Source organism: Faecalicatena orotica (genome assembly GCF_905197545.1).
In the GTDB taxonomy this organism is placed as follows: Bacteria; Bacillota; Clostridia; order Lachnospirales; family Lachnospiraceae; genus Faecalicatena_A; species Faecalicatena_A orotica.
In genome coordinates this window covers 57,672-115,342 of sequence record NZ_CAJJZH010000002.1, presented here as the reverse complement: position 1 = coordinate 115,342, position 57,671 = coordinate 57,672, and the positions used below count along the sequence as shown (strand labels likewise).

The 57,671-nt window shown below is 45.0% G+C and carries 50 protein-coding genes (1 of these 50 only partly in view); 25 read left to right on the top strand and 25 right to left on the bottom strand.

Annotation, left to right across the window (positions count from 1 at the left end; translation table 11 throughout):
• The first annotated feature begins 2 nt into the window (after positions 1 to 2).
• The gene (locus ABIN22_RS04065; RefSeq protein WP_002584332.1) at positions 3 to 494 is read left to right on the top strand and encodes a nucleotidyltransferase domain-containing protein; all 492 of its coding nucleotides are present in this window, start codon (positions 3 to 5) and stop codon (positions 492 to 494) included.
• A gap of 118 nt (positions 495 to 612) precedes the next feature.
• Here ABIN22_RS04065 and ABIN22_RS04060 read toward each other — a convergent pair whose 3' ends face one another.
• On the bottom strand, positions 613 to 1,419 hold the full coding sequence (locus ABIN22_RS04060) for a helix-turn-helix domain-containing protein (RefSeq protein ID WP_002584331.1): 807 nt from the start codon (positions 1,417 to 1,419) through the stop codon (positions 613 to 615).
• A 483-nt stretch (positions 1,420 to 1,902) separates the two neighbouring features.
• On the opposite strand from ABIN22_RS04060, the gene ABIN22_RS04055 reads away from it, so the two are divergent.
• The 8 genes from ABIN22_RS04055 to ABIN22_RS04020 all read left to right on the top strand — a co-directional run bounded on the left by ABIN22_RS04055 (position 1,903) and on the right by ABIN22_RS04020 (position 9,478).
• Complete coding sequence (locus ABIN22_RS04055) at positions 1,903 to 2,091, top strand: hypothetical protein (RefSeq protein WP_002304353.1); 189 nt, start codon at positions 1,903 to 1,905, stop codon at positions 2,089 to 2,091.
• Positions 2,088 to 2,429, top strand: coding sequence for a replication initiator protein A (locus ABIN22_RS04050; protein WP_003020305.1), 342 nt, complete (start codon positions 2,088 to 2,090; stop codon positions 2,427 to 2,429). Before ABIN22_RS04055 ends, ABIN22_RS04050 begins: the two co-directional genes overlap by 4 nt.
• Positions 2,422 to 2,718, top strand: coding sequence for a DUF3847 domain-containing protein (locus ABIN22_RS04045; RefSeq protein ID WP_097786106.1), 297 nt, complete (start codon positions 2,422 to 2,424; stop codon positions 2,716 to 2,718). The genes ABIN22_RS04050 and ABIN22_RS04045 overlap by 8 nt, the downstream gene beginning before the upstream one ends.
• Before the next feature lie 746 nt (positions 2,719 to 3,464).
• Positions 3,465 to 4,925, top strand: coding sequence for an Lsa family ABC-F type ribosomal protection protein (locus ABIN22_RS04040; RefSeq protein ID WP_002584327.1), 1,461 nt, complete (start codon positions 3,465 to 3,467; stop codon positions 4,923 to 4,925).
• 214 nt (positions 4,926 to 5,139) lie between these two features.
• Positions 5,140 to 5,685, top strand: a complete 546-nt coding sequence (locus ABIN22_RS04035; protein WP_002584326.1) for a P-loop nucleotide/nucleoside kinase family protein — start codon at positions 5,140 to 5,142, stop codon at positions 5,683 to 5,685.
• A gap of 196 nt (positions 5,686 to 5,881) precedes the next feature.
• Complete coding sequence (mobQ, locus tag ABIN22_RS04030; RefSeq protein ID WP_346906768.1) at positions 5,882 to 7,462, top strand: MobQ family relaxase; 1,581 nt, start codon at positions 5,882 to 5,884, stop codon at positions 7,460 to 7,462.
• Between the two features lie 65 nt (positions 7,463 to 7,527).
• Positions 7,528 to 8,172 (top strand): CHC2 zinc finger domain-containing protein, encoded by a 645-nt coding sequence (locus ABIN22_RS04025; protein ID WP_346906766.1) that lies wholly within the window; start codon positions 7,528 to 7,530, stop codon positions 8,170 to 8,172.
• Complete coding sequence (locus tag ABIN22_RS04020) at positions 8,141 to 9,478, top strand: virulence-associated E family protein (RefSeq protein WP_117452251.1); 1,338 nt, start codon at positions 8,141 to 8,143, stop codon at positions 9,476 to 9,478. Before ABIN22_RS04025 ends, ABIN22_RS04020 begins: the two co-directional genes overlap by 32 nt.
• Before the next feature lie 28 nt (positions 9,479 to 9,506).
• On the opposite strand, the gene ABIN22_RS04015 is transcribed toward ABIN22_RS04020, so the two are convergent.
• On the bottom strand, positions 9,507 to 9,746 hold the full coding sequence (locus ABIN22_RS04015) for a hypothetical protein (RefSeq protein ID WP_021682886.1): 240 nt from the start codon (positions 9,744 to 9,746) through the stop codon (positions 9,507 to 9,509).
• On the opposite strand from ABIN22_RS04015, the gene ABIN22_RS04010 reads away from it, so the two are divergent.
• Both ABIN22_RS04010 and ABIN22_RS04005 read left to right on the top strand, forming a co-directional pair.
• Positions 9,720 to 9,917: a hypothetical protein gene (locus ABIN22_RS04010; protein WP_055270759.1), complete on the top strand. Its 198-nt coding sequence runs from the start codon at positions 9,720 to 9,722 to the stop codon at positions 9,915 to 9,917. The two genes, ABIN22_RS04015 and ABIN22_RS04010, sit on opposite strands and share 27 nt — an antisense overlap.
• Positions 9,918 to 11,588: a recombinase family protein gene (locus ABIN22_RS04005; RefSeq protein ID WP_112121894.1), complete on the top strand. Its 1,671-nt coding sequence runs from the start codon at positions 9,918 to 9,920 to the stop codon at positions 11,586 to 11,588.
• On the opposite strand, the gene ABIN22_RS04000 is transcribed toward ABIN22_RS04005, so the two are convergent.
• From ABIN22_RS04000 to ABIN22_RS03990, 3 genes are all read right to left on the bottom strand, one after another.
• Positions 11,578 to 12,429 carry a DUF3810 domain-containing protein gene (locus ABIN22_RS04000; protein WP_346906761.1) on the bottom strand — a complete coding sequence of 284 codons (852 nt, stop codon included), beginning with the start codon at positions 12,427 to 12,429 and terminating at the stop codon, positions 11,578 to 11,580. The two genes, ABIN22_RS04005 and ABIN22_RS04000, sit on opposite strands and share 11 nt — an antisense overlap.
• A gap of 163 nt (positions 12,430 to 12,592) precedes the next feature.
• Entirely contained in the window at positions 12,593 to 14,359 is a 1,767-nt protein-coding gene (locus ABIN22_RS03995; protein WP_346906759.1) for a glycoside hydrolase family 3 protein, read from the bottom strand.
• 63 nt (positions 14,360 to 14,422) lie between these two features.
• Entirely contained in the window at positions 14,423 to 15,259 is an 837-nt protein-coding gene (locus ABIN22_RS03990) for an HAD family hydrolase (RefSeq protein ID WP_346906757.1), read from the bottom strand.
• A 243-nt stretch (positions 15,260 to 15,502) separates the two neighbouring features.
• Here ABIN22_RS03990 and ABIN22_RS03985 point away from each other — a divergent pair, with 243 nt between their 5' ends.
• Complete coding sequence (locus ABIN22_RS03985) at positions 15,503 to 16,735, top strand: helix-turn-helix domain-containing protein (RefSeq protein WP_346906755.1); 1,233 nt, start codon at positions 15,503 to 15,505, stop codon at positions 16,733 to 16,735.
• Positions 16,736 to 17,284: 549 nt separating this feature from the next.
• Here ABIN22_RS03985 and ABIN22_RS03980 read toward each other — a convergent pair.
• The 7 genes from ABIN22_RS03980 to ABIN22_RS03950 all read right to left on the bottom strand — a co-directional run bounded on the left by ABIN22_RS03980 (position 17,285) and on the right by ABIN22_RS03950 (position 26,598).
• Positions 17,285 to 18,328 carry a ribonucleotide-diphosphate reductase subunit beta gene (locus ABIN22_RS03980; RefSeq protein WP_346906753.1) on the bottom strand — a complete coding sequence of 348 codons (1,044 nt, stop codon included), beginning with the start codon at positions 18,326 to 18,328 and terminating at the stop codon, positions 17,285 to 17,287.
• 25 nt (positions 18,329 to 18,353) lie between these two features.
• A complete protein-coding gene (locus tag ABIN22_RS03975) occupies positions 18,354 to 20,888 on the bottom strand; it encodes a ribonucleoside-diphosphate reductase subunit alpha (protein WP_346906751.1) in 2,535 nt (844 codons plus the stop codon).
• A gap of 162 nt (positions 20,889 to 21,050) precedes the next feature.
• Positions 21,051 to 22,031 (bottom strand): glycoside hydrolase family 43 protein, encoded by a 981-nt coding sequence (locus ABIN22_RS03970; protein WP_346906749.1) that lies wholly within the window; start codon positions 22,029 to 22,031, stop codon positions 21,051 to 21,053.
• The gene (arfA, locus tag ABIN22_RS03965; protein WP_346906747.1) at positions 22,024 to 23,541 is read right to left on the bottom strand and encodes an arabinosylfuranosidase ArfA; all 1,518 of its coding nucleotides are present in this window, start codon (positions 23,539 to 23,541) and stop codon (positions 22,024 to 22,026) included. Before arfA ends, ABIN22_RS03970 begins: the two co-directional genes overlap by 8 nt.
• Before the next feature lie 10 nt (positions 23,542 to 23,551).
• Entirely contained in the window at positions 23,552 to 24,379 is an 828-nt protein-coding gene (locus tag ABIN22_RS03960; RefSeq protein ID WP_109730633.1) for a carbohydrate ABC transporter permease, read from the bottom strand.
• Complete coding sequence (locus tag ABIN22_RS03955) at positions 24,376 to 25,269, bottom strand: carbohydrate ABC transporter permease (RefSeq protein WP_346906744.1); 894 nt, start codon at positions 25,267 to 25,269, stop codon at positions 24,376 to 24,378. The genes ABIN22_RS03960 and ABIN22_RS03955 overlap by 4 nt, the downstream gene beginning before the upstream one ends.
• A gap of 60 nt (positions 25,270 to 25,329) precedes the next feature.
• A complete protein-coding gene (locus ABIN22_RS03950; RefSeq protein ID WP_109730635.1) occupies positions 25,330 to 26,598 on the bottom strand; it encodes an ABC transporter substrate-binding protein in 1,269 nt (422 codons plus the stop codon).
• 219 nt (positions 26,599 to 26,817) lie between these two features.
• On the opposite strand from ABIN22_RS03950, the gene ABIN22_RS03945 reads away from it, so the two are divergent.
• A complete protein-coding gene (locus tag ABIN22_RS03945) occupies positions 26,818 to 27,516 on the top strand; it encodes a response regulator transcription factor (RefSeq protein ID WP_109730636.1) in 699 nt (232 codons plus the stop codon).
• Between the two features lie 10 nt (positions 27,517 to 27,526).
• Positions 27,527 to 28,735: a sensor histidine kinase gene (locus ABIN22_RS03940; RefSeq protein ID WP_346906742.1), complete on the top strand. Its 1,209-nt coding sequence runs from the start codon at positions 27,527 to 27,529 to the stop codon at positions 28,733 to 28,735.
• A 43-nt stretch (positions 28,736 to 28,778) separates the two neighbouring features.
• Here the strand turns inward: ABIN22_RS03940 and ABIN22_RS03935 are convergent, their stop codons facing one another.
• Positions 28,779 to 29,381 carry an ECF transporter S component gene (locus ABIN22_RS03935; protein ID WP_109730638.1) on the bottom strand — a complete coding sequence of 201 codons (603 nt, stop codon included), beginning with the start codon at positions 29,379 to 29,381 and terminating at the stop codon, positions 28,779 to 28,781.
• Positions 29,382 to 29,622: 241 nt separating this feature from the next.
• On the opposite strand from ABIN22_RS03935, the gene ABIN22_RS03930 reads away from it, so the two are divergent.
• Positions 29,623 to 30,330 (top strand): LytR/AlgR family response regulator transcription factor, encoded by a 708-nt coding sequence (locus ABIN22_RS03930; RefSeq protein WP_118619871.1) that lies wholly within the window; start codon positions 29,623 to 29,625, stop codon positions 30,328 to 30,330.
• Positions 30,327 to 31,652, top strand: a complete 1,326-nt coding sequence (locus ABIN22_RS03925) for an ATP-binding protein (protein WP_346906739.1) — start codon at positions 30,327 to 30,329, stop codon at positions 31,650 to 31,652. Before ABIN22_RS03930 ends, ABIN22_RS03925 begins: the two co-directional genes overlap by 4 nt.
• Before the next feature lie 11 nt (positions 31,653 to 31,663).
• On the opposite strand, the gene ABIN22_RS03920 is transcribed toward ABIN22_RS03925, so the two are convergent.
• Both ABIN22_RS03920 and ABIN22_RS03915 read right to left on the bottom strand, forming a co-directional pair.
• The gene (locus ABIN22_RS03920; protein WP_346906737.1) at positions 31,664 to 31,804 is read right to left on the bottom strand and encodes a hypothetical protein; all 141 of its coding nucleotides are present in this window, start codon (positions 31,802 to 31,804) and stop codon (positions 31,664 to 31,666) included.
• Positions 31,797 to 33,185, bottom strand: a complete 1,389-nt coding sequence (locus ABIN22_RS03915; RefSeq protein ID WP_346906735.1) for an AAA family ATPase — start codon at positions 33,183 to 33,185, stop codon at positions 31,797 to 31,799. The genes ABIN22_RS03920 and ABIN22_RS03915 overlap by 8 nt, the downstream gene beginning before the upstream one ends.
• Positions 33,186 to 33,511: 326 nt before the next feature.
• Here ABIN22_RS03915 and ABIN22_RS03910 point away from each other — a divergent pair, with 326 nt between their 5' ends.
• The 5 genes from ABIN22_RS03910 to ABIN22_RS03890 all read left to right on the top strand — a co-directional run bounded on the left by ABIN22_RS03910 (position 33,512) and on the right by ABIN22_RS03890 (position 39,531).
• Positions 33,512 to 35,935: a glycoside hydrolase family 3 C-terminal domain-containing protein gene (locus ABIN22_RS03910; RefSeq protein ID WP_346906733.1), complete on the top strand. Its 2,424-nt coding sequence runs from the start codon at positions 33,512 to 33,514 to the stop codon at positions 35,933 to 35,935.
• Between the two features lie 22 nt (positions 35,936 to 35,957).
• Positions 35,958 to 36,557, top strand: coding sequence for a hypothetical protein (locus tag ABIN22_RS03905; RefSeq protein ID WP_109730642.1), 600 nt, complete (start codon positions 35,958 to 35,960; stop codon positions 36,555 to 36,557).
• Between the two features lie 177 nt (positions 36,558 to 36,734).
• The gene (locus tag ABIN22_RS03900; RefSeq protein WP_346906731.1) at positions 36,735 to 37,274 is read left to right on the top strand and encodes a sigma-70 family RNA polymerase sigma factor; all 540 of its coding nucleotides are present in this window, start codon (positions 36,735 to 36,737) and stop codon (positions 37,272 to 37,274) included.
• Positions 37,267 to 38,010, top strand: a complete 744-nt coding sequence (locus tag ABIN22_RS03895) for a DUF4179 domain-containing protein (RefSeq protein ID WP_346906729.1) — start codon at positions 37,267 to 37,269, stop codon at positions 38,008 to 38,010. The genes ABIN22_RS03900 and ABIN22_RS03895 overlap by 8 nt, the downstream gene beginning before the upstream one ends.
• Before the next feature lie 33 nt (positions 38,011 to 38,043).
• A complete protein-coding gene (locus ABIN22_RS03890; RefSeq protein WP_346906727.1) occupies positions 38,044 to 39,531 on the top strand; it encodes a L,D-transpeptidase family protein in 1,488 nt (495 codons plus the stop codon).
• A gap of 73 nt (positions 39,532 to 39,604) precedes the next feature.
• On the opposite strand, the gene ABIN22_RS03885 is transcribed toward ABIN22_RS03890, so the two are convergent.
• On the bottom strand, positions 39,605 to 42,589 hold the full coding sequence (locus ABIN22_RS03885; RefSeq protein ID WP_346906725.1) for a glycoside hydrolase family 3 C-terminal domain-containing protein: 2,985 nt from the start codon (positions 42,587 to 42,589) through the stop codon (positions 39,605 to 39,607).
• A gap of 227 nt (positions 42,590 to 42,816) precedes the next feature.
• On the opposite strand from ABIN22_RS03885, the gene ABIN22_RS03880 reads away from it, so the two are divergent.
• The 4 genes from ABIN22_RS03880 (at position 42,817) to ABIN22_RS03865 (ending at position 47,250) form a co-directional block, all read left to right on the top strand.
• Complete coding sequence (locus ABIN22_RS03880; protein WP_346906723.1) at positions 42,817 to 43,545, top strand: LytR/AlgR family response regulator transcription factor; 729 nt, start codon at positions 42,817 to 42,819, stop codon at positions 43,543 to 43,545.
• Positions 43,546 to 44,829: a sensor histidine kinase gene (locus ABIN22_RS03875; protein ID WP_118619859.1), complete on the top strand. Its 1,284-nt coding sequence runs from the start codon at positions 43,546 to 43,548 to the stop codon at positions 44,827 to 44,829.
• A gap of 403 nt (positions 44,830 to 45,232) precedes the next feature.
• Entirely contained in the window at positions 45,233 to 46,093 is an 861-nt protein-coding gene (locus ABIN22_RS03870) for an Rpn family recombination-promoting nuclease/putative transposase (protein ID WP_346906720.1), read from the top strand.
• A 308-nt stretch (positions 46,094 to 46,401) separates the two neighbouring features.
• Positions 46,402 to 47,250, top strand: a complete 849-nt coding sequence (locus ABIN22_RS03865; RefSeq protein ID WP_346906718.1) for an Rpn family recombination-promoting nuclease/putative transposase — start codon at positions 46,402 to 46,404, stop codon at positions 47,248 to 47,250.
• Positions 47,251 to 47,378: 128 nt separating this feature from the next.
• On the opposite strand, the gene ABIN22_RS03860 is transcribed toward ABIN22_RS03865, so the two are convergent.
• The 9 genes from ABIN22_RS03860 to ABIN22_RS03820 all read right to left on the bottom strand — a co-directional run.
• Complete coding sequence (locus tag ABIN22_RS03860) at positions 47,379 to 48,980, bottom strand: alpha-L-rhamnosidase-related protein (RefSeq protein WP_346906716.1); 1,602 nt, start codon at positions 48,978 to 48,980, stop codon at positions 47,379 to 47,381.
• A gap of 3 nt (positions 48,981 to 48,983) precedes the next feature.
• On the bottom strand, positions 48,984 to 50,399 hold the full coding sequence (locus ABIN22_RS03855) for a glycoside hydrolase family 1 protein (RefSeq protein WP_118619851.1): 1,416 nt from the start codon (positions 50,397 to 50,399) through the stop codon (positions 48,984 to 48,986).
• Positions 50,400 to 50,421: 22 nt separating this feature from the next.
• Positions 50,422 to 51,345 (bottom strand): ROK family protein, encoded by a 924-nt coding sequence (locus tag ABIN22_RS03850; RefSeq protein ID WP_118619849.1) that lies wholly within the window; start codon positions 51,343 to 51,345, stop codon positions 50,422 to 50,424.
• Between the two features lie 17 nt (positions 51,346 to 51,362).
• Positions 51,363 to 52,310, bottom strand: coding sequence for a nucleoside hydrolase (locus ABIN22_RS03845; protein WP_346906713.1), 948 nt, complete (start codon positions 52,308 to 52,310; stop codon positions 51,363 to 51,365).
• 1 nt (position 52,311) lies between these two features.
• Positions 52,312 to 53,742: an MFS transporter gene (locus tag ABIN22_RS03840; RefSeq protein WP_118619845.1), complete on the bottom strand. Its 1,431-nt coding sequence runs from the start codon at positions 53,740 to 53,742 to the stop codon at positions 52,312 to 52,314.
• A 13-nt stretch (positions 53,743 to 53,755) separates the two neighbouring features.
• Positions 53,756 to 54,364 carry a hypothetical protein gene (locus tag ABIN22_RS03835; protein WP_346906711.1) on the bottom strand — a complete coding sequence of 203 codons (609 nt, stop codon included), beginning with the start codon at positions 54,362 to 54,364 and terminating at the stop codon, positions 53,756 to 53,758.
• A gap of 47 nt (positions 54,365 to 54,411) precedes the next feature.
• Complete coding sequence (locus ABIN22_RS03830; RefSeq protein WP_346906709.1) at positions 54,412 to 55,941, bottom strand: alpha-N-arabinofuranosidase; 1,530 nt, start codon at positions 55,939 to 55,941, stop codon at positions 54,412 to 54,414.
• A 95-nt stretch (positions 55,942 to 56,036) separates the two neighbouring features.
• The gene (locus tag ABIN22_RS03825) at positions 56,037 to 57,254 is read right to left on the bottom strand and encodes a helix-turn-helix domain-containing protein (RefSeq protein WP_109730656.1); all 1,218 of its coding nucleotides are present in this window, start codon (positions 57,252 to 57,254) and stop codon (positions 56,037 to 56,039) included.
• A gap of 161 nt (positions 57,255 to 57,415) precedes the next feature.
• On the bottom strand, positions 57,416 to 57,671 hold the 3' portion of the coding sequence (locus ABIN22_RS03820; protein ID WP_346906707.1) for an NlpC/P60 family protein. 1,862 nt of this gene lie beyond the right edge of the window; 256 of the gene's 2,118 nt are visible here — the last part of the coding sequence; the start codon falls outside the window, past its right edge; its stop codon occupies positions 57,416 to 57,418.

The window sequence follows — 57,671 nt, the reverse complement described above, 5'->3', positions numbered from 1 at the left end:
GTATGGGTAGAAAAGAAATAACAACAAAAGAAGATTTAATGAAAGTAATAGAATTATTCGAAAATACTGGAATTACATACTGGTTGGATGGCGGATGGGGTGTAGATATTTTAGCTGGTAAACAAACAAGAATTCATAGAGATATAGATATAAATTTTGATGCTCAACATACGGAAAAATTGTTAAATGTGCTTTTGAATCTGGGCTATAAAATTGATACAGACTGGAAACCGGTTAGAATAGAGTTATATAGTGATGAACTTGGTTACTTAGACATTCACCCGTTCGTTTTAAGTGAGGACGGAACTTCAAAACAAGCTGATTTAGAGGGTGGCTGGTATGAGTTTGAAAAAGATTACTTTGGTAGTGCTTTTTTTGAAGGAAAAACAATTCCTTGTATATCCTTAAAAGGCCAAAGAGTTTTCCATTCAGGTTATGAATTAAGAGATAAAGATAAGCATGATATTTCAATTCTTGAAAGTTTATCAAAATAACATTGCTGTAATTTCTAAGATAAATTCCACTTTATCGCTTTGAAATTTTAACTGAATAAGTATAGCACCAACCGCTGCTACATGGAAGCAAACACAACCATGCAACAGCGGTTTTTCTTTACCGTTTTTTCCTTTGACTGATAGGAGTTCCTGTTTTCTTTGATTTTTGTAGAATCCGAATGAGCCAGCGAAATTCTTCGTCTGACAGATTTTTATAGTTGATGCCGAGCTGCTTGCAGTAAAGGACAACCAGCTTTTCATCCCGACTGCCCTTGAAATTTTCAACCGCTTCCAAATTTTCTTTCAATTCATCGGCAACGGTGGTCTGGGGCGCACTCTCGCTGTCCTTTTTGTGGGCTTCCCGAATATCCCGGATAATGAGATTGAGGTCATCAAGAACCATGTGGCTGAAATATTCATCATCGCTGATATGGGCGGCTTGCAGCACTTTCAAATGCGGGTCGTCTTCGCCGGGGCGATACCGTTCAATGATTTCATGCCGGACAGTATCGACAAGGGCGTTGAGGTTTTGAATCTGCATGGTGGCAATCCCATCTACATAAATCTCAATGTCCGCAAGAAACTTGATAAAGTCCTTATGAGTGGCAAGCTCACAGAGCAGACGGTTGTTAATCCGACCGCCTTTCAGAAGTGCCACCATCTCATCATTCAAATGCAGCTCTGTTAGTGGCGTGTTGATCTGCTCCCGGTTCTCTGTCCGGCACAGCAGATAATCAACGGAAACCCCATAGAAGTCTGCCAGCGTGATAAGGTTGCCATGATTGATTTCCTTATAATCCTCTTTTTCATAACTGCCAAGAGCTGATTTGGAAATGCCCGTCAGCTCTGATAATTCTTCCAGATTTAAGCCTTTGTCCTTGCGGAGTTCCCAAAGGCGTTCCTGTATGCTTGTCGCTCCTTTCATGGGCGCACGCTCCTTTCCGGCGGTTTCATTACTGCCGCTTAACTGGATTATATCATACTTTCCGCAATCGTGGAAATTTCTGATTTTTACCCCTAATTCCTACTTTGTGGACATACGGCACAGGGCACAAAAATGTTCTATGATACAGGTAGTTCATCGATGGATTATTCCAATCGAATGACCAGCCTGTGTGGGATATGCTTCCCCGGCGATGTAGCGCCATGACTTTTGGCAGGGATATGGAGGAACCCTGACCAAAACGAGCGTACCAAAGGGAGCGATACGCCGCTGTGAGATTCAGGGGAGGAACGACACCGGGGAGAACTGGCGAACTGACACCGAAATGATACCGAAACACGACAATCTGATAGGGGGACAGTCTACCCTATCGCTGATACTTCGGGAGATTTTAAGCGGCTCTATGGCTGTAATTTTGCCGAAAATCGCCCCGAAACCATACACGAAAACGGGAGGAAGCGCAATATGCCGAGAATGAGCAAAAAGAGGAAGCATGAGCTTTCTTTTTACCTCAATGACCGGGGGCGTGTCACTTACAACGAATTATGCCGGAAATGCCAGCATGGGTGCAAGCAGAGCTTCCGGGCGGTTGTGATTGACTGCCCCCGTTATTTATCCAAACGAGCAAAGAAAAAGGAGGAACACACCGAATGAATTTTGAATTTATGACGATAGACACACCATTGCCGCCCTGTATGCCCTTTCCCAGAGCGTTGACAGGATTTCCAGTCAGCAGCACCGCAAAGGTCATGTACTGCCGGATGTTGGACGCTATGCTATCCAAAGGGCAGGAGGACGAGAACGGAATCCTGTTTGTCTGCTTCCCTGTCACAGCCATTGCCGCAGTCCTGTCCCGCAGCCCCATGACGGTCAAGCGTTCTCTGAATGAACTGGAAACCGCCGGACTGATCATGCGGGTGCGTCAGGGCGTTGGAGAACCAAACAGGATTTATGTGCTGATACCGGGAAAGGAGGACGCTGCCCTTGCCTGATACCTCAAAGCTGGAAAAGCTCAACCGGGAGCTGGAAAAAAGCGAAAAGAAACTGCGGAAAGCCATCAATGATGAAAAGGCATTGCAGCACCAGTTAAAGCAGCTTACCCGAAAGGAACGGACGCACCGGCTCTGTACCCGTGGCGGTATGCTGGAAAGTTTTCTGCAAGAGCCGGAACGCCTGACAGATGATGATGTCATGCTGTTGTTGAAACTCATTTTTCACAGACAGGACACGCAGGAACTATTGAAAAAACTGCTGGAACGGAAGAAGCCGGAAACCCCTTAGTTTACTAAGGGCGCAATTATACACCACCCAGAGGTTGGTGCATTGCGTTCTCCGAAGGCTCCTCGCCGGAGGGCTGTGATTTTCCGCAGTCATGGTCTGCTCCAAATCATACAGGGGACGCTACGCTTCCCCTGCGCTGGCTGCCGCCAGCTACCCTTTTGTGGACTTGCCATCTGGGGACACCTTGCGTTGCAAGCTGTTCCCAGCCGACAAGTTTCATAAAATATGCTATCTTTTCGATAGGCAATAAAGTATAATAAAGTCAGCAATAAATCGGAATTTTACGGTCAGTAAGGAATGCGTAAAGTTATATGATTGTATTATAAGCGATTTGTTAAATTTTTATAACCACTTGTATTTGCCTGCGATTTATGGTATAATATTTTGAAATTTAGAAAGAGGTGGGAAGATGATTAACTTTTCTTGCAAATAAAATCAAAATATGCGGTAGTGCTATACTTTGGCATTATTGTGTCTATTGCAAGAAAGTTATATGTCTATCTTACTCAATATAGTGCTGTTGCCACTTTTGCTTAGTGGTGTTATTTTATGCTATGACGAGCTGCAAGGATAAACTTTCTTGTGGCTCTTATTTTGTTTTGGAGGTGCTTTATGAATAGTGCAGAACAGATAGTTACACATGATTCACTCCGTATAGTGTCGGTTCCTTTTGGTGAAATCTATACGTAGTAAACATTCACCGAACCGACTTTGTATCGTATGACATGCAAAGGAGGATAATATTTATGTCAATGATTAAAATTGAAAACCTTACGTTTTCATATCCGACAAGTTATGATAATGTTTTTGAAAATGTCAGTTTCCAGGTTGATACCGATTGGAAGCTTGGTTTTGTGGGCAGAAACGGACGAGGTAAAACAACCTTTCTGAATCTTCTGCTTGGGAAATATGAGTATAGTGGAAAAATCCTATCATCCGTACAGTTTGATTATTTTCCTTATCCCGTTTCAGATAAGAATCGTATTACAGAGGATATATTGCAGGAGATTTGCCCACTTGCGGAAGAATGGGAACTTATGCGAGAACTTTCTTATCTTGATGTTGATGTCGATGTGCTTTGGCGACCTTTTGAAACACTTTCCAACGGAGAGCAGACAAAGGTTTTGATTGCCGCTCTTTTTCTTAATGAAGGGCATTTCCTACTGATTGATGAACCTACCAACCATTTGGATGCCAAAGCGAGAAAAAGTGTGGCGGCATATCTGAAAAAGAAAAAGGGATTCATCTTAGTTTCTCACGATCGTCGCTTTCTTGACGATTGTGTTGACTATATTCTATCGATTAACCGAGCGAATATCGAAGTGCAAAGAGGAAACTTTTCATCATGGATGTCAAATTTTGAGCGACAGCAAGAATTTGAACTGGCTCAGAACGAACGTTTGCAAAAGGACATCAGACGATTACAGCAGTCGGCAAAACGCGCTGCAGTATGGTCTGAACGTGTAGAAGCTTCCAAAATTGGGGCAGCAGATAAAGGTTATGTCGGTCATAAAGCCGCCAAAATGATGAAGCGTTCAAAATCTATAGAAGCGAGACAACAACAGACAATCGAACAAAAATCAGCATTGCTGAAAAATATGGAAACCGCAGAAGCCCTCAAGATACAACCGCTTAATTACCATACAGATTTGCTTGCATCATTATCGAATGTAGTAGTTTATTATGATGGCATTTCAGTTTGTGAACCCGTTTCGTTTGAAATAAGACAGGGAGAACGCATTGTGCTTGATGGAAAGAACGGCAGTGGCAAAAGTAGCCTGTTAAAGTTGGTAGTCGGGCAGTCCATAGATTATACGGGTACAGTAACACTTGGCTCTGGGCTTGTAATTTCTTATGTGCCACAGGATACATCGTATTTATGTGGAACCCTTTCCGAGTTTGCAGAAGAAAACAACCTTGATGAAAGTTTGTTCAAGGCAATTCTTAGGAAAATGGACTTTGAGCGTGTACAGTTTGAAAAGGATATTAAAGACTTTTCTGGCGGGCAAAAGAAGAAAGTCCTAATTGCGAAAAGCCTTTGTGAAAAGGCACACTTGTATGTATGGGATGAACCGCTCAACTTTATTGATGTGTACTCACGTATGCAGATTGAACAACTCATAACGGAGTTTGCCCCGACCATGCTCCTGGTAGAACATGACAGTGTTTTTCGAGATACTGTGGCAAGTAAAATTGTGAATATCTAAATTGGTTCTTCCGCAATTTTACGTTTTTCGCTTTAATAAAAATGGAGAATGCTGATTTACACTGGCATTCCAGTATTGAAAAATTACAAAATACGGATAATTGCGTAAGAACCTCTAAATTAAAATAATTGTATGGGTTAATTCCAGCTTTACAGAGACTCAAATTCCAGTTTGTAGAATTAAGAAAATCGTAATTTGTGGAGGTAAAATATAGATGAATCAAGGTAGAATTATTGTAATCACAGGTGCGCCGGGGACAGGAAAAACTACAACGGCATCTGCTGTTGCAAAAGAATCAGATTTGGAAAAGTCTGTGCATATGCACACAGATGACTTTTATCATTATTTGAGTAAAGGGGCAATACCACCGCATTTGCCAGAATCAAATGAGCAAAATTTGATTGTCATTGAAGCGTTTTTAGAAGCTGCGAAGCGATATGCTCGTGGTGGATATGATGTAATTGTTGACGGTATTATCGGACCGTGGTTTTTAAAGCCGTGGCAAAGTCTTGTTCGGGAACATTATGAGGTGCATTATATTATTTTAAGGGCAAGTAAGGAAGAAACCTTGAAGCGAGCTGTTGAACGCTCAAAGTTAGACCGAAAGACAAATATCGAATTGGTAGAAACCATGTGGGAGCAATTTTGCAATCTGGGAATATATGAATCGAATGTTATAGATACGACCACTTATTCCATTCAAGAAACTGTTTCCGCAGTACAAGAAAAAATCGCAAGTAGGGCAGCGTTGTTGTCTTAGATTGTTTTGGTGCAATTCCAGTTTGTTAGCTTTACATCGGGTCAACTTGTCCCGAACTTTTACAACTAAATACCCGCCGCTCACACAGTGGCACACCGAGCAGGAAATCTGAAAAAGGTCTCCTGCTTTTTTTCTGCCCAAAATGAGGTGGTAAAACGCCACCCCATCCACCAATTAGCGAAAGGAGGGACACGAAATGCCCTGTCCACACAACGAAATCACGATTGTTCAGCGCAGCCAGCGGCAGTCTGCGGTTGCCGCCGCTGCTTACCAAAGCGGCGAAAAGCTGTTCTGTGAATACGACCAGCAAGTGAAGCACTACCCGGAAAAGCGTGGTATCGTCCACAATGAAATCCTGCTCCCGGCAAATGCCCCACGGTCGTATACAGACCGCAATACCCTATGGAACGCCGCCGAAGCGGTGGAAAAGCAATGGAACTCCCAGCTTGCAAGGCGGTGGGTGCTTACCATTCCCAGAGAGATACCGCCCGACCAGTACGCTGTCCTTGTACGGGAGTTTTGTGAACAGCAGTTTGTTTCCAAAGGCATGATTGCTGATTTTGCCATCCATGACCCCCATCCGCCGGGACACAATCCCCACGCCCATGTCCTGCTCACTATGAGGGCAATGGACGAACATGGAAAATGGCTTCCCAAGAGCCGCAAGGTTTATGACCTTGACGAGAATGGGGAACGGATAAAGCTGCCGTCCGGCAGGTGGAAAAGCCACAAGGAGGATACGGTGGACTGGAACGACCAGAAGTATTGTGAAATCTGGCGGCATGAATGGGAGGTCATCCAGAACCGCTATCTGGAAGCCAATGACCGCCCGGAGCGTGTGGACTTGCGTTCCTATGCCAGACAGGGGCTTGATATTATCCCTACTGTCCATGAGGGGGCTGCTGTCCGGCAGATGGAAAAGCGAGGTATCCAGACGAATATCGGCAACCTGAACCGGGAAATCAGAGCCGCCAACCGCCTGATGAAGTCCATCCGGCAGCTTATCCAAAACCTCAAAGGCTGGATTACCGAGCTGGGAGAAAAACGGAAAGAGCTGCTTGCACAAAAAGCGGCGGAGGAAGCGACACTTCTTCCCAATCTGCTGATGAAGTATATGGAGATACGAAAGGAAGAACGGAAGGACTGGACAAGGGCTGGACAGAACCGGGGGACTTCACAGGACTTAAAGGCAGTCAGCGAAGCCCTGTCCTATCTCCGGCAAAAGGGGCTTTCCACTGTGGAGGACTTAGAAGCGTTTCTGGAATCTTCCGGGAAATCAGCCGCAGATTACCGCAATCAGATGAAGCCAAAGGAAGCCCGCAGCAAAGTGATTGACGGGATTCTTGCCAGCCGGACAGACTGCAAGGAATGTAAGCCTGTCTATGAGAAGTACCAGAAGATATTTTTTAAGAAAACAAAGGAGAAATTCAAACAGGAACACCCGGAGGTTGCCCGGTATGCGAAAGCCGCCGCCTACCTTGCCAAGCACCCGGACGATAAGGACAGTACCCAAAAGGAGCTGCAAGAGGAGCAGGAAACGCTTCTGGAAGAAATTGCAGCCCTGAAAACACCGCTGACCGAGGTACAGGAGGATTTGAAGAAGCTGCGGGACATCCGCTACTGGGTACGGAAAGCCACCCCCGGCACAGAAGAAAGCAAAGAGCCGCCCAAGAAACAGCCCATCAAAGAAGTCTTGCAGGATAAGGCTGACGAGAAAAAAGCACAAAGAACTGTCCCGGCACAGACGAAACACAGACAACAGGATATGGAACTTTAACAGGCACTTGCCATTTTCAATCAGAGAATGTCAGGTGCTTTTCTTATTTTCAAGGAGGGATAGATTTGAATGTATTTGAAGCTGTGAAGCAGTCCGTCACAACAAGACAGGCTGCGGAGCATTATGGAATCCATGTAGGTCGGAACGGGATGGCTTGCTGCCCGTTCCATAACGATAAAACCCCAAGCATGAAGCTGGATCGGCGTTACCACTGCTTCGGCTGCGGTGCAGATGGGGATGTGATTGATTTTGCCGCCGCCCTGTATGGGCTGGGAAAGAAAGAAGCCGCCGTACAACTGGCACAGGACTTCGGGCTTTCCTATGAGGACTGGAAACCGCCGGGAAAGGCAAAAAAGCCCAAGCCCCGGCAGAAATCCCCGGAGGAACAGTTTCAGGAAGCAAAAAACCGCTGCTTCCGTATTCTTGCCGATTATCTCCACCTACTCCGAGTGTGGAGAAAGGACTATGCCCCGCACTCCCCGGAGGAAGCCTTTCATCCCCGGTTTGTGGAAGCCTTACAGAAGCAAGCCCAAGTGGAATATCTGCTGGATGTGCTGCTGTTCGGGGAGACAGAGGAAAAAGCGGCTTTGATTACGGACTACGGAAAGGATGTGATACAGCTTGAACAGCGAATGGCAGAGCTTGCAGCCGCAGACGCAGCAAGAACTAAAAAACACCATGAACGCCATGCAGCCGCCCCAGAGCATTGAGGAAATCAAGGCGGGGCTGGAAACCACCGAGAAAGGCGGTGTCCGTCAGAGCATACGGAACTGCCTGACCGTATTCCAGCGTGACCCGCTGCTTTCCGGGGCTATCGCATACAACATCCTGACCGACCGCAAGGACATCATAAAGCCCATCGGTTTTCACAGAGAAAGCACCGCCCTGAACGATACGGACATGAAGTATCTGCTTCTTTATCTGGAAGAAACCTACGGGCTTACCAATGAGAAAAAGATTGATAACGCCATCGGGATTGTGGCGAATGAAAACAAGTACCATCCCATCCGGGACTACCTAAGTGCCCTTGTGTGGGACGGGACAGAACGAATCCGTTTCTGTCTGCGGCACTTTCTGGGGGCTGACGCAGACGATTACACCTATGAAGCGTTGAAGCTGTTCCTGCTGGGTGCAATCTCACGAGCCTTTCAGCCGGGGTGCAAGTTTGAAATCATGCTCTGTCTGGTAGGCGGTCAGGGGGCTGGAAAGTCCACCTTCTTCCGGCTGCTGGCAGTCCGGGACGAGTGGTTCTCCGATGATTTGCGGAAGCTGGACGATGACAATGTGTACCGCAAGCTGCAAGGTCACTGGATTATCGAAATGTCGGAAATGATGGCAACCGCCAACGCCAAGAGCATTGAGGAAATCAAGTCATTTTTAAGCCGGCAGAAAGAGGTCTACAAGATACCTTATGAAACCCACCCGGCAGACCGCCCCCGTCAGTGCGTGTTTGGCGGCACTTCCAATGCCCTTGACTTCCTGCCCCTTGACCGTTCCGGCAACCGCCGCTTTATCCCGGTCATGGTGTACCCGGAGCAAGCCGAGGTTCACATTTTGGAGGACGAAGCCGCTTCCAGAGCCTATATCGAGCAGATGTGGGCGGAAGCGATGGAGATTTACCGAAGCGGCAGGTTCAAGCTGGCTTTCAGCCCCGCCATGCAGCGGTATCTCAAAGAACACCAGCGGGATTTTATGCCGGAGGACACCAAAGCCGGGATGATACAGGCGTATCTTGATAAGTACACCGGGAGCATGGTCTGCTCCAAGCAGCTCTATAAGGAAGCCTTGAACCATGCCTTTGACGAGCCGAAGCAATGGGAAATCCGGGAAATCAACGAGATTATGAACCAGTGCATTGACCGCTGGCGGTACTTCCCGAACCCAAGAATGTTTTCCGAATATGGCAGACAAAAGGGCTGGGAGCGTGAAAACCCGGCAACGGACTCCGGCAACCCGTCTGAAAAAACGATGGACGGTTTTGTGGAGGTCACAGAACAGATGGAGCTTCCATTCTGAAAATGACAGCCCGTTGCACCCCCTGTTGCTATCCCGTTGCCGAGCCGGTTGCCGGGGAAAATCCCTTATTTCCGGGCTTTTCTCCCTTATAACAACCAAAACAACAGAAAAATAAAAGAAAAGTATAAATAGTAACCATCGCCAGATTGAGATTGTTTGCAAGGTCTTTTGAAGCCCGTTGCCGGACTTCGTTGCCGACACCCTCTGTCTGGCTATTTTCATGTATGGAGGATAACTGCCTATGGCAAAAAACAAAACAGAGATTCATGTTACAACGGTGTTTGACGGGGAGCTGGACGCAACCGATGTGTTCGTCAGCCTGATTTCCCAGAAATACGGTAAGACAAATACGAAAGAATATCTTGCTAAAAAGAAAGATATGAGCTATAATGAAGATGAGGTTCAAAAGAGCCAGATACCGTCTGGATTGTGTGGGTAAATGGCTATGATGAACGAAATGGAATACAGAACAATCGGTTCGGCACTTGCCGGGGGCTATCGTGCAGCGGTCTATTGCAGGCTGTCAAAGGACGATGACCTGCAAGGCGAAAGTGCCAGTATCGCAAACCAGCGTGATATGCTGGAAAAATACTGCGAAAAGCAGGGATGGGAGGTTGTGGCAGTCTATCAGGACGATGGCTTCACAGGTCTTAACATGGAGCGTCCTGATTTACAGAGAATGTTGAGAGCCATTGAGCGCAGGCAAATCAACCTTGTCATCACGAAAGACCTCAGCCGACTGGGGCGTAACTATCTGCAAACCGGGCATTTGATTGAGGACTTTTTCCCAAGAAACGGTGTCCGCTATATCGCCATGAATGACGGTATCGACACCCTGCGGGATAACAACGATATTGCCCCGTTCAAGAATATCCTGAACGAGATGTACAGCAAGGATATTTCCAAGAAAGTCCATTCCTCTTATCTTCTGAAAGCGCAGAAAGGACAGTTTACCGGGTGTCTTGCCCCGTTTGGGTATCGGAAAGACCCGGAGGACAAAAACCATCTGCTCATTGACGAGGAAACCGCCCCGATTGTGCGGCTGATTTTCGGATATGCCCTGAACGGTCATGGTCCGAACTATATCCGCAGACGGCTGGAGGAAGAAAAAATCCCCTGCCCCACATGGTGGAACCGGGAACGGGGGCTTCGCAATACCCGCACCAAATGGGAAAAGAAAGACCCGGAAAACGGGCGGTATATGTGGGACTTCTCCGTTATCAAAGACCTTTTGATGAATCCCGTCTACACCGGGGCGATTGCTTCCCAGAAAAAAGACTACCGTTTCAAAATCGGCACGATTGGGGAAAAGAAGCCGGAGGACTGGATTGTGGTGGAGGGACAGCATGAACCGCTGATTGACCGCATGAGCTTTGACATTGTGCAGAACAAGCTGAAATCCCGCCAGCGTCCGGGGCAGACCAATGAAATCAGCCTGTTTGCCGGACTGATAAAATGCGGCGAGTGTGGGAAGTCGCTGACGGTACGCTACACAAACGCAAAACATCCCCAGCAGATTTACTCCTGCAAGACCTACAATGCCTTTGGAAAGAACCACTGCACCCAGCACCGGATTGACTATGACACCCTTTACAGCCATGTGCTGCGGAAAATCCGGGAATGTGCCAGAGCTGCCCTGATGGACGGGGAAGCGGTTGCCGACCGCCTGACCAATACCTGTGAAGCCGAGCAGCGGGAACAGCGGGAAGCAATGGAACGCTCCCTTACAAGGGACGAGGAACGGATTGAGGTTCTGGACAAAATGGTCATGCGGCTTTATGAGGATATGATTGCAGGGCGTATCAGTGAGCAGAATTTCAACACCATGCTGGAAAAGACACAGACCGAGCAGACGGAGCTTAAAACAAAAGTGTCCGAGGGCAGAAAGCGGCTGTCCGATGAAGTCCAGCTTGCCAATGACGCAAAACAATGGGTGGAAGCCATTCAGGAATACGCCAACATCACAGAGCTGGACGCAGCCACCCTCAACCGCTTAATCAAAGAAATCGTCGTGCATGAGCGCATTGACGAAGATAAAACAAGACACATTTCTATCGAAATTCATTTTAATCTCAAACCCATCCCGGAGGTGGAACAGGTCACTGCCTGACCTGTCCCGCCGGGACGGTTCTCTTAACAACACCATATAGATTTTTTGTACGCCGCCGCCCGCCATCGAGCAGAGTTTTTACACCTAATTGGGGATGAAACAGTTCATGGCAGGCGGTAAATGGAATGTTGTAGGGTGTCATATCTTTGTTATAATTCGCTTCTACTGTGAACGGCAGGTATATTCCTGTCAGCCCCTGATAGGATAGAATCTGGGATAGCAGAAGTTTCTTAGGACGGGGATAGTAACCCGCCAGTTCCGGATAGTGTGTCCCAAGCTGCTTCATTGCCTCCACCGCTTCGTCACCTTCCGGGCCGTCCAGCCGCATCACTCCGGAACCGTCCCGTTTCACCTTGTCTGCTCTTGCATTCACTTCATCTGTCAGCCGGATGCATACCTGCTTCAGATCGTCTGCCGTATATTCAGATGTATACAGTCCAGCCTGTTCCGAAAAAGAATCACTCTTATAATTAATACCGCAGTTCATGACATAGAGAAAAAGCAGCACCGATGCTGTCAGGAAAAGTCCTGACGCCCATTTCAGCATGACGGCACCACCCTGTTTCGACCGGAATGCCGACATACCTGCATGGATGAGTGTTCCAACCAGAAGTACGATCAGCGTATAAAAACACAGTTCTGACAGAGACCACGGGAACATGCCTGAAAACCGGCCCAGCGTGGATACGATGACAGGATAAATATGGGCAGAATACCACTCTGCCATATCAGGTGATTTTCCTGCCCATACTGTCATGGCCGCGCTCACTGCAAGTAAAATGCAGCCTGCGGTCATTCGTTTTTCTATTGTATTATCCTTTTTTCTGCTGTTTTTTCTCATCTTTATTCCCGGCTGCCTGTATCTGTTATCCTGTGTTTTTCAGTTCTTTTATTATTACAGCACAGATACTTTCAGAAGTCAATAAACCATTACTGCTCTGGTTTCAATTTCCAGCCGCAGCTGCTTTATCTATAGGCCATACGGAAATTCTGATACCCCTGAACTACAGTCTCGCGTCAAACAATCCGCAGAAGCTGTCAATCGGATCGATCCCCTTGAATGCATCTTCCCCTTCCATCAGATCTTCTACGAGTGCATCGAATGTCGTATCTTTGGAATCATATGTGTTGATATAGGTGCGAACCTGAGGAATATCTGCGAGCATCGTCGGCTGTCCGCATCCGATCGCCACTACCGGAACCTCGAATACATACCACGGGATTTCCCCGCCCCCTTTGGATAATCCAAAGCTCGGTCTTCCGCCTGAAACATCACAGAGTGTAATGACAAGGTCCATGTCCTTTACGAAGTCGGCAATTGCATTCTTTCCTGCAAAATACAGGTTCACATCCGGTTTTTCCCCGGCCTCTATTTTCTTCTTCATCTGGTCCAGAGGGCTTTCATAGATGAAGGCATCAAAGCCTTTGTCACACAGCCTTTGTTTTAAGGCCTCCGCCGGGTTTCCTCCGCCTGCTCCCATAAGCTTCATGAGGGCTGACATGCCATTCTCCGCGCCTTTTACATGCACGATCATAATTCTCTTATAGCGCTCAGGTGTAAGCGGAAGGACATCTTTGTCTTTATATTTTACAAGGGTGATGCAGTCGTTGCTGATTGTCTTCTGCATTTCCTTATGCTCTTCTTTTCCAAGAACTGCATCTGCTGTTTCCGGCTTCGGCACAAGGTCTTCCTTTGCCTTTTTATGCAGGCCGAGATGTGCCTTCAGTCCGAGAATACGCGTTAAGGCCTCTCTCATTCTCTCTTCGCCGATCAAGCCGTTCTTATATGCATCCAGCATCGTGTTAAAATCTTCATCCGGATCATTGAAGAACAGGAACATGTCACATCCTGAGTTGATAGATTTCGGAAGCATTTCCTTACGGGACATCCTGTCCGTCATGGCTACCATATGGGATGCATCCGTTACCACCATTCCATTGAATCCGAGTTTCTCACGGAGAAGCACTGTCATAATCTCATGACTTAAAGTAGCAGGCATCATATCTTCATCCTTTAAGTCAGGATTGATTGCCTTTGCGTATTCCGGCAGCATGATATGTCCGCCCATAATGGCATCCAGACCTTTATCAATCAGAGTTTTATAAACCATTCCATAGGTTTTGTCCCACTCTTCTACATCAAAATAGTTCACATTGTTGGACAGGTGTGCATCTCTGAAATCCTGTCCGTTTCCCGGGAAATGCTTGGCGGCACATGCAAACCCGTCAATCGTATGCGCACCTTCCAGATATGCGGCGCTCATACGTGCCACACGTTCTGCATCACCGCCGAATGCACGTGACACAACTTCTGTATTTTCCCAGTTGTACAGGATATCGCTGACTGGGGCGAAAGCCATATTGCAGCCGATCGCAGCCGCCTCCTCATTCGCCATTTTGCCGAGTGCAAATGCATATTCTTCCTTATCCGTTGCAGCAATTTTAACACCGGAACCGATCATCGTTCCATCCGCACATGCCCCGTCCCCTCCTGCCTCAGTATTGCAGGCAATGAACAGCGGAACCTTTGCATATTTCTGAAGTTTGCGGTTCTGTTCCTGTATTGCTTTTCCCGGGGCCGGATTATAACGGCAGCCTCCGAGGTGGTACTTCTCCATCAATTCTTTCAGATACTCTTCATCATGAGATGCCGTCAGCTGGAAAAAAAGCTGTCCCACCTTCTCCTCTGCGCTCATACCGTCAATCGTTTCCTCTACCCACTTAATATCTTCCTCTGATAAAAAATACGGGTTTTGTCTCAAATCTACCATGTTATTCTCCTTTCGTCCTGCCTCTCCTGTTATATGGCTTATTGTCAGCCGTCTTGTTTTTTATTACTTCAGGTTATCCATAAACTCAGCTATCTTCTTCTCCTGATAGGCACCTTCATAACTTCCGTCAAAGAGCCTCAAAGCACCCTCGTTCCGAAACTCTTCCCATGACTCGTTTTCGTGGCGTACCAGAATCGGATAAAAGAACACCCCGTTTTTCGAGGCAGCTTCATAGTCCCCCGGCGCATCTCCTGTCATAAGCACATTCCTGACATTATATCCCTTTTTCACAAGTTCGCCGATACAGAATGCCTTGCTTCCCGTATCCTGTGCCAGTAAAATGTCGACATGTTTCAGCAGTCCGTACAATTCCCATTCCTCTTCTACTGCCTGAAGATTCGCAGAAGAGACAATCGCAATATCCGCCTTTTCATGTGCCGTCGCAAGTGCTTCTTTAACGCCTGCAAAAGGTTTTTTCACGTCAAACGGAAGATCATTAATCTTCTCATTCACCTTTACGGACCAGGAAAGGGCCTTTTTCAGGGCAACGCTTTCTTTCTCTCTGATCGCATCAGCCAGTGCCTGGTTTGACAGTTCACTGCTTTCCTCCACCCACTTTTCCAGCACGGGAAGATCCTCTATTTCCATATACGTTTCATGAACCTCCCCCAGCATTTCGGCAAGGCCCTTAAAGCGGTTGATTCCCCGGGTCATGGTGTACAGGTTGATCTCATTCCACCTTTCAAGAATCGGCTCTTTCCACTGCCCAAGCCCCCACTCCTCCACCATACACGGACCAAAACACCGGATGTGCTTGATATCCATTGTATCCATTGCACAGCCGTCTGAATCCACACAGATTAAAAACTCTTTCTTCTTTTCATAATTTTTCAGATTCATTTTTCACTCCTCTTTTTTCCGTCCTCACCGGAATCCCGGTTTACAATCCGGCTATGATGCCTTAACTGCCACACTGCATGACTTAATTTTAAATCTTTCTTACTATTTATGTGAGGATTATTTTTAGCAACAATCATACTTTTTTTATATATTCTTGTAATTTGCACAAAATAATACGATAATAGATAATAATACTACGATTTTTTATGAAAGTACTTTGTACCTATATGAGGAGGATTTATTATGAAATATCACTCAGATCTTGAACTGTTCCAGAAGCTCCTGCAGAATTTGCATTTGAATGTATCACTTTTAAAAAAATCATCTGACCCGGTCCCTGATATAACCCTTGGATTGTACAGCCTGATCAAAACCGATTTTGATTTTCAGGGGCAGTTCTGGAACAGGATTGAACTATTTGAAGAAAACAAAATATACAGGGTTAATAATTCATTCTGGTACCGCTATCTTCTATTTCAGCTTCCCGATACCGATGAACCCACATTTGCCCTGATCGGCCCATATGCACTGATGAATATAAGTGAAAAAATGACTCTTGATACCGCCCGCAGGCTGAACCTTCCTGCTGCCCTGTATCCCCAGCTCCAAAAATTTTATGAGGGAATCCCACAGCTGAGTGACGAAAGTGTCCTTCTCTCTATCATTAATGTGTTTGGCGAAAGATTCTGGGGCCGGATGGATAACTTCTCCCTGCAGGATGTGGAAAATTCTGTCATTGCCGATCTGGATCCCGTGGCAGAACGCCCGGATTATAAAAAACCTGAAGAAGCGCTCCTCAGTATGCAGATTCTGGAGGATCGCTACGCAGGCGAAAATGAACTGATGCTGGCCGTTTCCCAGGGGCAGACACTCAAGGCAGAGGCCTTTCTTAACCGTTTTGGGCAGCAGGTCATGGAAAAACGCAGCGCCGACCCGATCCGGAACGAAAAAAACTACCTGATCATCCTCAATACACTGCTAAGGAAAGCAGCTGAAAATGGAGCTGTACACCCGCTCCATATTGACAGCCTGTCTTCCCGCTTTGCCCACAGGATTGAGATGCTAGCCACTCTGGAGAACGTTCCTGCGTTACAAAAAGAAATGGTGCATAAGTACTGCCTGCTTGTAAAGAACCATTCCATGAAAGGATACTCCCTGCTCATCCAGAAGGTCCTCACCCGCATTGATTCAGACCTTACCGCGGACCTTGGCCTGAAGGCCCAGGCAGAACTGCTGCAGGTAAATCCCAGCTACCTCTCCGCCCTCTTCAAAAAAGAAACCGGAAGCACCCTCACCGAATACGTCAACAAAAAACGCATAGAACACGCACTGTTCCTCTTAAACTCCACAAACATGCAGATACAGACAGTCGCCCAGTACTGCGGCATCGCAGACGTAAATTACTTCACCAAAACCTTCAAAAAACTAATCGGAAAAACCCCTAAGGAATATAGGGCAACATTAGGGCGCGTTTAAGTTCGAAACAATACCAAAGCTTCTTTATTATAAATTGACCCGTTAACATACTTTGCCTCATCAAGCGCTCCCCACCCGACAGCTTACCTCCCAGCGGATGCGCCCAGCCTGCAAAAAGTGGTCAGGGACGTACCGGCGGGGGGCTGTATGGTCTGTTAGGAGGCATAGAGCGTGTTTGATAAATCATGTATACGGCTGATTGTCCCACTTCGCGAGATATTTGAGCCAAATTTTTGAGGCGTAGTGGTTCTACGTTGATAAAATTTGGCTCAAATAGGTCGTGAAGTGGGGCGGTCAGACGTGTACAATGAATTATCAAACACGCTCTAGAATGAACCTAGAATTACTTACGGCAAAACCGGCCGCACGCAGGGCGAAAATCTGTTTACCAAAACAGATTTTCAGGCCACCTGCGCCGCTCAATCATCAGATTGGGCGGCAAATGTGGCCGGTGCCCTGCGTGCGGCCGGTTTTACCGTTAGAAATTCTTCGTGAATGGACAGCCTCCGCCGGTACGTCCCTGACCACTTTTTGCAGGCGTCCGCCCCCTTACAAATCATCCACCAGCGCGCTGCTTTTCGCGTAGGCGGTGCTTCGTGCCTCGAAGAAGTCTGTTTTGATCATATTTGCATTTGAGAACTGGCTCACCCACTCCATACTTTCAGGTTCTTTTTCGTGCCCTTCGTAGATCGGCCCGAATCCAAGCCCCATGCATCTTAGGTTGCCCAGATATTGGATATAATCGGTCACCATGTCCCGGTTCAGTCCCTGTACTTCGTCCCCGATCACGTAATGTCCCCATCGGATCTCCTGTTCACAGCCTTCTTTGATCATTTCCCTGTAAATGCGTTCCTTATCGTCTGTGAACAGGTCCGGCTCTTCCTTTTTCAATTCCATCAGAATGCTTCTAAACAGCCACAGGTGCGTGTTCTCATCGCGGTTAATGTAACGGATTTCCTGAACTGATCCGGGCATCCTGCGGTTTCTCCCCAGATTGTAGAAAAACATGAACCCGCTGTAAAAATAAACCCCCTCCAGTATATAGTTCGCCACTAAAGTCCGTACCAGCATTTCCGGGCTTTTTTCCTTCTGGAATTCATTGTACAGATTCCCGATGAATTCATTACGTTCCAGAAGATGCGCATCCTCTTTCCATTGGTAGAGCACATCGTTGCGCTCCTGAGGCTCACAGATCGTATCCAGCATGTAGCTGTAGCTCTGGCTGTGCACTGCCTCCTGAAAGGTCTGGATGGACAGGCAGAGGTTTACTTCGTTTGCAGTAATGTATTCTCCAATATTGGGGAGATTTGCTGTCTGGATGCTGTCCAGAAAAATCAGGAAGGACAGAATCTTATCATATGCCCTCCGCTCTGGTTTCGGCAGCACCTTATAGTCCTTCATATCCACACTCAGGTTGATTTCTTCCGGCACCCAGAAGTTATTCATCGCCTGACGGTACCAGTCGCTGACCCAGTTATATTTCATGTGGTTAAAATCATTCAGATTGGTGGTATTACCCCCGATCATTTTTCTTTTCGTTACTTCTGTATCCCCATCAGGATTGAACAGGGGCTTCTTTCTCAGTTCTGTCATTGTCGAATTTCTCCTTTTCTCTATGTTAAGAGGAACATACCTCGCACTCCTCAACTTCAAGGCTTCTGGACCTGATATAATAAATCGTCTTCACGCCTTCCTCCCAGGCCAGAAGGTACAAATCCAGCACGCCCCGGAAGGTGTATTCATTCGTAATATAAAGGTTCATGCTCTGTGCCTGGTCAATATGCCGCTGCCGGATTCCGCATGCACGGACGGACCACGTCTGGTCGATCAGGTGTGCATTCTTATAATACCAGAATGTTTCCATCGAAAGCTCCGGTGCAACCCTCGGCATCAAGCCGTTTTTCTTCTCCTCAAGGAAATACCGGTTCATAATCGGGTCAAGCCCTGCGGTTGTCCCGGCTATGATGCTCGTACTGCTTGTGGGGGCAGTCGCCAGAAGATAGCCGTTACGCAGTCCCTGTGCGGCAACTTTCTGGGCAAGCTGTTTCCATCTGTCCTCTGTCAGATTCCTCTGGCGGAAGTATTCGCCCGTCTGCCACGCGCTCCCTTCAAAATATTCATAGCTTCCCTTTTCTTCTGCAATATTGGTACTTGCCAGAACTGCCGCATAGTGAATATCGGAAAATACCTTTTCCACAAAGTCCAGATGCTCCTGACTCTCCCACTTAATACCGTGCTTTGCAAGCATATGATGATACCCGCTTACCCCCAGACCTACAGGGCGGTATTTATGGTTGTTAATCTTTGCATAGGGTACCGGGAAAAAGTTCAGGTCAATGACATTATCCAGTGCGCGCACGGCGCTTTCCGTAAGATAAGACAACTCCTCGAAATTCTCAACCTGAATATTTCCAAGGGACAGGCTCGCAAGATTGCATACAACGAACTCTCCCGGCTTTGTTACCGTCACAACAACCTTCTCTCCGTCCACCTCCTGTGTTGTCTGTTCCACCAGTTCGATGGCGCTCATATTCTGTGCAATCTCCGTACACAGGTTGCTGCAGTAAATGATTCCTTTATGGCTGTTTGGGTTTGCACCGTTTACATGGTCCCGGTTAAACGCAAACGGCGTCCCTGTCTCAACCGCACTCCGGATAATCAGACGCAGGATATCCTTGATCGGAATGACACGCTTCTTGATCCGCTCATCCCGCACACAGTCCAGATATTTTTCCTCCCATTCTTCCCCAAAAGAATCTTCGAGGGCATATCCTTTCACTGTCAGAATGTCGTGGGGGCACATCAGGTACCAGTCTCCGTCTATGTGTTCCTTTGCCTGTTTCCAGAAATAGTCTGGATAACAGACCGCGGGGAATACATCGTGGGCTTTCATTCTCTCATCCCCGTTGTTCGTCCTGAGACTTAAGAATTCCGGCAGATCCCGGTGCCATACATCCAGATAAACGGCAACCGCACCCTGACGGACCCCGAGCTGGTCCACGGCAACGGCCGTATCATTTGCCAGCCGGATCCAGCGGATTACACCGCCTGCTGCCCCTTCAAAACCGCGGATGGCACTGCCGCTCGCACGCACTTTTCCAAAATACATCCCCATACCGCCGCCGAATTTGCTGACCTTTGCAAAATTATCAATGCTTCGGTAGATCCCGTCCAGACTATCCGGCACCGTATCAATAAAGCAGGAGGAAAGCTGGTGGTAAGGTTTTCTCGCATTTGAAAGTGTGGGCGTAGCCATCGTTACCTTCAGCGTACTCAGCATATCGTAGAAACGGCGCACCCAGCCGCTTCTTTCATTCGTTTCTTTCATCGCAAGATGCATGGCAATCCCCATGAACATCTCCTGCGGCGTCTCAAGAGGCGAACCCTTTCTGCTCGAAATCACATAGCGTCCAAGAAGCAGGTCCAGCCCTGAGTAAGTAAACAGGTCATTTCTGCGTGGGTCAATCCATGACTCGAATTCATCAATCTCTTCTTTTGAATAGCTTTTCAGAATGTAACTTCCATACAGACCTTCTTCCGTCAGCCAGCTGATCTTCTCATAAAAACTGTTTATATTGGCTGTTTCCATTGCCTCCGCCAGTGACAGGTCAAACTGGAGCATCCGGAATCTTGCCGCTATCATCTCCCATTTCGGCGCATCCTGTGTCGTGAGCTCCACCGCCGCTTTCATCAGGACTGCCAGCATTTCCTTCCCGGAAAGCCCCGGGCTTAAAAATGCCTGAAACCTTGCATTCAGCCTGTCCAGATCATACTCTTCCTGTGGGAACTCCTTCTGAATCCCTGCCAGCACCCCGGCCAGACGCGGCATATCCTGAAACTTTGCTTCTATCCTGAGTCTGGATTCCCTGCGCCTTGTGCGCTCCTCACGATAGAGGATATAGCTTTTCATTTCTTTGTAATAATTCCCCTCCATCAGGGTCTGCTCCGCCATATCCTGAATCTCTTCTACAGAAAGTATCTTTTCCCCCGAAATCACCTGTGCCGGAAACTTTTCCTCAATACCGGTTAATATCCTCTTCTTTTCCTCTTCCGTAATCTCAGAGCCAACACTCGCAAATGCGCGTCCTATCGCGGCCTTAATTTTTTCCGGGCAGTAAGTCTCCCCTGTTCCGTCTCTCTTACATATCTTCATACTCTATATACGCCTTTCATACCATTTATTGTAGTGTACAAAATATATTACCACAATATATGGTGATATTCAATCCCTACCGTATTGATATATCAGAATAATCAAAAAAGGCCTCCGCAGTCAACATCTTCGTTGTTTTTCAGCGGAGGGCCTTTGTAAGGTTTATTTTAAATACTTGTTTTTTAAATCGAATACCGGATCACCGTTTTCGTTCCATTCTATATCAATCATCATAGTATGGCGGTTAGGGTCATACAACGGATCACCTGTAATCTCATCATAACAGCGGGCATGGAATACGCAGATATCTTTTGTCCCATCTTCTGATTTTACAAATGAATTATGTCCCGGACCAAATATGCCTTTTTCTCTGTCTGTAGCTAAAACCGGGCATTTACATTTCACCCAGTTATTAGGGTCAAGAATATCTTCACCCTCACGAATAGACAACATCCCCATGCAGTATGCTTCACCGGTGCTGCTGGCAGAATAAGTCAGGTAAATTGTGTGGCCGTGCTTCAGGACCGCGGGGCCTTCATTTACCCAGAACCCAATCCGTTCCCATGAATAATCCGGTGACGAAAGCAGTACCTGCGCTGTCGAAAGCTTATCGGGCCGTTCCAGCCGTGCGATATATAAGTTGGAAATCTTTTTCCCTGCCCCTGTTTTTTCGGCCCAAATATAATAATATTCTCCGTTATATTCCATGACCGTTGCATCCAGCGAAAAATCCTGAAATGAAAATTCATCCCCATCTGCTGCCTGCATCTTTCCCAGTTCTCTCCATTCATCCTGAAACGGGTCATTTCCCTGGCATTCCAGCACATATGGCCTGATGGCCCAGATATCATTAATATCTCCTGCTGCATAATAAATATACCATTTCCCCCATAAATAGTGGAGTTCAGGCGCCCAGATATGGAAGCTCTGCTCTCCTGATGGATGCTTTCTCCATAAAACCTTTTCCTCTGCACCTGCTAAATCTCCTATCTTATCTGCCCTTCTCAAAATAATTCTGTCATATTCCGGCACAGACGCAGTAAAATAATATATCCCGTTAGAATATCCAGAAATGTGGGGATCTGCCCTGTTTGGTATAAACGGTCTGTTATATAGTGTAGTTACATAATGGTCTCTATTCATTGCTCTTCACCCTGACTCTTATCATATTCCATGAATACGGCTTTAGTTTACAGTCTATCCGTGTTTTCTGTGTTCCTGTAACCACAGCAGTCTGAGGCTTTACCTTTTCATGGTCGCTCCTGTTGTCAGCCTTAATATCTTCGTGAAATAGCACGGTGTGCTCTGCCGCATGTTCTGCACAGAATCCCTGCATATCCACATGTACTTCCGCTGCTTCGTCTCTTCTGTTTACCAGATACAAGACCAATTCATCCATTTCCGCATTATGTATCACCACCTGATCTAAATATGGAATTTCCCTGCCTTTCCCGGATAAATAGGAAGGAGCCCTCAAAACACTCTCCAACAGGGTTCCCCTGCCGTATTTTGACATATAAGAAAACGGATAAAAAATCGGCTGCACCCAGACTTCGGCTCCGGGCTCTGTCATAATGGCCGCACTAATATTCGTAAGCAAAGACTGACATGCCGCCTTTACTCTCCCGCTGTTTTTTATCATTGCCATCAGCATACTCGCAAACAGCAGTGAGTCCTCCATCGTATAGATCTGTTCACTAAAGGCAGGGGCAGTCTCCCAGTCTCTGGACGCGACTGAACCGGCTACATCTTCGCCCGGAATCTCCCATACCCCCCATTCATCAAAGCAGATATCTATCTTTTTACCAGACCGCTTCTTGCTCTTTACCGTATCGCATATACCAATCACTGTCTGAATGTAGTCTTCCATCTCCACAGATTGTGAAAGGAACTCTTCAGTCCCTTTCTCCTGCCCTCCGTAGTATTGGTGCAGAGAAATGTAATCTGCAAATTCATATGTATATTCCAATACAATTCGCTCCCAGTCCGTATAGGTCGCCACGTCCGTTGATGAACTGCCGCATACGACCGTTTTTATGTTTTCGTCCAGTGATTTCATTGCATGAGCGGTCTGTGCAGCCAGTTTTCCATAGTCTTCGGGTGTCTTATGCCCAATCTGCCAGATGCCGTCCATCTCATTTCCCAGACACCATATCGGAATTCCATACGGTGTCTCATGACCATTCTCACATCTAAAGTCACTGTATGCTGTTCCAACCGGCAGATTACAGTATTCCAGCAGGGAGACTGCGTTTTCGACGCCCCGGGTTCCCAGATTAACCGCAAATACCGGTACAATCTCTGCCTTTTTTGACCATTGTACAAATTCATCTGTACCGAACTGGTTTGTCTCTATGGATTTCCATGCCAGTTCTCTGCGCCTCGGACGGTCTTCCTTTTTTCCCACACCGTCCCTCCAGTCATAGCAGGATACAAAATTGCCTCCGGGGTATCTGACACAGGTAACCCCCATCTCCTTTACCTTCTCAATCACATCTTTGCGGAATCCATCCTCATCCGCCTCCTGATGTCCCGGTTCATAAATACCACTGTACACGACCCTTCCCATATGCTCTACAAATGAACCATATATGAGGGGACTGATTTCCGACTTTCGGAAATCCCTGTTTATAATCAATTCAGCCTTATACATACTCTCTTTTCTACTCCTTCACTCCTGATGTGGCAATTCCTTCAATGAAAAATCTTTGCCCGAATAAGAACAGCAGCAGCAGCGGACAGATAGAAATAACCGTCGCCGCCAGTGTCGGACCGTATTTGATGGAGTTACTTCCCACAAGCACTGCCAGTCCAGCGGATAATGTTCTGTTCTCAACGGAGCTCGTCAGCATCATCGGGTATAAAAGATCATTCCAGTTATTCATGAAATGATAGATTCCCAGACTAATCAATGCCGGTTTTGACAACGGTATTACAATGCGCCTGTAAATCTGCAGATTGTTCAGCCCGTCTATCCTTGCCGCCTCTTCTAAAGACTTAGGAATCCGCGAAAAGAACGAGGTCAGCATATAAATACCATAGGCCCCGGATGCTCTCGGAAGAATAAGCCCCAGCAGGGTATCAAGTATCCCGAGCCTGTATTCTTCTATGTAGAGCGGGATCATAATAATCTGGAACGGTACCATCATGGTCAGCAGGATGATCGTGAACAGCACCTTTTTTCCTTTGAACTCCATTCTTGCAAACGCATATGCGGCCAGAGAATCGAACAACAGACTGATTACTGTTACACTTCCCGCAAAAACAACCGTATTCTTCAGCATACTCAGTATCGGTATTGCCTCAACCACGTATTCATACTGGACAGTAAGCCATTCCTTCGGAAGGAATGCGGGCGGCCATCTGATAACATCTGCATCGGATTTAAAAGACGATACTATCAGCCATACCAGCGGAACGAACACAATAAGGGCAACGAGGCATAAAATAATACTGCCCGCTATACTGAATATCTTCCCTCTCTTTTTCATGCCTGCTCCTCCTTTCTTCCGATGTATTTCCTCATGCAGATTGTAATAATTGCAATGATTATGAACAGATATACCGAGATCGCCGATGCATATCCCAGGTCATGCTCTGTCCTGAAGCCTCTGTCATAAATATAGCTCACCAGTGTTTCCGTCTTATGCTGCGGTCCGCCTCCGGTCATAACATATATCTGGTCAAATGCCTGAAATGCAAGGATAAAGGTCGTAACCGCACAGAACCCTATAGTCTGCTTTATAGAAGGAACCGTGATATACATAAACTTCTTCAGTCCGGTTGCACCATCCAGATCTGCCGCCTCATATAATGAGTACGGAATGTCCAGAGTCGCAGCGGTTATGATCGTCAGTGTGTATCCAAAATTCCTCCAGACAGTGACCATAACAATAACCGCCATCGCATATGTAGGATTGGACATCAGGTTCGGCATGATAACCCCTGCTTTTTTGAGAAGGTACGCAAGCATCCCCGAATTGGAATTCAAGAGCATGGACCATAATATACTGATTGCAGTCATGGAACATACATACGGAATATAGAAAGATGCCCTCAGGAACTTATGTAGTTTAGTATTTTTCTGCATAAACATAGTCAGAATTAATGCCAGCAATATCTGTACCGGAACTTCTATCACCGTAAAAACGAGTGTATTTTTTGTCGCATTCAATACACGGGCATCCTGAAACATTTTCAGGTAATTATCCAGTCCTGCAAAGGAAATGCCATTCATATACAGGTCCATATTCATAAGGCTTATTATGAATGCAGAAACCAGTGGAACAAATACAAAAACAGTCAGAACAATCATGGATGGAAGAATGAACAAATATGCCGTCTTCTGATTTTTGCCTCCTGCTTTTCTTGTCTTCTCCATATTGTTTTACTCCTTTCGCAGGGAAAGTCCTGACAAAATCAGGACTTTCCCTAACGCCTGTTATTTTGAAACAATCTCATCCAGTCTTCCTGCTGCATCCTGAACTTCAGTCTTAACATCAGCTCCCATCAGGATATTCTCCATCATAGGTTTCATGACGTCATTATCAATCTGTGTTCCGTATTCATAACCGAGATGCCAGTCTCTTCCTATGGAAGACGCCTCTGAAACACTGTTGAGTATTTCATTAGACTTAATGTCCTCATCCTCAAGCAGGGAGTAAGACCATACTGGGAATCCGTTGCGTACGGACCATTCTTTCAGCACATCATCTGTCAGCCAGTATGACATGAATTTGTAGACAGCCTTTTTTGATGCATCGTCTGCTCCTTTTGGAATCATATATGAGCAGCCGCCTTCTGCGGAATATGCTCCTTCACTTCCGGAAGGCATGGCAGCGATACCATAATTCATGCCGAGATCATTCAGCACATTAATATTCCACGGGCCAGCAAGACACATGCCGATCTGTCCTGACTGGAACATCGTATCAGCCTCTGCAGATGTCAGACCATCCGGTGATACACCGGCTTTCTTCAGTTCCTGAAGCCAGGTAAGTGTCTCCACATTTGTATCAGAGTTTAAAAGATTTTCGTTGGTTGCCGTATTAATAACATCTCCGCCGTTCCCCCACAGATATTGCACATAGTACCCGAAGTCAGAAGGAATCGCCAAACCGTATTTACCTTCATCTGCGCTGGTCAGTGCCTTCGCACACTCTTCCAGTTCAGCAAACGTAGACGGCGGTGCATCCGGGTTTAATCCTGCATCACTGAACATGTCTTTGTTGTAGTATAAATACTGCAGGTTATACTGCATCGGTACGCCGTATAATTTGTCCCCGACATATGATTTTGCCACAACATTTTCATAATAGTTATCTTCATTTGTTCCGGTTGTGTCCCAGAAATCACTAATGTCTTCGAGAGAATCGTTATTTACATATTCCTGTATATACTCGATTCCTACTAAGACAAATGATGGTGCTGTACCTGTCGATATGGCTGCCGGCAGCTTTGACTGAAGTGTATCGTTGTCCATAATATCGACTTCTACAGTAATCCCGTCTTTATTTGTCTCATTATAGTCTTTGATAATTTCTTTTAGCACATCTCCGTCAGATCCTGTGAATACAGTCCACAGCGACAGTTTTGTTTCATCTGTGTTTTTGCTTTCGTCTTTTTTTGCCTCCTGCTTTGAACAACCAGCAAACAAAGAACACACCATAGCAGATGCCAATAAGATACTTCCGATTTTCTTAAACTTCATAATACCATCCTCCTGTTAAATTCCTTTTTCTATCTTACTTTGTGTTTCACTTGTTAAAACGATTCTAATACAAAAAGCTTAAATTTATCTTAAAAATATCAGGTATTTTTTACACTTTGAACTGTTTTTTATTTATTTTAATCTATTTTTTATGTTTTTTGCACAATCTATTGCTTTTCTTTTTTTTAATAGATATATTGTAATAGAGGTGATTTTAAAATGAAAGTTTTAATTATAGAAGACACGAAGCCGCTTGCACAGACACTTGCCGATCTGGCAGGAGAGGCCGGGAATTCAGCCGACATTGCTTTCGACGGTGACACAGGTTTGGAATACGCCAGGAGTGGATTATATGATGCAATCGTTCTGGATGTCATGCTGCCCGGTATGGACGGATTTGAAGTATTGAAGAGTATTCGAAATGAGAAGATTAAAACGCCTGTCATGATGCTGACAGCACGAGGTGATCTCAAAGACCGCATTTATGGTCTGGACAGTGGTGCCGATTATTATCTGACGAAACCATTTGAAACAGCGGAATTTCAGGCATGTCTCCGCGCTATTATGAGAAGGCAGAGCCCTATCATAGAAGAGGACCTCCGTTTTGGCGATATTACGCTCTCAACCTCTCTCCATGAATTAAAATGCGGTGAAAAAAGCATTAAGCTGAATTCTAAGGAGTATGAACTGCTGCGTCTCCTTATGCTGAATAACAAAAATATACTTTCCAAGGATATCATCATTAACAAAGTCTGGGGATATGATTCCGATGCCACCTACAATAACCTGGAGGCCTATATCTCTTTTCTCCGCCGTAAGCTGCATTTGTTATCATCCAATGTGACAATCTGTATTGCAAGAAAAGTAGGCTATTATCTGGATAATGGGCAAAAGTCCTCTTCCGGCCGGAATTTGTAAAAGGAGAAACATGATTAAAAAGCTTCGCAAACAAATTATTGCTGCCATCATGAGTGTATTTTCAATTTTACTGCTTATTATCCTTGTAAGTATCTATATATCTACAAAACAGACTCTGGAAAGCAGCTGCTGGGACAAACTGGAATCAGCGATTTACAAGACGTATTCGAATAATTCACCGCTTATTCAGGATACCTCCCTGCCTATACTGGTTGTAACAGTTGATTATAAAAATAATATCAAACTGCTGGTGAATGACATAGAAAGTCTCTCCGCAGATGACATCAGCGGCATCGTACATGAGGTACTGACAAGTAAATCAAAATCCTCCGTTATTGACGGCCATTTACGTTTTCTCAGGAAAAGTATTGGTATCTCTGATATCCGCATTGCTGTGGCGGATATCCAGACGGAACAGTCCCTCCTCAGGAAACAGTTCTGGCAGCTATTTGTCATCGGGCTTATCTCAATCCTCACGTTTGGAATACTGAGTATCGTGTTATCTGACAAGCTGACAAAACCAGTCCAAAATACGATTCTCTCCCAAAAAGACTTTATCGCCAATGCTTCCCATAAGCTTAAGACCCCTCTGACAATTATCCTTTCAAATTCAGAAATGCTTTTAAACGCAGAGGAACATTCCGGCAGATCGGACAACTATTCCGTGCAGCGTCTGAATTTTATCCACAGTGAATCTTTACGGATGAAGGTCCTGATAGAGCAGCTGCTTCAGCTTGCCAAACTGGACAGTTCAACCCTGCCAGTCCACAAGGATAAGCTGGACCTCAGCTTCCTCGTCTGCAACAGCATCTTAACTTATGAGCCAGTTATATATGATCTTGGGAAAAAATTAGATTTTGATTGTACAGAAAATATTACAGTACTTGGAAACGCAGAGAGTCTGAGGCAGGTTATCGATATTTTGATTGATAATGCAATCAAATATTCCCTGCCTGAGACTACGATAACGGTTTCATTGACAGAACTCAAACGAAGCGCACTTTTTACCGTTGAAAGCAATGGTGAGCCGATAAGTCCGGAGGACATTAACCGGATTTTCCAAAAATTTTATAGAATCGGAACCGACAGTACGGGTTACGGGCTTGGACTGTCCATCGCACAATCAATCATAGCGGAACACAATGGACTCATCTGGGCTGAAACCGACGGGATATCCAAAAACAAATTTTTAGTACAGTTAAATAGTGTTGTTGAATGATATCTTCAGTCTTTTTAGTTTCTAATATCTGCTGCCAGGCTCTTTACGCCGCCTTTCCCGGCTTCACTAAGAGTCCTGACCTCAGCAGTGCCGGTCTCACGGCATTATAGAGGAACGCCACTAATACAGTGGATACCACCGCATTTACAAACGTCGTTGCTGTGCTCCATTTGGCCAGAACCTCCGCCATCTGCTGTGGCTGGCCCAAAATATACTGCTTATAAAAATACCCGGCAATCGGATCCGCAATTACGTTGAATCCAAGTCCTGCGACAGATGCAATGATACTCCATTTAAAAATGTATTTTTTGTCGCTGCTCTCATTAATTTTAGCGATCCGGTGTGCAACTAATCCCACAATCAGTCCAATGCAGAGCTTTAAAACAAATGTCTTCGGAGCTCCTGTAATGTAGATTGGGTCCATAATATCCGCAAATGTCATCCCGATTGCGCCAGCCAGACCTCCGTACCAGCCGCCCAGCAGCAGCGCCCCGAGAACACAGAATGCATTCCCGATATGGATTGACGTAGCGTCTCCCCCCGGCATCGGAATCTTTATCTGAAGATAAGTAAATGTTACATAACAAAGCGTGGCCAGTATTGCAGTCTGGGCAAGCTTTAAGACTGTCTGATTTTTCTGTTCCATAGTTCATACTTCCTTTCACCTTTAGATGCTGTCTATGATACTACTAAAGTGGTTCTGTAAAAACATCCAGTTATTCACGAAATAACCAGTCCAGTTCTGAATCATGCATTGCCGGACATGCTTTATCTTGTCTCAGGCGGCAGTTTTTGTTATAGTAAACTCAGACAGAAATGCTTCACACATGCCCTTTCATTTCGTTAAGAGGGACATCGGTTAAAAGATGCCCTAACAGGAGAATCACATGATCAGAATCGCAATTGTAGAGGATGAGGACAGCTATATCGAACAGCTGACCGGGTACCTCCAAGAATACCGGAAAACTGCAAATGAAGACTTCGATATCACCGTCTACCGGGATGGTGATGCCGTTGTCGCCAGTTATAAAGCACAGTTTGACATTATCCTGATGGATATCCAAATGCGCTTTGTGGACGGCATGACCGCGGCAGAAGAGATACGGAGCCAGGATTCAGAAGTTGTCATCATCTTCATTACCAACATGACGCAGTATGCTATCCGGGGCTATGAGGTTGATGCTCTCGATTATATCCTGAAGCCGGTCTCTTATTTTGCATTCAGCCAGAAATTGAGCCGTGCCATAGCCAGAATTAAGAAGCGGGAAAGTAAATACGTCACTGTCTCTGTGAAAGGCGGCATCCTGCGCCTGAATGTATCGGATATCTATTATATAGAAAGTGCCGGGCATGACCTGATCTACCACTGCGCAGGCGGGAACCACACGGCATCAGGCACTATGAAGTCCGCAGAGGAAGAATTTGGGGGAATGAGTTTTTCCCGCGGCAACAAGTGTTACCTGATTAATCTGGAACACGTGGAAGGGATTCAGGACAAGTGCGCGGTTGTCCGGGGAGAACACCTGCAGCTGAGCCGTCCCCGCATGAACACATTTATGCAGGACCTGACCAAATACTGGGGGGAGATTAAATGAACCAGACAGATATAAACCTCATACTGCCCGACATCCCGAGGCTGTACACTGCACTTGCCGAATGGCTTGCCTGCATCCTGTGTATTCTGGAGATGAAACGGCGCATAAATGGCTGGAAGCTGGCCCTTACCTCTGCCGGAGCGCTTATACTCCAGGCCGCTTTTCTGACCTTAACAAAAGGACTCGGCGATTTCTGGTGGATTCTATGTATGGCCGCCGCTGTCGGGCTGATGTACCTTTTTCTCTTCCGCTGCTGTGACACCCATCTCAGGGACATCGGCTATTACTGTGTACGTGCCTTCGTTATCGCCGAGCTGGCCGCATCTCTGGAGTGGCAGATTGACTGCTATTTTTACTATACCATGAACTGGCAGGCCGGCTGGCTTCGGGTATTATTGCTGGTCGTGATCTATGCGGCAGTTTTTTTTACGGCGTGGGTGCTGTACCGGAAAACAACCTCCGGCGAAGACGGGCTTCAGATTACCTCAAAGGAACTTACTGCCTGCATTATCATCGGGCTGGCAGTCTTTCTTATGAGCAATCTTGGATTCGTGTCAAATTCAACCCCATTTGCCGGACATCAGACTGCCGAGATCTTCAACGTCAGGACTCTCATAGACCTTGGAGGCGCGGCAATCCTATATGCCTACCATATCCAGAGGATCGACCTGCGGACCAAACTGGAGCTGGAAAGTGTACAGAACATTCTTCACAACCAGTATATCCAGTACCAGCAGTCTCAGGAAGCGATGGACATTATCAACTATAAATATCACGACCTGAAGCACCATATTATTGCCCTCAAGTCGGAGGGAAACGACCAGAAAAGGAATGAATATCTGGATAAAATGGAAGAAGAAATACAGCACTATGAGGCCCAGAATAAAACCGGGAACCAGGTACTGGACACACTCCTTACCTCTAAGAACTTGTATTGCCTGAAAAATCAGATCTCCATGACCAGCGTAGTGGACGGGAGTTCCTTTGGCTTCATGGATGTCATGGATATCTGCTCCATCTTTGGAAATGCCTTAGATAACGCGATAGAATGTGAGAAAAAAATAGCCGATCCTGAAAAAAGACTGATTCATGTATCCGCATTTACACAGAAAAACTTCCTGATCATACGCTTTGAAAATTATTATGAAGGGGTTCTTACGTTTGACGAGCAGCTCCCTGTAACGACTAAGAAAGAGCCCCAGTTCCACGGGTACGGCCTGAAAAGCCTGCGGTATACCGTTCGGAAATCCGGTGGCGAAGTTGACGTCAGCACGCAGGATAACTGGTTTAACCTGAAGATTCTGATTCCCTTGAAGATGTAAGATATCTTTTACTATTTTTTTGTAATCCCTAATCTTTCAAAAAAATTTGAAAGATTACAGTAACGCTTCAACGAATTCCCATTGTCCATAATGAATTTCCATGTCTCATCATAGTCACCCGGGACATGGAATTCACAAATCTTTTTAGTCATTTAGTTTCACCTTCCCTGCCTTACGCATAGCCAGCTCAATTTCGTAAATATTAGTATCATTGTATAACTTTTCTTTCTGCCCTCCTAATTTAATACTTCTGAGATATGAAAGTCTCTTATTTTGTGTATTCTTAATATAAGAAGTTCTGATATAGCGTGCTTTTGGATTTATAGTTGTATACACTAAGGAATCATTAAGCAAAACCTCCATAGGACGCAGATTGTGAGCAGTAAATACAAGCTGTCCCTTCGCTTTTTCCTGCATAGCTTCAAGAAGCTCGCCCAGCAGATATTCATAAATCCCTGCATCCAGTTCATCTACAACCAGACAATATGTTTCTCTGTTAAAGCAGGCCACCAGACTGCTACAGATTGAAATAATCTTCTTAATCCCTGCAGATTCATATAAAAGTGGGATCCTTGCTCCATTACGTATCGTTATTACTTCAAACCTTACGCCGTCTCTCCCGTTGTCCATCAGTTTATCAAAATGGTTATAGATCTCCAACTCTATATCAGGCACCAGAGACTTCAAAACAATGTTTATCTGATCAATTGTAGCTTGTATATATGGGAAGAGTTCTTTATCTACAACATTCACGTCCATTAGATTCAGCATAAACCCGTTAAACCCGCTATTAACGGAAAGCGGCCAGTCTATATTAACAGGAAGCGCTCTGAGATTCAGCGCTAATAAACCATACTGGGAATTCTCCACAATTGCTAAATCATGGATCGCATAGGACTGCAGAATATAACTGAATTTATATATTTTATGTGGTTCGTCCTGCGCCTGAGAAAATACTTCCTGTGCTCTCTTTGAAAATAAGAAAGAACTTACTTCAGGTCTTTGTTTTTCATCATTATAATTCTCTGTCAGCTGCTGCGCGACCCCAAGTGATACAAGCTGAGTTATATTTTTCTCAAAATATTGATAATACTTCAGGGGCAGAAAAAGTTTCTTCCCTCCTTTTGTATATTCAAATATTGAAGTAAGTCTGGTCTGTTTTTCTGCATCCAGTTCTTTTACACTTAACTTTTCTCGGCTTATGCAGAAACTGTATTCCCCATTTTTTAGTAATTCAATCTCATATTCTGTGTAGAATGTTTTTTCACCTTCGGTAATCTTAAAGCTGTACTTCATGCGGGCTGTCTCACTCTGAAATCGTATACAATGATAAAAATCAGCCGGAATCTTTCTACCGCTCATCAGATCTTTTAACAGAAGTATGCTGTCTACAAGAACTGTCTTACCAGACCCATTCTGTCCATATACGCCGAGGATGTTCCCTTTTTGCCTGTCATTAAACTCAACTACTCCATGTTCCACATTTTTCAAATTGTTTATTTCAACATTAACAAGTCGTACAACATTCCCCATTTTTATTCCTCCTCCATATCTGGCACTCGTTTTTCTTAATTATAATTTATTATTCCAGTTTCGTCAATTCTTATTCTGCTTTTGTTAATTAATTTTACAATTTTCATTTTAAATTTATATTTTATTAATATATATGAATTTTTTAATGTATATCTTTGCATATCTGTTGTTTTCAACATTATGCACTAAGCAAGTCATATATTTTTGTGCAATATTTCTAATCAATTTGCAATTTGTGCAAAAAAAACGCAGTTTATGCGTAAACCCGCACGGATGTAAAACTTCTGTTAAAATCTTATTATCCAATACTAAAGGAGGAGAATCAGGTGAAACATCAGGATCTTATCGATAAAATGACGCTCGCGGAGAAGGCAGCGTTTTTAAGTGGAAAGTCAGAATGGGAAACGAGAGATTTTAAGCGTCTCGGTATCCCTTCTATTTTTTGTTCCGACGGCCCTCACGGAATCCGCAAACAGGACGGCGCCGGAGACCATCTCGGTCTGAATGCATCCCTGCCGTCGACCTGCTTTCCAACCGCTGCTGCTGTGGCAAACAGCTGGGATGAAGAACTCGGACAGGAACTTGGCGATGCGCTGGGTGAGGAAGCAGGTTCCTTAGGTGTCAACGTTCTTCTCGGCCCGGGTCTGAATATAAAAAGAAGTCCGTTATGCGGAAGAAACTTCGAGTATTATTCAGAGGACCCATATCTTGCCGGAAAGATGGCCGCATCCTATATCAGGGGAATTCAGAAACGCGGCGTGTACGCATGTCCAAAGCATTTTGCAGTAAATAGCCAGGAACTGCGCCGTATGGCAATGAATTCTGTTCTGGACGAACGTACTCTGAGGGAAATCTACCTGACCGGATTTGAAATCGCCGTGAAAGAAGGCGGCGCAAAGGCCATCATGACAAGCTACAATGAAGTAAACGGTACATATGCCAATGAAAACACACATTTGCTGAAAGACATTCTGCGGGATGAATGGGGCTTTGACGGCATCGTCATTACGGACTGGGGCGGTTCCAACAGCCATACCCGCGGTGTTTTGGCAGGATCTGACCTCGAAATGCCTACTCCCGGACTCGACTCAGCACGTGAAATTTTGCAGTCCATAAAAGACGGAACTCTCAAAATGGAAGAACTGGATTCCTGTGTGGATCATCTCTTAGATGCGGTACTCACACTCAGCGAAAATACTGAAACTATGAAACGCAGTTTTTCAGAGACCGCCCATCACGGGCTTGCCAGAAGAGCTGCAAGTGAAAGTGCAGTACTGTTAAAGAATACAGATCAGATTCTCCCTCTTGCCGCCAAGAGTAAAGTTGCAGTCATCGGAGACTTTGCCTTCGCACCGAGATATCAGGGGGCAGGCTCTTCTGTCGTGAATGCTACTTTCGTTGAGACAACCGAAAGAATCATCCAGAATTACGACCTTCAGGTTACAGGATGCAGCCGCGGCTATCAGCGGACAGGCGGTGAAGATGCGGCCCTGAAAAAAGAAGCTCTGGACCTTGCCGGGAAAGCGGATGTCGTACTCTACTATTTTGGTCTGGACGAACTCAGCGAATCCGAAGGAATGGACCGTACACATATGCGTATCCCACAGAATCAGATTGACCTTCTCGAGGCACTGGTTCAGGTCAACCCTAATATCGTAGGCGTAGTAAGTGCAGGTGCTTCTTTTGAAATGCCGTGGCACTACTGCTGTAAGGCTATCCTGCACGGTTTTCTGACCGGGCAGGCAGGAGCCAGTGCTATGTTGGATATACTGACCGGCAAAGTCAATCCTTCCGGCCGCCTGAGCGAAACTTATCCGGTCAAATATGAAGACACACCGGCCTTCAGGAACTTCCCGGGTACAGAGCGGAATTCAGAATACCGGGAAGGCCTCTTCATCGGCTACCGGTACTATGACACTGCAAAAGTACGGGTACAATATCCCTTCGGCTACGGGCTTTCCTATACTACTTTCGAATACTCTGACTTAAAGACGGATGAGTGGGGTGCGACATTCACTATTAAAAACACAGGCGCACGGGACGGTGCAGAGGTCGCCCAGCTCTATGTTTCAAAGCCTGATAAGGAAGTTTTCCGTCCTGTGAAGGAATTGAAAGGATTCAGGAAGGTATTTTTGAAAGCAGGTGAAAGCAAAGAAGTGACCATTCCTTTTGATGATAAAACATTCCGTTACTGGAATGTACTGACGAATCAATGGGAAATCGAAGGAGGAACTTACCAGATTATGATCGGCGCCTGTGTTGCAGATATCAGGCTGACGGCAGATGTACAGATCGAAGGGTCAACAGACTTCTTCCCATACAAGAAAGAAACGCTCCCTTCCTACTATTCCGGATTGGTACAGCAGGTCAATGACAAAGAATTTGAGACACTGCTCGGACACCCGGTCCCGGATGGGAAATGGACCGGAGAGCTCGGTGTCAATGACGCTATCTGCCAGATGTACTATGCAAAAAGCGGTCTTGCCAGACTGATATACCGGGTCCTTACACACCTGAAGAAAAAGAGCGAGGCCAAAGGAAAGCCTGATTTGAACATATTGTTTATCTATAATATGCCTTTCAGGGGGATTGCAAAGATGACCGCAGGTGCCGTCAGCATGGACATGGCGTACGGTATGGTAGAAGTTGTAAACGGACATTTCTTCAAAGGAATGAAGAAAATCATTGGCGGCTTCTTTGCCAATTCTAAAGCCAATAAAGCATATGAATCGAAACTTGCAGGAAAGTAAAATACAGGAGGTTTAATCAATTATGGAAAGCGAAGTTAAAAAGGCCGGTTTCTGGAGTAATTTTAAGGAAAAGCATCCCGGCATCGCACAGTTTATCGTATTTTTTATCATCAGTAACGGGGTCACCGTACTCCAGATGATTATGATGCCGCTCATCAAGTATTTGTTCGGCTTCACATCTCTGGTAAGCACGGCATTTCAGGTACTGCCTGTAGGGCATAATCTGGACGGAAGCATTTACTATGTATTCGACTATGCTGCAGGCTCTATCGCAGGCGGGGGCGGCGGTGGTCTCGCCTATTTCCTCGCCGTTGAGATCACGCTTCTGCTTGCACAGATTATCAATTTCTTCCTTCAGCGGAATGTAACCTTTAAGTCTAATACGAGCGTGGTAAAAGCCGCTGTATGGTATTTCATCGCGTGGGTAATTATTTCCGTCGGGGCTGCCGCACTGCAGGGACTTTATAAAACACCAATCTATGATTTCTGCATGAATATGATGGGGCAGGGTGCCGGTATGACAGTCGCGGATATCATAACCATGCTGATCAACTGTGTCATCTCCTTCTGGGTATTCTTCCCGATCATGAAGATTATTTTTAAAGAGAAAAAAGAAGCATAAAACAAAATCAGATAACATACAAAAAGGACTTGCCGGTGTGCAGGTCCTTTTTTGTATGAAATGATATTTTTTTGTAGCAATTTACTTTTAATTATCGTCTAATAAATATAAGGGTATTTTACAGACATCAAACAGTTACGGTTCACACAGAACCTGCAGCTTACAGGGGGGAACAAAGTGGAAGAAGTAAAACGATCCACGGATATCAGACTGGTTAGAAAAGCAATCCGGGGCAGTGTCGACGCCTATGGTGAACTTATAACAATACATAAAGGTTATCTGTACCGGATGGCATACCTGCATTCCGGCAATGAGGATGCCGCGCTGGAAATTGTGCAGGAAACGGTACTGAAGGGCTTTCATTCTATTAAAACCCTTCAGAATCCTGCGGTATTCAGGTCCTGGATGACCACAATCCTGATACATGTATCCAGTGATTATTATAGGAGGAATATTCCATTTTCAGAGCTTCCTGAAGAAGAACAGGAGCAGGAAAACAGCGGAATCTCCGCAGAAGAAAGACTGGACCTGTATGCCGCAATCCGCAGGCTTCCCGAGCATTACAGAATGGTCATCGTTCTGAAATATTTTGACGGGCTGAAACAGGATGAGATCGCCGGGATCATGAACATTCCCCGGGGAAGTGTTTCTTCATATCTGACACGTGCTAAAAAAGAACTCAGAAAAAGCCTGGAGGAGGGATATTTAAATGGATAAAAGATTTGAACAGATTCCCGTATCCGAAAAGCTGGACGGCGTGATTGACCACTGCATGGAGCAGCTTCGTAAGGAGCAGAAAAGTAAGAGAAAAAAATGGATGAAAAAGACATTTATTTCACTTGGTACAGCCGCCGCTGTTTTTGTGTGTGCCGTTTTCTTCGGGGCAAGTAATCCCAATGCAGCCGAGAGTATCCCTCTGATCGGGCATATCACCCGTTTGATGCAGGGGGAACAAAAGCCTGCCCAGGAGTATATACAGGAATCTAATGGCGTAAAAATAACAGTATCTGAAGTGACACATGACAATCACTGGATTTCTATGAATGTGGTATTTTACAGTAAATCTGGTTTTCCGCAAGAGATGTATGCCAGTACATCTGGTACAGAATGTGGTCTGCTTGAATTTATATCCGAAATCCGTTTTGATTTTTATGATCAGACAATTGCTGATTCTTCGTATATGAAAGGCAGCTTTACAGATGAAAATACTTATTCCGGGAAAATCAATATTCCGATTGACCAGCGAATCCCCGCGTCCGCCAGAAGAGATATAAAAATCCCAAAAGAATTCGACTTCACCTGGAATATCAGTATTATCTATGACTGGCCCTATGATTTATGGGAATACGCTTTGAATGAAGAAAAGCCATACCACACCAGCTTTTTACCTAACAATGGATTTGGCGGAACCTGGGATTTTCAATTCAGTATCCCGCTGAACGTTAACCAATAATCGTTTTCTGAGCCAAGAAACGGAGGATACCATATGCATACACAAAGGAAAAGAAGAACTGCCGGCAAAAAATATTCAAACATAGGACACAGAAATATGCCTGATATCCACACTTCAGCTCCAAAAAAGGGCTGGATTATCATAGGCAGCATTCTCTGTCTGCTTCTTCTTATTTACATAGCCATCTCCGTGTTTTTTATGAGCCATTTTTTTATGAACACCGGGATTAACGGACACAACTTTTCCGGAAAGACAGTCTCGGACGCCGAAAGGTATCTGAAGGATCAGGTAAACGATTATTCCCTGACAATCCGGGGAATGGATGGAAAGACTGATGTCATCAAAGGGGCTGATATTTCCCTTGTATATGTCGATAATAATCAGATAGAAAACATCCTGAAAAAACAAAATCCATTTCTATGGCCCCAGTCTGTTTTTTCCAAGAAAGCCGTCAGCATTACCATTGAATTATCTTATAATAAGGACGCTCTGGATCAGGCTGTCGGTTCGATCCATGCGGTAACCACCGTGCAGACCCCGCCTGTGTCTGCACAGCCAGAATTCGATGGCACCCAGTTTGTCATCAAACCAGAAACTTACGGAACCGCGGTTGACATGAACGTATTAAAAGAAAAAATCACATCCGCCATTATGAAGTTTTCTTCCGAAATCAATCTCGAGAAGGAAAAATGCTATGCACTCCCCAAATACACCTCTGAGTCAAAAGAGTTGAAGCAGGCCTGTGCCGAAATGAATAAATACTGCAAGGCAAGTATTACTTACTCGATGAATGACTCCGTAGTGGTCGATAAAACGCTTATCTCAACATGGCTTACAACCGATGATGATATGAACGTCATTTTTCATGAGGACGCCATAAAAAAATGGCTGGAAGAATTTGGTGACAAGTATGATACCGTCGGCACTACAAGGACCTTCACAACCCCATCCGGAAAAAGCGCCACCGTGACGGGAGGCACTTACGGATGGTCGGTCGATGAGGATACTGAATTTGAGAATCTGAAGAACAGCATTAAAAACGGCGAAACCATAACAAGAGAACCAGAATACTATATCGGAGGAACCGCCGCTGCCCATGCAATGCCCGACTGGGGAGACACCTTCGTCGATGTGGACCTGAGCGAACAGCACATGTGGTATGTCGTAAATGGTTCTATTGCCCTTGAAACAGATGTAATCACCGGAGAACCGATCCCTGAAAAAATCACTCCCGAGGGCACTTATTCTCTGCAGGATAAAAAGATGCACGAAATACTGGTCGGCAGTATCGATCCCACTACCGGGAAACCTTCCTATGAGACAGAGGTGACCTACTGGATGCGCATCACATGGGATACAGGCATCGGCCTGCACGACGCTATATGGCAGAGTGGATTTGGGGGAAACCTGTACCAGATCCCCCATATCGGATCGCACGGATGCATTAATATGCCACTTGACATGGCCGGTTCTTTGTACGACATGATAGAAATAGGAACGCCTGTCATTGTTCACTATTAACAAGCTTATACCACGATGAAAAAGAGCCGGAACCAGACATATTTGTATCTGATTCCGACTCTTGATTATCCGGCTAGACCGTTTTCCGTTTCTTATACTTTTTGAAAAGCAGTATTTCACTTCCTACAAAGAGTATAGCCAGCAGTACATCCACACCGATAAATATCTTTACCCATCCCGGTGTCCCCGTTTCCTTAGCCATTGCATTGGAATTTGCCAGCGCATACAGGTTCTCATGACTCGCCCTGCGAAGTGCAGTAACGGTATTGGCATCCTCTGTATTTGTGATCAGGCCATCTCCGCCTGTCATGGAAAGCCCCTGTGTTAAACCGCTGCGGATTCCCCTGTTCAGATCCATATAGAAGTCAGCAAGCGGGTCCATCGCATCTGTGATTACAGCTCCGTGGAATCCCCATTCATCCCGCAGCACAGTCTGAAGCAGTGACTGGCAGCTTCCTGCCCACTGGGTTCCGATTGAGTTAAAGGATGACATGCATCCAAGGCTTCCACCTTCTTTAAAGCTCTTTTCAAATGCCTTTAGATAGATTTCCCTGATCGACTGTTCCGTTGCCCAGGTACATATACCGTTTGTTCTGTTTGTTTCCTGGTCATTCAAAGCGAAATGTTTTACATAGCAGATAACTCCCTGTGAAGTGGCTCCGCCTACTTCTTTGCCGCCTATGATGCCTGCCAGTGTACCGTCTTCTGAATAATACTCAAAATTTCTTCCCGCAAATGCACTGCGGTGGGTATTCATGGCAGGACCATACCATCCTGTCACGCCGAGTTCTACACACTCTTTTCCAACCTGTTCTCCCCTCGCCTGTGCCAGTTCTTTATTCCATGTGGCTGCAATCATAGCTGCCGGAGGATATGCCACTCCGCTGATACTGGAGTTAAAATTGCTCGTAATCCCTGCTGGTCCGTCACATGCAGTGGATTCAGCCGCCTCAGCAGAATCTACAGCTATCATATGGAAACCTCCGTCAGCAACCAGTGCAGACATTTCATCTACAGTCATCTGGTCAAGCAGCTCATCCCATTTAGCATCATCATAATCAAGTCCCTTCATATCCTGTATTGTCAGGCCATTGTCAGCCCCTGTCACAGGCATTTCTGCATCCGGGTCATCATATTCTGAAGCATCATATGTATTTTTGCATTGATAATCTGCAATCTGCTCTGATGTCATTTCTACATTTCCCGGTGCTTTTGTAACTTCATCATAGTTGGCAAATCCATCTTTTCTGCTGAGATAAGTCACATCTCCCCTTGCAAAATCGAACTGATTTGTTACAGCTGTTTCGTCAGTAGAACGCTTTCCGTCATTCTCGTCATTATATATGATATCTTTCTCAACAGTAATTTTCTCTGAATCTAATACTGTATGAGAATCGCTGTTAAGTGTAATTGCATAGTCACCATGCTCAAGAACATAACTCTTGTTGTTTATGTCATCATAGGATGCCATATCTTCATAGTTGAAGGTAATACTAATTGTCTGTGAATCTCCCGGTTCCAGAATTTCTGTTTTTTCGAAATCAAGAAGATTCGTACTTGCTTTTTCAATTCCACCATTATAATACGGAGGCGTATAATAAATCTCCACAACATCTTTCCCGGCAGTATCACCAGTATTCTCCACAACCACCTCTAATGTAACGGATGTTCCATCGTCTTTTATGCTGGTGATTTCCTTATCAAAAGTTGTATAAGACAGACCGTAGCCAAACGGATACTGTACCACGGAATCATAATCAATCTGCCCTTCAGCTGCCGCTGTTTCATAATATTTGTATCCTACATAAATGCCTTCCACATAGTTTACAAACTTAGCTTTATTCTCCTCTGATCCTGTGATTTCATTTGAATTACTGTAGTCGAAATTCCCAAAATTGTTGTAAACAGGTGTAGACATTAAATCATACACATAGGTATCTACCAGTTTTCCTGAAGGATTTACATCTCCGCACATGATAGAGCCGAGTGCATTAAATCCTGTCTCCCCTGCGCCTGCACACCACAGTGCAGCCTTGATATTTTCATACTCGTCAAGCCATCCAAGCTCCATTGCATTTGCTGAGTTTATAATAACGTAAACTTTTTCAAAGCTGTCATTTACACGCTCAACCATCTCTGCTTCTCTTGCTGTTAATTCCAGATAGCTCTTTTCTGAACTCAAATCTTCTTCATTTGTAGAATATGTAACTTCTCCTCCCATCTGAGTTGTATTGTATGTATTCTCATCTGACATTTTCTCGGGCAGGTCAGGGCCTTCTCCGCCTGCACGAGTGATTACTATGACTGCCGTATCAGAAAACGTCTCTGCATCCTCAAAAATACTGTTTTTATCATATTCTTCCATAGTCGGCTGGGGTGATGTCCAGTCTACTTCTCCCATACCGATAGACGGCCGGTCTGAACGATACTCTTTATAGAAGTCTGTCAGGGCAGTATTCAGTTCAAATCCAGCATTCTCAAGTCCCTGAAGCAACGACACAGCATTTTCTTCAGAAACACTTCCTGAGCCCGTACCGCCATAAATAGGCTGCGTACTCCCCCATCCGAATACATTCAGTTTGGTACCCTTATTGACAGGCAGTGCATTATCTTCATTTTTTAAAAGTACAACGCCTTCATCAGCAATCTCTTCACATAACTCTATGGATGCTTGTTTTGTCTCTTCACTTAATCCTTCAGAGCCTGTCATCACTTTATTAATCAGAGAGTACTCTATATTCAGACAGATTACATTTGCTGCAACAGCAACCGCGAGAATACTGGCCAGAATAGACTGGCCACGCACCATTTTCCTGATACCCACTTCTTTTCTGGCCACTGCAATACTCACGATAACCGCTGCTATAATCACAACTACTGCTATAATCAGCGGCACTTTAATCGCATTCAGTGTACTGTACACATCATCCATTGATACTGCAACTGCACCGCCGAAAAGCATATCATAAATCTTTCGGTAAGCAAAATAGGCGGCTGCCACTATTACTGCCACTATAATCAGCGGCTTTAACCATTTGTTCTTTTTCTCTTCCATCATAACTCCTTTTCATACTTTATTTGCGCGCGCTTTTTAAAACTGTTATGATTTTAACAGCCATAAAAGCATTTTTATATTTATTCGACATGACATGTAAAAATATAGTATGAAATGCACCCGTAATTTCTAAATGAAATGACATCAAAACAATATGGTAGTATAATAAAATCTGTTTAAAGATATAAGACTTTAAAAGAGGTATGTCTTATCACAGGAGGAGTTAACATATGAACACTTATCGTGCAGCAATATGCGAGGATAGTCCGAGGACTCTCGATGTCATACACGAACAGCTTTCTGAGGAGTTCTCCCGACGGGATTTCAATATAGTTTTTGACTGTTATACTGAACCAAAGGCACTGTTGGATGTCTGTCATGCTTCCGGGAAATATCAAATTCTTTTTCTCGATATTGATATGCCCGAAATTAACGGGATTGAATTGTGCCGCAGAATACGGAGTGATTATCCTGAGGTGATTACAGTGTTCATCTCTGGAAAGGAAAAGATGGTCTTCCAGACTTTCGAAGTGCGTCCTTTTCGTTTTATCCGCAAGAGTCATTTTACGGAGGAACTCCCTGCACTGGTAAATGACATCATTCATGAAATGAGGATGCAGGAAGGCACCTCTGTTTCTGTAGAAGAACGTTACTCCGGTAATATTTATTCACTGAATACCAATCAAATAATCTATATTGAATCTCTCGTTAAAAACTGCCGTATAGTACTTACCACTCAGGAACTTTTAATTCAATACCGGATTAAGGATTTTGAAGCTCTGCTGAAACAATATGGTTTCCTGCGCCCACACAGAAGTTTCCTTGTTAATTACAGGTACATATTCAGCATTCAAAAAAACACCTTAATACTTGATAATAAAGAAACAATTCCTTTGAGCAGAAATCGGATTACTACGATAAAAGAAGAATTTATTACATTGAATTACGGAGGCGCTTAAATGTTTCAAACAATATTAATATGGACGGAGGCAACATTTACCTTCGCTTTCCTGATTCTTGCACTTGCCTGTACATATCCTTTTAAGAAAAACAGATTTCCACCGTATGCGGTCACCATATTCTGGATTCTCCTTTTTACGGCAGTGTATAAACCGTTGGAAATCTATACCGGAAGCTTTTACGTTTACCTTGCTGTTGTGTTTATATTTGCATTTCTGTTCACCTTTTTATTCCAAAAGCAGGGATTGTTTGCCAAAACAGCATTTATCATCGCTTACATCTGCAGCATTGTTTTTATAAAATCAAGTCTCCTTCCTCTTTTATCCGCTACGCATCAAACTCTGGATGGAGAACTTACAGCTGCCGGACATGCCATATTTTATACGGCCCTCGCGATGTGTACTTTGTTTTTTAGTTCTCATCCACTGATTTTTCAGCCCCAGCTGCCTCAAAAGTATATTTGTTTAATGACACTCTCCCCATTTGCTATTGCAGTTCTGGCTCAGATGTATATTTCTTTTGCCAGACAGAATGACTCTAATTTATTTTTTTCTGTTGCAATGCCGCTCTGTATCCTATGTATAATACTGATTAATTACTACCTGAATTATCTGATTATTTCTACTTTTGAAAATGTACTTGAAACTAATAGTTTTAACCAGAAACTGCAGTTACAGATTGATAATATGAATCGCTCTTCGGCAATAATCTCACAAATACGTCAGGAAAAGCACGAACTGAGGAATAATTATTTTTATATACAGTCACTAGTGAAAAGAAAAAATTATGAAGAACTTGAAAAATATCTGGATACAGAACTTGAATATCGTTTTAATACTATGGAAGAATTTCAGACCGGCAATGTCATGCTGGACCACCTGCTCACACAGAAAGTCAGCGAGGCACGGGAACAACAGATTCATGTAATTACAGACATTCTCCTGATATCGAAAATTTCTATAAAAGATAACGACTTATGTGCTGTGCTAATGAACCTGTTGGATAACGCTATAGATGCCAGCAAAGCAGAAATCGAAAAAGATATTCATATCACACTTTCTGTAGTTAAAAATTACCTGAATATTCAGGTGAAAAATAAATGCTCCTATGATGTTCTGAAAGAAAATAAGACCTTGAAGACAACTAAAAATGATAAAGATAATCATGGGCTTGGGCTTAAAATCATCCACTCCATTGTTGATAAGTATAATGGAATTTTTAAAGCCAGTATGGAAAACGGTTACTTTGTCGTACATATTATGCTGGAACTGAATGATATGTAGGTTACTGTCTATTATTTGGGGCCGGCTCTTTGGCAATGTTATGCTAAGGCCCCAGCATGGTAACCGGCTGGGGACTGAACAGTAACACAGTCTGTTTCCTTATTCCAATTTCGTCAAATTGCCTAATTGCTCTTTCCGTTATCCCATGCTATACTCTCATCAGAAACTTCGGAAGGTATTCACCTTTCATTTTTCAATCGGCAGTTCGCCGGTTTACCCAATTAATTACTTATTAGAACCGCAGAAAACAATGAATCCTCTACATTTTTAAGGTACTTCTGTCTTTTACATATCTACATATCGTGATATGATAATAATAAATCAGAATAACTCCTTACATGTGTACCATTCGTTTTCTGCACAGGAAAGGAGATTTCATTTTATGACCAAAGACAACTTTATTATGTTACCCACTGTAGACTTTTGTTTCAAGGAACTGATGCAGAACCCCAAAGTCAGGAAAGGCTTTATTTCAGCATTGCTGGACCTGTCCCCGAACGAAGTAGAAGACACCGTCCTTCTGCCCACACTGCTTTCGAGGGACTCCGCTGATGACAAATTAGGAATCATGGATGTAAGGGTACTGCTTAAAGACGGGACGCAGATGAACATGGAAATGCAGGTCAAATACTTCGAATACTGGGATGAACGTGCTTTGTTCTATCTCAGTAAGATGTTTGACAGCCAGATCCGTAAGGGCGAATCCTATGAAAAACTGCAGAAGTGTATTCATGTAAGTATTTTAGACTTCATCCATTTTCCGAATGACAACAAGTGTTACCGCAGGATTCATTTCCGGGATGACAGCACCTATGAACTGTATTCCGATAAAATGGAGCTTCAGATACTGGAGTTAAAAAAACTGTCTCCGGACGTTAAGACCAGTGAGGATGTACTTACATGGATGAAGTTCTTCAGTGGAAAAAGCAGAAAGGAGTTTCAGAATATGGCTAAGACAAATGAATATCTGGATGAAGCATACAATACACTGCTCAATTTAAGTGCTGATGAGAAGAAACGGTTAGAATATGAGGCACGGGAAAAAGCTTTGAAGGATTATAATACCCAGATCAGCAGTGCTGAAAAAAGAGGACTTAAGGCTGGAGAAGAGATTGGGCGCAAGGCTGGGGAAGAAAGTGGGCTGCGCAGAGGCATTCAGGAGGCCCGGCAGGTTTTCAAACTATATATGCAGGGCAAATCTCCGGAAGAAATTGCGGACCTCTGTGATATCAGTATAGACAAAGTGAAGCAAATTTTAGATTAACTCATTTACTGCTACAATCCTCCTAAAAGGCCTGAGTTGAGGGATACCCTTTCGGGTATCCCCCATAGAAACATCGAAAGGTATTCACCTTTCATTTATCAATCGGCATCTCGCCGATTTATCCCATCAATTACTTATTAGAACCGCAGAAAACAATGAATTCTCTACATTTTTAAGGTACTTCTGTCTTTTACATATCTACATATCGTGATATGATAATAATAAATCAGAATAACTCCTTACATGTGTACCATTCGTTTTCTGCACAGGAAAGGAGATTTCATTTTATGACCAAAGACAACTTTATTATGTTACCCACTGTGGACTTTTGTTTCAAGGAACTGATGCAGAACCCCAAAGTCAGGAAAGGCTTTATTTCTGCTTTGCTGAATCTGTCCCCGGATGAAGTTGAGGATACGGTTCTTCTGCCCACTCTGCTTCCCAGAGACTCAGCTGATGACAAGCAGGGGATCATGGATGTACGGGTACTGCTTAAGAACGGGACGCAAATGAATATGGAAATGCAGGTCAAATATTTCGAATACTGGGATGAACGCGCCTTGTTCTATCTCAGTAAGATGTTTGACAGTCAGATTCACAAAGGCGAGTCCTATGAAAAACTGCAGAAGTGTATTCATGTAAGTATTTTAGACTTCATCCATTTTCCGAATGACAAAGAATGTTACCGAAGGATTCATTTCCGGGATGATAAGACATCTCATCTTTATTCGGATAAAATGGAGCTTCAGATACTGGAACTGAAAAAGCTGCCTTCAGATGTAAAGACCAGTCAGGACGTTCTTACATGGATGAAGTTCTTCAGTGGAAAAAGCAGAAAGGAGTTTCAGAATATGGCTAAGACAAACGAATATCTGGATGAAGCATACAATACATTGCTTAATCTAAGTGCAGACGAGAAAAAACGTCTGGAATATGAGGCCCGTGAAAAGGCATTGAAAGATTATAATACCCAGATCAGCAGTGCTGAAAAAAGAGGACTTAAGGCTGGGGAAGAAAGTGGGTTACGAAGAGGCAAAGAGTTGGGCATTCAAGAGGCCCGGCAGGTTTTCAAACTATATATGCAGGGCAAATCCCCTGAAGAAATTGCGGACCTCTGTGATATCAGTATAGACAAAGTGAAGCAAATTTTAGAATAAACATGTTCTCACATTTCAGATCATGAAGCACATATGCCCCCCGCCTTTTATAATATCCATTATGGAACCAAAAGGCGGGGGGCACTTTATCAGTTACTGTTCACAGACAAGCCTGTAAACAGTAACCCTTATCGGTCCTGTATTACCTGCAAAGTATCACTAGCAAAGTATTCTCTTAAAAGCCACGCAGGAGTGCAGCTCCACGCATGACAGAAGCTGTTTACCTGTGACGATCCGTATGGGGATGCATGGGGATCTTCAGGGTCAAAAGCCTCCCAGAAGGTATCGGCTCCCAGATTGATCATTCCTCCCCAGTAAGTCCGCATTAATTCCAGCGCCTTCTCCTTTTCACCCACATGAAGCAGTGCCTCGATGACATGGTGATAGGCATAAGGTGTAGCAATTCCCATCTCCGGATTTTCTTCCAGAAGATGCAGCATTAATGCACGGCTCTTCTCTTTTTCAAATACGTCTGCAAGAACCATCCATGCCTGACTGGACCACGATATCTGATGATCCGCGCCACTTACAAAGAAGCCTTTTTCCTCATCCCAGAAGTGGCTTACTGCTTTTTCCAGAGCATCGGCAAGCATGACCCGGAGCTCCTCTTTGGCCGCCTCATCTCCTGCAAGGCTTGCCAGAACTTCTCCCTGGCGCAGACAGTATATCCATACTGCATGAGCCGCCGCCTGACGGTCAAGTCCGTCTTTCCAGTCAATAAATGCCATCATTGGGTTTTCTGTTTTCGGGACACCATCCTCCATATCATTCAGAGCCAGTACGATCTGGCGGCAGGCCGTGCCCCACAGTTCTTTTACAATTTCCAGATCTTTTGTCTCCTGATAATAGTCGTAAAGAATGGACACGAAAAACAAAGAATAATCGAATAAAAATGTGTCATCTACCTGCATAACAGGCTCAGTAAAAAGGCACGCTCCGACTTTCCCGTCTTCACGGATCAGCCCGGCAAAAAGGTACATACACCGTTTCACCAGATTCAGATTCCTGAAGGTTGCATAATTGGCTTTTGCCTGTAGACGCAGGTCACCGATCCACAGACGGCGGTCACGCTTAGGCCCGTCCTCAAACACATGCTGCATACAATCCTGAAGAGTTTTTAAGCTTGCCTTGTCGATTGCTTTGAGGTCCTCCGGCAGAGAGGAAAGTGGCTCTGCCTCCTCCAGAGACACTGCTGAAACTGCAGTCAGTTCCACATTTTCCACCACCACCTGAAACTTTGCCGAGGTATCGACAGCAAAGATTTCCAGATAGCGGAATGCGTACCGTCTCGGAAGTTTCAGTTCACATGGGAGCACATCGATATGTATCAGTTCCTCCTGAATCCACCCTTTGCTGATCCAGCCATGATAAGTGGAGGAATCGTCCAGAATTTCTCCCGGGATTTCTGCAAATTTCAGGCGAAGATAAGCGGGCGCATCCTGCGGGCTTCCCGCCGAATTCAGCTTCAGGGTCACGTAACCGACATGATGGTCTCCGAAATCAAGACAGATACTGTCATCCTTCTTAAGGAGTTTTCCCGGCATAAGGGTGATATCCTCACGTGAGGAAATCTCTGCAATGCCATCCGCCGTTTTCGTTACTGACACAAGTGAAACAGGTTTTACCTTTGTTTCAATGAGCTGAAAATCCAACTCCTGTGCCTTCTTTATAAAGGTATCCACAGTCTTTCTCTTCATATCAGGCAGGATACTTACTAACGCTTCTCCCATCTCTTATTCCTCCTCGTGCAGCACCGCACCATTTGTGGAAATCACATCCCGGTACCAGTAGAAAGATTTTTTCCTGTATCTTTCTAACGTTCCTGTGCCGTCATCGTACCTGTCTACATAAATATAACCATAACGTTTCTTAAGCTCTGCAGTAGAAGCGCTCACAAGGTCTATGCATCCCCATGAGGTATATCCCATGACCTCGACACCATCCTCGATGGCTTCCTCCACCTGTAGAAGGTGCTGTTTCAGATAATCTATGCGGTATCCGTCCTCAACTGTCATTTCTCCGTCTGCATTCCTGATAAGCTCATCCACTGCACCGAGTCCGTTTTCCACAATGAATAATGGTTTCTGGTAACGGTCATAGTAGTAATTCAGCACATAGCGCAGTCCCTTAGGATCAATCTGCCATCCCCACTGGCTGGCGTCAAGATATGGATTCGGAACACCCCCTAAAAGGTTGCCTTTTCCCTCTTTTCGCTTTGCAGGATCAGCGGTGTCGCAGATGCTCATATAATAACTAAAGGAAACAAAATCAACTGTGTTTTTCAGAATTTCTTCGTCCCCCGGTGCAAACTGGATTTCGATATTGTTCTCCCTGAAATAGCGTTTCATATATCCCGGATATCTTCCTCTTACATGAACATCCCCAAAAAAGTCATTCATGTGAGTACTCTCCATGACCTTAATTACATCGTCAGGTGACGGCGTAAGAGGGTACGTAGGCATACTTAAAATCATACAGCCGACCTTTGCTTCAGGCATCATCTCATGGGCAATCTTTGTCGCCAGGGCACTGGCCACAAGTTCATGATGGACAGCCTGATAAAGATCATTTTTAGACAACTTTTCTTTGTCTGTATAGATCCCTCCGCTTAAGAAGGGTTCATGAAGCACCGAGTTGATTTCATTAAAGGTGAGCCAGTACTTAACTTTCTTACCGTATCTGTCAAAAATCGTCCTTACATACTTCTCATAAAAATCAATCATCCTGCGGTTCACCCATCCGTCATAGGTCCGGGAAAGGTGGAGCGGTGTTTCATAATGTGAGATCGTAACGAGAGGTTCCATACCATATTTCAGACATTCGTCAAACAGGTCGTCATAAAACCGGAGCCCTTTTTCGTTCGGGGTATCCTCATCCCCCTGCGGGAAAATGCGGCTCCAGGCAATCGAAGTACGGAATACCTTGAATCCCATCTCCGCAAACAGTTTGACATCCTCCTTATATCTGTGGTAAAAGTCAATACCCACGAGCTTCATATTATCCGGTGCAGGCTCTGCTGTGCGGGGCCCTGCGATCCCGTGTGGAGTCACATCCTGTGTGCTTAACCCTTTGCCGTCTTCATCATATGCCCCTTCGCACTGGTTGGCAGCAACCGCGCCGCCCCATAGGAAATCCTTTGGAAATGTCATATTATAAATTCTCCTTTCATGGTTATGAGTTATAAATATTTCTATAATGATACAATGCCCCGATCAGATTCGCATCATTATAATATCTGCAATTTGTAATTCGCGGTACCGGTACATACGGGCTGACGCTTCTCAACGGGATCTTCCCTGTCAGTTCTGTCATACTTTTGTTTACATATTCCAGGAGCAAAGGCTGCTGGCTGATTCCCCCTCCGATTGCAATGATGTCTAAATCAAGGAGAATATTCAGGTTATAAATTTGGACAGCAAGGGCATCTGTATAATCCTTCAGCCCCTTTAAAACAAGCTCGTCTCCCTCGTTTGCCATGCTGAATATGCTGATGCCGTCATAACTTTCCCAATCCACACCTGTATACTTTGCCACTGCCCGGGCCAGACCCTGTGCCCCTCCCGATATCCCCCAGTAGCTGTCCATTTCCTGCGGCAGATCGTCTTTCGTGCAAATATAGCTGTATTCCCCCGCTGTAAAGCGGTTCCCCCGGTAAATCCTGCCATTTAGGATAATTCCCCCTGCGACGCCGGACCCGAGAACTACCACGGCCCCGTTCGTACAATCTTTCAGGCTTCCCTTCCAGTATTCAGCCAGGGCAGCACATTTCCCATCATTTTCCACACTCACAGGCATTCCATACCGCTTAGACAGCTCCACTGCCACGGAACTGCCGCAGAGGTAAGGCAGGTATCCTGCCGTCACACAATACCCTGTCTTGTTATCCAGCATTCCCGGCATACTGACGGCAATCCCCGATATACGGGACCTGTATTTTTCTACAACGGAATCCAGAATCTGATAGAAATCTTCTTTTGTATGGTTCTCATAAGCCGGGGTAGGTACCTTATCTTTTTCCAGAATAATGGCATTCTCATCCATCATGGCATACTTCGTAAAGGTACCGCCGGCATCAAATACAAGATAGTTCTTCATGTTCTTAACCTTCCATGTTACTTTTCATTTCCAAAGTTGATATAAAGCTTTGCAAAGAAATCTTCCAGTGTCAGCCGGGCATCCAGATATTTGTACACACGGATTTCCCGGTTATTCTGCCCGTGAATATAAGTCATATCATCTGCAATTCGCGGTGCGGGAACTAAATCATAGCTTACCTTCTCCAACTCTTCCATGAGGACCGCGATTGTTCCCTGATCCCCCAGTCCCCAGATTTCCCCGTGGGGCCATTCCATCTCATAAGCTGCCGCCTTTTGGTTAAATTCCACCATCTGTTCAAACAGATATTTCCCGATTTTCCCGCAGGGACGGACTTTCATCTGCAGCTCAGCCAGAGAAACTGCCATGACTTTATACAGGCTTTTCGGTACCTGCCACAGCGGTACATGTGAAGAAAAAATCACGTTTGCGGCATGTATATCCATGAGCAGGTTAAACTCGAACCCGCCCTCTGGATAATCTCCTCCGCCAATCCAGATGACAGTCATGCGGTCCGCAATTTCTGGTGCAAGAAGCAGTGCCGAAGCCACATCCGTGACCGCACCCTGGCAGGCGACGTACAGCGGACGCGCATCCTCTTTCATCGCCTCCTGTATAATGAAGCGTGCTGCAGGACTGTCGATCGGTGTATGCTCGTCTTCCAATCCTTTGGGAGCACCCAGAACGACAGGACACTGATCCTTCACACCCATTAATTCCATAACTTTCAATATTTCATCATAGCTTGCCTGCGCAGTGCCTAGTTCCCCATATTCCTGAGGATTCTTACAGAAGTGTCCGGCAGCTATGCCTCTGATATCAAATCTCGGGGTCATCAGATGATGTGCCACCGCAAACTGGTCATCTGCCTCATTTTTACAATCTGTATGCACAATGACCCTTACTTTTTTATTTTCCGGAACTGTATATGCGTAATCCCACATGACTTCTCCTTTCATAACCATTTTAATCAGCCATCTGCCGTTTATCCAGTTCCGCACGGATTTCCGGATACTTCTTATCGAGATCATAAGGAATCAGAACGATGATGGCAATAATTGTTGACACCAGTGACAGTCCTCCGAACGCAAAGTTAATCGCTGTCTGGGTCTTTGGAAACATCTGTGCAAGGTTCTGTCCTGCCGAGAGTGCTTTATCCATAGCGCCTGCATCATATGCGCCCCATACGAGAAGAGCGGATACAATGGCTGAAGCCGACGCACTTGCAAGTTTATTCAGGAAACCGGAGATAGCAGTCTGCGTACCCGCAAGACTCTTTCCGCATTTCCATTCTGTGTAATCGAAGATGTCCGGCATCATGGAGTAGAACATACTGGAACGGAATCCAAATCCAAGTCCGATGACAGCCAGTGCGATTGTCGCTACGGTTCCGTTTGAGGTAAAGAATAATACACCGTAACCGATTGCATCCACGACAGCGCCGAACTGCATCAGTTTTACCTTGTGAATCCCTTTTCCATTCAAAAATGCAGCAAGCAGCATCGTTGGAATTGCCAGTATCGTCAAGAGGGATAAGGCTGTCGGCATCGCACTCACATCGCCGACAATATAACTATAGTAATACTGCATCGCACCATACATTCCCAGATAACCTACGAACAGGAAGTATACGAGGAACAGAAGCATAATGTAATATTTATTTTTAAATACGTTGCCCATATCCTGCAAAAAAGACGTCTTCTGTGCAGACTGTGTAGGCGGGTTGATTTCCGCAGTACTGAAAACGCAGATGCACATGATTGCTACGACAATGATTCCCAGTACAATATTGGTGTTTCTGTATCCTGCTGCAAGGGCAGCGCCTGTTGCATCAGAAGACCCTGCAAAGAAGTAAACCATTGGAATGACAAACAGGGAAGAAGTCAGTGATCCCAGGTTTGCGAAAACCATACGTGTTGTTGCAATATTCGTTCTCTCTGACGGTACCGGTGATAATGCTGTTACAATCGGCGCCATCGGGATATTTACCAGCGTGTAGCCAAATGAAAAAATGATATATGTAATGTAAGCCCATGCCAGTTTGGAGCCTGCACCCCAGCCGGTAGGAACAGAAAACAGAAGAACCATTCCAATTGCAAGCACAGGAGCGCCTGCCAGCATCCACGGGCGGTAACGTCCCATTTTAGTATCTGTATGATCTACAAATGATCCAACCATGTAGTCTGTCAGGGCATCAATAAATTTTGTAATAACAAACATAAATCCTGCGGCACCGGCAGAGATGCCTGCACAGTTCGTATAGTAAAACAATAAGTATGTATTTGCCAGCAGATACGCCAGATTACAGGCATAGTCACTGATTCCGAATCCGATACGCTGTCTCCATTTAAAGCTAGTTGTTTTATAATATGACGGTTCGTGTTTTAATTGCTGCATTTTTCTTCCTCCTCTATTCTCCTGCTGCGGCAGTAACCGGCTTCATCGTGCCTGCTGCCTCCTTTAAGTTATAAAGCTCCTTCAGAAGCCGTGTTTCTTCCTTCTCTGTCAGGTTATGTTCTATGCGGAACACAACCGTCTTCTTCTTTCCCTGTTCCATCAAAAGCTGCTTCATGGCCCCCGGTGTGCCAAAGACGCTTTGATCTGCATCGATGATGTTGTTAACGGCCGTCCAGACATCCGCTTTCACACGGATACCGTACGACCTGTTGACTGTCTCCCTGACGCTGTCCATATAGTAATAACGATAGGCATTGACCTGCCGTTTCCTGCGGTGACGCCTGCCAAAACCGAGTCCAAACGTTCCAATCACTGCATAAAGGGAATCACCGTCCTCAACCAGAAACTGTCCGGTGAAGATCAGCGTGTGGTCGATACGAATCTGAAAAATCAGTGATCCGGCTGCGACCACAAAGCAGATCAGGCACATGGCAAATGCACTCATCTGTGGCATCAATATTGCGGCGCAAAGTACAATCGCCATATCTAATACAAGATTTACGCCTGCCAGCAGCATACGGTACGCTGCAAATTCCTTCTTTTTATCCTGAAACTGAGCCATTATTTCCTCCTGTTCCCCTTTTAGGAACCATAATCGTCCTGTTACTCTTATTTTCTTACAAAATGCATAACCTGTATGGAAGCCTTTGGCAGACGCACTGCAAAATCATTCTCCCTGCGGGACGGCGCCTTTCCTGTCTTTTCACGGATTTTGTCCGGTTCCTCTTTTGTATTGCAGTCGTGGGGATCTTCACTTTCAAGGATCTGCCCGGACACATACTGTACTTCATCTGAAAACGCAATCACGATTTCCTGATCTTTTTCCATATCAGCATTGATCAGGTTCACAAAAATTCCTTCCTCTTTCTCAGAAGCAAAAATAAATGTTTTATCAGATGTCTCTCCGACTGTTTCCAAGCCTAAGCCTTCCCGGTGCACTTTGTACATATTGAATACATCGTAATTCGGTGTCAGTATGCATGTTTCGCCTTCCGTAAGGAATAAGGAATTCAGCACATTGACAGTCTGTGCTACGCACGCCATTTTCACGCTCTCACAATTTTTATGAAGGATATCCAGAGTAAGCGCCGTTGTAATAGCATCGCGCATTGTACACTGCTGGTACAGAGCCGGTCTGTTTGAAAAAGCGGCTCCATGCCAGTTGCCCCATTCTCCTATGATCAAATCACAGTCCGGCTTTGGAGTCTTAAAAAATCCTTCTTCCTCCGGAAGCGCCTCGATTCCCTCACGGATTAGCGCCGCCTGTTCCTGTATCACTTCATCAAGCTCCAGACATCCCGTAATCACCAGGTCCCAGTCACGTTCATCAAATTCGGTTTCCTTTTGTTCGAGATTTTCCAGATTCCAGTTATAAAAATGTAAGTCGTATCCGTCCAAAGGCGGCCTTCTGAATTTTCCAAGCTCCTGAAAAAACTGCTTCGTCCATTCCACTCGTTCCTTCGGCTTGTTCCCGTCCGGTCCTGATGCGATTCTCTTCATTTCTGTCTTAGGTTTCCCGCCGTTCTCCAAAGAAATAAAGTTGGGAAACGCAGAAGCATATTTCCGGTATTCATTCGCATAGCTTTCCGGTGTCATACATCCGCCGCCTGCCCAGACCTCGTTGCCTATTCCCCATAGTTCCACGCCAAAGGGTTTCTCTGCCCCGTTCTGCTTACGCTCTTTTGCAAGTGAAGTTTCATCCTCTCTGTTGCAGTACTCCATCCATTCCCGCATTTCTTCTGTACCGGAAGTCATCATGTTAATGTTCAGCCAGGGTCTGGCCCCCGTAAGCTCGCACAGCCTCATAAATTCATGCGTTCCAAACTGGTTGGAATCCAGTTCATAGGTCCCGAAATTCTCATTATAGGTTACTGGACGCTCATTTCCCGGACCGATTCCATTTCGCCAGTGGTAGGTGTCTGCATAACATCCGCCCGGCCATCGGATAACCGGAGGCTGCAGCCTTTTCAGGGCATCCACCACGTCTTTTCTCAGACCGTTGTAATTAGGGATCTTTGACTCTTCACCCACCCATATTCCGTCATAAATACAACTGCCAAGGAATTCGATAAAATGTCCGTGAAGCTCTTTGCTGATTTTACCTTTCTTACTGTCAATCTTGATTTCAACTGTGTTCATGTTTTCCTCCTCTATCTGTTATTGATATTGTACTTAAGAAAGCAGGAACTTTATATTAAAATAACAGCATTATTGTCAAAATCCGAACATCTTACTTACATATTTGCTCCATTTCCTGTATCCTCTGAACGGAATTCTTTCTGCTTATACTTTTCTCTATATTGTCTGGGTGTCATCTTCATATATTTTTTAAATACGCTCCCGAAATGGCTCTGGGAATAAAAACACACATAATCGCTGATTTCTGACAGACTTGCTTCTGAATACTTCAACAGGTTGGCTGCGCGCTCTACACGGACTTTCTGAATATAATCCTGCACACTCATTCCGGTGTCACTGCGGAAAACCCTCGTAAGGTGCCCCGGGCTGATACCGATTGCCCTTGCCGCATCTTCCAGATAAATTTTATGGTGGTAATTCTGGTGAATGTAATCCCTGCATTGTTCTGTATAATTGGAAGAGGCCTTTTTCTCCTTCGTTTCTGCCACAAGTTTCGTGAAGTCGAGCACACTTCTGCGCATATACTCCACCATCTGGTCCATCCTTGTGCATCGGTCGATACGGTTAATATATAAATCGCTTAACCGGTATGACTCTGCCGGGGATACGCCTCCTGCAATCGCTTCTCTTGTCACGGCTGTCACGGAAACAATCGCCAAATTCCGCTGGTGGTTCAGTCTTTTCACAGACAGCATCCCTGCGCCCTCGACAAGGGCATCCATGCGCTCCAGAACATGTTTCGTGTCTCCTTCACGCACGCAGTCCATCACATATCGCTCCTCCCGGTATGTATGGTGGTATATTTCATCATCTATCTTTCGCAGCTCCATCATGGCATCTTCTTTTTCATTCAGTTCTTTTTTATCTTCGGCCAGATTATTTCCGACCATCAAAGTGTCCACGCCCAGACTTACATTTTCCAGAAGCTCATAGAGAAAGCTGACAAAGTTCAGTATCTTGAGAAGTGATATTGTAACCGGCGGCTTCTCATATTCATGGCTGATATGATATGCTTTGTAGTAGCTGTGAATTTCCTCATAGCTTAACTCCTCCGTACAGACTGGTCCTGTGAGATAATAACCTCCCCCAGATTTCACTGCAGCAAAATAGACCTTTGTATCATCCTTATAGATCACAGGGATATCCTGTTTCCGGCTTTTCTCTATTAAATACCGGGCCAGTTCTCCAGAGTGGAGGAAGGGGCTTTCCTGGTCCAGAAATGTTCCGAAGCTTTTTACATCCATCTCTTCATCGGAGGTATAGAATAACGGTAATCCCCACAAAAGTTCTAATTTTCTCATTAAATCTGACATCTCTATCTCCTCTTTTATCAATCTTTTACATATATTCTAATGCATAACACACAGAATACCAACAAAAAAGAGATATGTGCCGCCTGGGCATCACATATCTCTTTTTCCTATTGTATATTGTTCTATCACTCCCCGCCTCCGGCGGGAATGAACAGCCTCTTTTATTTTACAAGGTGGACCTGTGCCTGATTCACTCCCATCGAGAGTGCCCTCTCATGGTCATTTACGTAAATATCAATATGTTTCCCTTTTATAGCTCCGCCGCAGTCTTCTGCTGTAAATACATGTCCCCCTATGATGACCTTCGTTCCATAAGGTATCACATCCGGATCAACCGCGATCGTCCGGCCTTCCACAACCGGTGTCCCTGTCGCAGTTATCCCGGTCTCCACGTCGCAGCAGATCTCACAGGAACAA

Bases quoted from the DNA above. Each gene is read 5' to 3' on its own strand.
- ABIN22_RS04065 (WP_002584332.1), top strand. From the start codon at position 3: ATGGGTAGAAAAGAAATAACAACAAAAGAAGATTTAATGAAAGTAATA.
- ABIN22_RS03825 (WP_109730656.1), bottom strand. From the start codon at position 57,254: ATGTCAGATTTAATGAGAAAATTAGAACTTTTGTGGGGATTACCGTTA.
- ABIN22_RS03875 (WP_118619859.1), top strand. From the start codon at position 43,546: ATGTTTCAAACAATATTAATATGGACGGAGGCAACATTTACCTTCGCT.
- ABIN22_RS04035 (WP_002584326.1), top strand. From the start codon at position 5,140: ATGAATCAAGGTAGAATTATTGTAATCACAGGTGCGCCGGGGACAGGA.
- ABIN22_RS03915 (WP_346906735.1), bottom strand. From the start codon at position 33,185: ATGGGGAATGTTGTACGACTTGTTAATGTTGAAATAAACAATTTGAAA.
- ABIN22_RS03855 (WP_118619851.1), bottom strand. From the start codon at position 50,399: ATGACATTTCCAAAGGATTTCCTATGGGGCGGCGCGGTTGCTGCCAAC.
- ABIN22_RS03990 (WP_346906757.1), bottom strand. From the start codon at position 15,259: ATGAATCTGAAAAATTATGAAAAGAAGAAAGAGTTTTTAATCTGTGTG.
- ABIN22_RS03890 (WP_346906727.1), top strand. From the start codon at position 38,044: ATGCATACACAAAGGAAAAGAAGAACTGCCGGCAAAAAATATTCAAAC.
- ABIN22_RS03835 (WP_346906711.1), bottom strand. From the start codon at position 54,364: ATGGCTCAGTTTCAGGATAAAAAGAAGGAATTTGCAGCGTACCGTATG.
- ABIN22_RS03860 (WP_346906716.1), bottom strand. From the start codon at position 48,980: ATGGGAGAAGCGTTAGTAAGTATCCTGCCTGATATGAAGAGAAAGACT.
- ABIN22_RS03870 (WP_346906720.1), top strand. From the start codon at position 45,233: ATGTTACCCACTGTAGACTTTTGTTTCAAGGAACTGATGCAGAACCCC.
- ABIN22_RS03945 (WP_109730636.1), top strand. From the start codon at position 26,818: ATGAAAGTTTTAATTATAGAAGACACGAAGCCGCTTGCACAGACACTT.
- ABIN22_RS03960 (WP_109730633.1), bottom strand. From the start codon at position 24,379: ATGAAAAAGAGAGGGAAGATATTCAGTATAGCGGGCAGTATTATTTTA.
- ABIN22_RS03845 (WP_346906713.1), bottom strand. From the start codon at position 52,310: ATGGTTATGAAAGGAGAAGTCATGTGGGATTACGCATATACAGTTCCG.
- ABIN22_RS03830 (WP_346906709.1), bottom strand. From the start codon at position 55,941: ATGAACACAGTTGAAATCAAGATTGACAGTAAGAAAGGTAAAATCAGC.
- ABIN22_RS03930 (WP_118619871.1), top strand. From the start codon at position 29,623: ATGATCAGAATCGCAATTGTAGAGGATGAGGACAGCTATATCGAACAG.
- ABIN22_RS03935 (WP_109730638.1), bottom strand. From the start codon at position 29,381: ATGGAACAGAAAAATCAGACAGTCTTAAAGCTTGCCCAGACTGCAATA.
- ABIN22_RS03970 (WP_346906749.1), bottom strand. From the start codon at position 22,031: ATGAATAGAGACCATTATGTAACTACACTATATAACAGACCGTTTATA.
- ABIN22_RS04050 (WP_003020305.1), top strand. From the start codon at position 2,088: ATGAATTTTGAATTTATGACGATAGACACACCATTGCCGCCCTGTATG.
- ABIN22_RS03850 (WP_118619849.1), bottom strand. From the start codon at position 51,345: ATGAAGAACTATCTTGTATTTGATGCCGGCGGTACCTTTACGAAGTAT.
- ABIN22_RS04040 (WP_002584327.1), top strand. From the start codon at position 3,465: ATGTCAATGATTAAAATTGAAAACCTTACGTTTTCATATCCGACAAGT.
- ABIN22_RS03905 (WP_109730642.1), top strand. From the start codon at position 35,958: ATGGAAAGCGAAGTTAAAAAGGCCGGTTTCTGGAGTAATTTTAAGGAA.
- ABIN22_RS03975 (WP_346906751.1), bottom strand. From the start codon at position 20,888: ATGAAGATATGTAAGAGAGACGGAACAGGGGAGACTTACTGCCCGGAA.
- ABIN22_RS04015 (WP_021682886.1), bottom strand. From the start codon at position 9,746: ATGAATCTCTGTTTTGTTTTTTGCCATAGGCAGTTATCCTCCATACAT.
- ABIN22_RS04010 (WP_055270759.1), top strand. From the start codon at position 9,720: ATGGCAAAAAACAAAACAGAGATTCATGTTACAACGGTGTTTGACGGG.
- ABIN22_RS03995 (WP_346906759.1), bottom strand. From the start codon at position 14,359: ATGGTAGATTTGAGACAAAACCCGTATTTTTTATCAGAGGAAGATATT.
- ABIN22_RS03955 (WP_346906744.1), bottom strand. From the start codon at position 25,269: ATGGAGAAGACAAGAAAAGCAGGAGGCAAAAATCAGAAGACGGCATAT.
- ABIN22_RS03950 (WP_109730635.1), bottom strand. From the start codon at position 26,598: ATGAAGTTTAAGAAAATCGGAAGTATCTTATTGGCATCTGCTATGGTG.
- arfA (WP_346906747.1), bottom strand. From the start codon at position 23,541: ATGTATAAGGCTGAATTGATTATAAACAGGGATTTCCGAAAGTCGGAA.
- ABIN22_RS03980 (WP_346906753.1), bottom strand. From the start codon at position 18,328: ATGACAGAACTGAGAAAGAAGCCCCTGTTCAATCCTGATGGGGATACA.
- ABIN22_RS04060 (WP_002584331.1), bottom strand. From the start codon at position 1,419: ATGAAAGGAGCGACAAGCATACAGGAACGCCTTTGGGAACTCCGCAAG.
- ABIN22_RS04005 (WP_112121894.1), top strand. From the start codon at position 9,918: ATGGCTATGATGAACGAAATGGAATACAGAACAATCGGTTCGGCACTT.
- ABIN22_RS04000 (WP_346906761.1), bottom strand. From the start codon at position 12,429: ATGAGAAAAAACAGCAGAAAAAAGGATAATACAATAGAAAAACGAATG.
- ABIN22_RS03840 (WP_118619845.1), bottom strand. From the start codon at position 53,742: ATGCAGCAATTAAAACACGAACCGTCATATTATAAAACAACTAGCTTT.
- ABIN22_RS04055 (WP_002304353.1), top strand. From the start codon at position 1,903: ATGCCGAGAATGAGCAAAAAGAGGAAGCATGAGCTTTCTTTTTACCTC.
- ABIN22_RS03885 (WP_346906725.1), bottom strand. From the start codon at position 42,589: ATGATGGAAGAGAAAAAGAACAAATGGTTAAAGCCGCTGATTATAGTG.
- ABIN22_RS03925 (WP_346906739.1), top strand. From the start codon at position 30,327: ATGAACCAGACAGATATAAACCTCATACTGCCCGACATCCCGAGGCTG.
- ABIN22_RS03985 (WP_346906755.1), top strand. From the start codon at position 15,503: ATGAAATATCACTCAGATCTTGAACTGTTCCAGAAGCTCCTGCAGAAT.
- mobQ (WP_346906768.1), top strand. From the start codon at position 5,882: ATGCCCTGTCCACACAACGAAATCACGATTGTTCAGCGCAGCCAGCGG.
- ABIN22_RS03880 (WP_346906723.1), top strand. From the start codon at position 42,817: ATGAACACTTATCGTGCAGCAATATGCGAGGATAGTCCGAGGACTCTC.
- ABIN22_RS04020 (WP_117452251.1), top strand. From the start codon at position 8,141: ATGAACGCCATGCAGCCGCCCCAGAGCATTGAGGAAATCAAGGCGGGG.
- ABIN22_RS03940 (WP_346906742.1), top strand. From the start codon at position 27,527: ATGATTAAAAAGCTTCGCAAACAAATTATTGCTGCCATCATGAGTGTA.
- ABIN22_RS03895 (WP_346906729.1), top strand. From the start codon at position 37,267: ATGGATAAAAGATTTGAACAGATTCCCGTATCCGAAAAGCTGGACGGC.
- ABIN22_RS03865 (WP_346906718.1), top strand. From the start codon at position 46,402: ATGTTACCCACTGTGGACTTTTGTTTCAAGGAACTGATGCAGAACCCC.
- ABIN22_RS03920 (WP_346906737.1), bottom strand. From the start codon at position 31,804: ATGACTAAAAAGATTTGTGAATTCCATGTCCCGGGTGACTATGATGAG.